The sequence below is a fragment of the Thalassotalea loyana genome (genome assembly GCF_030161435.1).
In the GTDB taxonomy this organism is placed as follows: domain Bacteria; phylum Pseudomonadota; class Gammaproteobacteria; order Enterobacterales; family Alteromonadaceae; genus Thalassotalea_G; species Thalassotalea_G loyana.
Map to the genome: position 1 here is coordinate 1 of NZ_BSSV01000007.1, position 57,671 is coordinate 57,671.

Annotated in this window: 51 protein-coding genes and 6 tRNA genes (1 of these 57 running past the window's edge); 45 read left to right on the forward strand and 12 right to left on the reverse strand. The window is 38.6% G+C overall.

Translation table 11 applies throughout. The features are described 5' to 3' along the window. Positions 1 to 45 precede the first annotated feature (45 nt). From QQK05_RS14360 to QQK05_RS14370, 3 genes are all read left to right on the forward strand, one after another. Positions 46 to 121: transfer RNA gene (locus tag QQK05_RS14360), tRNA-Lys, on the forward strand. A 139-nt stretch (positions 122 to 260) separates the two neighbouring features. Then, the gene (gene nadA / locus QQK05_RS14365; protein WP_284299810.1) at positions 261 to 1,301 is read left to right on the forward strand and encodes a quinolinate synthase NadA; all 1,041 of its coding nucleotides are present in this window, start codon (positions 261 to 263) and stop codon (positions 1,299 to 1,301) included. 100 nt (positions 1,302 to 1,401) lie between these two features. Next, positions 1,402 to 1,492: transfer RNA gene (locus QQK05_RS14370), tRNA-Ser, on the forward strand. A gap of 210 nt (positions 1,493 to 1,702) precedes the next feature. Here QQK05_RS14370 and QQK05_RS14375 read toward each other — a convergent pair. Next, on the reverse strand, positions 1,703 to 2,641 hold the full coding sequence (locus QQK05_RS14375) for a LysR family transcriptional regulator (RefSeq protein ID WP_284299812.1): 939 nt from the start codon (positions 2,639 to 2,641) through the stop codon (positions 1,703 to 1,705). A 139-nt stretch (positions 2,642 to 2,780) separates the two neighbouring features. Here QQK05_RS14375 and QQK05_RS14380 point away from each other — a divergent pair, with 139 nt between their 5' ends. Both QQK05_RS14380 and QQK05_RS14385 read left to right on the forward strand, forming a co-directional pair. Further along, a complete protein-coding gene (locus QQK05_RS14380; protein WP_284299814.1) occupies positions 2,781 to 4,349 on the forward strand; it encodes an arylsulfatase in 1,569 nt (522 codons plus the stop codon). Between the two features lie 123 nt (positions 4,350 to 4,472). Continuing rightward, positions 4,473 to 5,003 carry a hypothetical protein gene (locus tag QQK05_RS14385; protein ID WP_284299815.1) on the forward strand — a complete coding sequence of 177 codons (531 nt, stop codon included), beginning with the start codon at positions 4,473 to 4,475 and terminating at the stop codon, positions 5,001 to 5,003. A 33-nt stretch (positions 5,004 to 5,036) separates the two neighbouring features. Here the strand turns inward: QQK05_RS14385 and lpxH are convergent, their stop codons facing one another. Continuing rightward, positions 5,037 to 5,783, reverse strand: a complete 747-nt coding sequence (gene lpxH / locus QQK05_RS14390; RefSeq protein ID WP_284299817.1) for a UDP-2,3-diacylglucosamine diphosphatase — start codon at positions 5,781 to 5,783, stop codon at positions 5,037 to 5,039. A 14-nt stretch (positions 5,784 to 5,797) separates the two neighbouring features. Then, positions 5,798 to 6,289, reverse strand: a complete 492-nt coding sequence (locus QQK05_RS14395) for a peptidylprolyl isomerase (protein ID WP_284299819.1) — start codon at positions 6,287 to 6,289, stop codon at positions 5,798 to 5,800. Between the two features lie 184 nt (positions 6,290 to 6,473). Between QQK05_RS14395 and cysS the strand changes: the two genes are divergently transcribed. From cysS to QQK05_RS14435, 8 genes are all read left to right on the forward strand, one after another. Continuing rightward, on the forward strand, positions 6,474 to 7,859 hold the full coding sequence (cysS, locus tag QQK05_RS14400; RefSeq protein ID WP_284299822.1) for a cysteine--tRNA ligase: 1,386 nt from the start codon (positions 6,474 to 6,476) through the stop codon (positions 7,857 to 7,859). Between the two features lie 152 nt (positions 7,860 to 8,011). After that, the gene (locus QQK05_RS14405; protein ID WP_284299824.1) at positions 8,012 to 8,812 is read left to right on the forward strand and encodes a tetratricopeptide repeat protein; all 801 of its coding nucleotides are present in this window, start codon (positions 8,012 to 8,014) and stop codon (positions 8,810 to 8,812) included. A gap of 128 nt (positions 8,813 to 8,940) precedes the next feature. Continuing rightward, positions 8,941 to 9,900, forward strand: coding sequence for a S41 family peptidase (locus tag QQK05_RS14410; RefSeq protein WP_284299826.1), 960 nt, complete (start codon positions 8,941 to 8,943; stop codon positions 9,898 to 9,900). Positions 9,901 to 9,966: 66 nt separating this feature from the next. Beyond that, the gene (locus QQK05_RS14415) at positions 9,967 to 10,875 is read left to right on the forward strand and encodes a bile acid:sodium symporter family protein (RefSeq protein ID WP_284299828.1); all 909 of its coding nucleotides are present in this window, start codon (positions 9,967 to 9,969) and stop codon (positions 10,873 to 10,875) included. Positions 10,876 to 10,964: 89 nt separating this feature from the next. After that, complete coding sequence (locus tag QQK05_RS14420) at positions 10,965 to 12,254, forward strand: efflux RND transporter periplasmic adaptor subunit (RefSeq protein ID WP_284299830.1); 1,290 nt, start codon at positions 10,965 to 10,967, stop codon at positions 12,252 to 12,254. Between the two features lie 28 nt (positions 12,255 to 12,282). After that, the gene (locus QQK05_RS14425; RefSeq protein ID WP_284299833.1) at positions 12,283 to 12,981 is read left to right on the forward strand and encodes an ABC transporter ATP-binding protein; all 699 of its coding nucleotides are present in this window, start codon (positions 12,283 to 12,285) and stop codon (positions 12,979 to 12,981) included. A 9-nt stretch (positions 12,982 to 12,990) separates the two neighbouring features. After that, positions 12,991 to 14,307: an ABC transporter permease gene (locus QQK05_RS14430; RefSeq protein ID WP_284299835.1), complete on the forward strand. Its 1,317-nt coding sequence runs from the start codon at positions 12,991 to 12,993 to the stop codon at positions 14,305 to 14,307. Between the two features lie 10 nt (positions 14,308 to 14,317). Then, positions 14,318 to 15,532, forward strand: a complete 1,215-nt coding sequence (locus QQK05_RS14435; protein ID WP_284299837.1) for an ABC transporter permease — start codon at positions 14,318 to 14,320, stop codon at positions 15,530 to 15,532. A 53-nt stretch (positions 15,533 to 15,585) separates the two neighbouring features. On the opposite strand, the gene QQK05_RS14440 is transcribed toward QQK05_RS14435, so the two are convergent. Together QQK05_RS14440 and QQK05_RS14445 are read right to left on the reverse strand one after the other, a co-directional pair. Beyond that, complete coding sequence (locus QQK05_RS14440) at positions 15,586 to 16,500, reverse strand: DUF1295 domain-containing protein (protein ID WP_284299839.1); 915 nt, start codon at positions 16,498 to 16,500, stop codon at positions 15,586 to 15,588. A gap of 14 nt (positions 16,501 to 16,514) precedes the next feature. Beyond that, the gene (locus QQK05_RS14445) at positions 16,515 to 18,644 is read right to left on the reverse strand and encodes a molybdopterin-dependent oxidoreductase (protein WP_284299841.1); all 2,130 of its coding nucleotides are present in this window, start codon (positions 18,642 to 18,644) and stop codon (positions 16,515 to 16,517) included. A gap of 125 nt (positions 18,645 to 18,769) precedes the next feature. On the opposite strand from QQK05_RS14445, the gene QQK05_RS14450 reads away from it, so the two are divergent. Next, on the forward strand, positions 18,770 to 19,753 hold the full coding sequence (locus tag QQK05_RS14450; RefSeq protein ID WP_284299843.1) for a GlxA family transcriptional regulator: 984 nt from the start codon (positions 18,770 to 18,772) through the stop codon (positions 19,751 to 19,753). 73 nt (positions 19,754 to 19,826) lie between these two features. On the opposite strand, the gene folD is transcribed toward QQK05_RS14450, so the two are convergent. Then, a complete protein-coding gene (gene folD, locus QQK05_RS14455) occupies positions 19,827 to 20,684 on the reverse strand; it encodes a bifunctional methylenetetrahydrofolate dehydrogenase/methenyltetrahydrofolate cyclohydrolase FolD (protein WP_284299845.1) in 858 nt (285 codons plus the stop codon). Between the two features lie 327 nt (positions 20,685 to 21,011). On the opposite strand from folD, the gene QQK05_RS14460 reads away from it, so the two are divergent. The 10 genes from QQK05_RS14460 (at position 21,012) to QQK05_RS14505 (ending at position 30,799) form a co-directional block, all read left to right on the forward strand. Next, a tRNA-Pro gene (locus QQK05_RS14460) sits at positions 21,012 to 21,088 on the forward strand. Positions 21,089 to 21,121: 33 nt separating this feature from the next. Next, a tRNA-Arg gene (locus QQK05_RS14465) sits at positions 21,122 to 21,198 on the forward strand. Between the two features lie 25 nt (positions 21,199 to 21,223). Further along, positions 21,224 to 21,299 (forward strand) — tRNA-His (locus QQK05_RS14470). A 9-nt stretch (positions 21,300 to 21,308) separates the two neighbouring features. Then, positions 21,309 to 21,385: transfer RNA gene (locus QQK05_RS14475), tRNA-Pro, on the forward strand. Positions 21,386 to 22,106: 721 nt separating this feature from the next. Continuing rightward, positions 22,107 to 23,414, forward strand: a complete 1,308-nt coding sequence (gene tig, locus QQK05_RS14480) for a trigger factor (RefSeq protein WP_284299848.1) — start codon at positions 22,107 to 22,109, stop codon at positions 23,412 to 23,414. A 108-nt stretch (positions 23,415 to 23,522) separates the two neighbouring features. Then, a complete protein-coding gene (gene clpP, locus QQK05_RS14485) occupies positions 23,523 to 24,140 on the forward strand; it encodes an ATP-dependent Clp endopeptidase proteolytic subunit ClpP (RefSeq protein ID WP_284300316.1) in 618 nt (205 codons plus the stop codon). A gap of 107 nt (positions 24,141 to 24,247) precedes the next feature. Further along, positions 24,248 to 25,528 (forward strand): ATP-dependent protease ATP-binding subunit ClpX, encoded by a 1,281-nt coding sequence (gene clpX, locus QQK05_RS14490; RefSeq protein WP_284299850.1) that lies wholly within the window; start codon positions 24,248 to 24,250, stop codon positions 25,526 to 25,528. A 269-nt stretch (positions 25,529 to 25,797) separates the two neighbouring features. After that, positions 25,798 to 28,146 carry an endopeptidase La gene (gene lon / locus QQK05_RS14495; protein WP_284299851.1) on the forward strand — a complete coding sequence of 783 codons (2,349 nt, stop codon included), beginning with the start codon at positions 25,798 to 25,800 and terminating at the stop codon, positions 28,144 to 28,146. Positions 28,147 to 28,434: 288 nt separating this feature from the next. Further along, positions 28,435 to 28,707, forward strand: a complete 273-nt coding sequence (gene hupB, locus QQK05_RS14500; protein ID WP_193020563.1) for a nucleoid-associated protein HU-beta — start codon at positions 28,435 to 28,437, stop codon at positions 28,705 to 28,707. A 181-nt stretch (positions 28,708 to 28,888) separates the two neighbouring features. Further along, a complete protein-coding gene (locus QQK05_RS14505) occupies positions 28,889 to 30,799 on the forward strand; it encodes a SurA N-terminal domain-containing protein (RefSeq protein WP_284299855.1) in 1,911 nt (636 codons plus the stop codon). Between the two features lie 68 nt (positions 30,800 to 30,867). On the opposite strand, the gene QQK05_RS14510 is transcribed toward QQK05_RS14505, so the two are convergent. Beyond that, complete coding sequence (locus tag QQK05_RS14510) at positions 30,868 to 31,191, reverse strand: DUF6170 family protein (protein ID WP_284299856.1); 324 nt, start codon at positions 31,189 to 31,191, stop codon at positions 30,868 to 30,870. Between the two features lie 222 nt (positions 31,192 to 31,413). Between QQK05_RS14510 and ribH the strand changes: the two genes are divergently transcribed. Genes ribH through QQK05_RS14530 form a run of 4 tightly spaced genes read left to right on the forward strand, consistent with a single transcriptional unit; the run spans position 31,414 to position 33,766 of the window. Then, positions 31,414 to 31,878 (forward strand): 6,7-dimethyl-8-ribityllumazine synthase, encoded by a 465-nt coding sequence (gene ribH, locus QQK05_RS14515; RefSeq protein ID WP_284299857.1) that lies wholly within the window; start codon positions 31,414 to 31,416, stop codon positions 31,876 to 31,878. Between the two features lie 13 nt (positions 31,879 to 31,891). Beyond that, positions 31,892 to 32,308, forward strand: coding sequence for a transcription antitermination factor NusB (nusB, locus tag QQK05_RS14520; protein WP_284299858.1), 417 nt, complete (start codon positions 31,892 to 31,894; stop codon positions 32,306 to 32,308). A 9-nt stretch (positions 32,309 to 32,317) separates the two neighbouring features. After that, on the forward strand, positions 32,318 to 33,274 hold the full coding sequence (gene thiL, locus QQK05_RS14525; RefSeq protein ID WP_284299859.1) for a thiamine-phosphate kinase: 957 nt from the start codon (positions 32,318 to 32,320) through the stop codon (positions 33,272 to 33,274). A gap of 21 nt (positions 33,275 to 33,295) precedes the next feature. After that, positions 33,296 to 33,766 carry a phosphatidylglycerophosphatase A family protein gene (locus tag QQK05_RS14530; RefSeq protein WP_284299860.1) on the forward strand — a complete coding sequence of 157 codons (471 nt, stop codon included), beginning with the start codon at positions 33,296 to 33,298 and terminating at the stop codon, positions 33,764 to 33,766. A 60-nt stretch (positions 33,767 to 33,826) separates the two neighbouring features. On the opposite strand, the gene serA is transcribed toward QQK05_RS14530, so the two are convergent. Then, entirely contained in the window at positions 33,827 to 35,056 is a 1,230-nt protein-coding gene (gene serA, locus QQK05_RS14535; RefSeq protein WP_284299861.1) for a phosphoglycerate dehydrogenase, read from the reverse strand. 278 nt (positions 35,057 to 35,334) lie between these two features. Between serA and QQK05_RS14540 the strand changes: the two genes are divergently transcribed. Next, positions 35,335 to 35,802, forward strand: coding sequence for a YHS domain-containing (seleno)protein (locus QQK05_RS14540; RefSeq protein WP_284299862.1), 468 nt, complete (start codon positions 35,335 to 35,337; stop codon positions 35,800 to 35,802). Positions 35,803 to 35,819: 17 nt separating this feature from the next. On the opposite strand, the gene QQK05_RS14545 is transcribed toward QQK05_RS14540, so the two are convergent. Next, on the reverse strand, positions 35,820 to 36,740 hold the full coding sequence (locus QQK05_RS14545) for an AraC family transcriptional regulator (protein ID WP_284299863.1): 921 nt from the start codon (positions 36,738 to 36,740) through the stop codon (positions 35,820 to 35,822). An 83-nt stretch (positions 36,741 to 36,823) separates the two neighbouring features. Here QQK05_RS14545 and QQK05_RS14550 point away from each other — a divergent pair, with 83 nt between their 5' ends. Continuing rightward, the gene (locus QQK05_RS14550) at positions 36,824 to 37,072 is read left to right on the forward strand and encodes a glutaredoxin domain-containing protein (protein WP_284299865.1); all 249 of its coding nucleotides are present in this window, start codon (positions 36,824 to 36,826) and stop codon (positions 37,070 to 37,072) included. Between the two features lie 54 nt (positions 37,073 to 37,126). Here the strand turns inward: QQK05_RS14550 and rpiA are convergent, their stop codons facing one another. From rpiA to QQK05_RS14565, 3 genes are all read right to left on the reverse strand, one after another. Continuing rightward, positions 37,127 to 37,783, reverse strand: a complete 657-nt coding sequence (rpiA, locus tag QQK05_RS14555) for a ribose-5-phosphate isomerase RpiA (protein WP_284299866.1) — start codon at positions 37,781 to 37,783, stop codon at positions 37,127 to 37,129. A 77-nt stretch (positions 37,784 to 37,860) separates the two neighbouring features. Then, positions 37,861 to 38,460: a 5-formyltetrahydrofolate cyclo-ligase gene (locus QQK05_RS14560; protein ID WP_284299867.1), complete on the reverse strand. Its 600-nt coding sequence runs from the start codon at positions 38,458 to 38,460 to the stop codon at positions 37,861 to 37,863. Positions 38,461 to 38,527: 67 nt separating this feature from the next. Next, positions 38,528 to 40,015 (reverse strand): peptide MFS transporter, encoded by a 1,488-nt coding sequence (locus QQK05_RS14565; protein WP_284299868.1) that lies wholly within the window; start codon positions 40,013 to 40,015, stop codon positions 38,528 to 38,530. A gap of 257 nt (positions 40,016 to 40,272) precedes the next feature. Between QQK05_RS14565 and QQK05_RS14570 the strand changes: the two genes are divergently transcribed. The 15 genes from QQK05_RS14570 to QQK05_RS14640 form a co-directional block, all read left to right on the forward strand. After that, positions 40,273 to 42,990 (forward strand): polysaccharide biosynthesis/export family protein, encoded by a 2,718-nt coding sequence (locus tag QQK05_RS14570; RefSeq protein ID WP_284299869.1) that lies wholly within the window; start codon positions 40,273 to 40,275, stop codon positions 42,988 to 42,990. Between the two features lie 20 nt (positions 42,991 to 43,010). Next, complete coding sequence (tviB, locus tag QQK05_RS14575; protein WP_284299870.1) at positions 43,011 to 44,291, forward strand: Vi polysaccharide biosynthesis UDP-N-acetylglucosamine C-6 dehydrogenase TviB; 1,281 nt, start codon at positions 43,011 to 43,013, stop codon at positions 44,289 to 44,291. 67 nt (positions 44,292 to 44,358) lie between these two features. Beyond that, positions 44,359 to 45,387, forward strand: a complete 1,029-nt coding sequence (locus QQK05_RS14580; RefSeq protein WP_284299871.1) for an NAD-dependent epimerase/dehydratase family protein — start codon at positions 44,359 to 44,361, stop codon at positions 45,385 to 45,387. Positions 45,388 to 45,749: 362 nt separating this feature from the next. Continuing rightward, the gene (locus QQK05_RS14585) at positions 45,750 to 46,781 is read left to right on the forward strand and encodes a Wzz/FepE/Etk N-terminal domain-containing protein (protein WP_284299874.1); all 1,032 of its coding nucleotides are present in this window, start codon (positions 45,750 to 45,752) and stop codon (positions 46,779 to 46,781) included. Beyond that, positions 46,782 to 47,828, forward strand: coding sequence for a UDP-N-acetylglucosamine--undecaprenyl-phosphate N-acetylglucosaminephosphotransferase (wecA, locus tag QQK05_RS14590; RefSeq protein ID WP_284299876.1), 1,047 nt, complete (start codon positions 46,782 to 46,784; stop codon positions 47,826 to 47,828). It begins immediately after the preceding gene. A gap of 14 nt (positions 47,829 to 47,842) precedes the next feature. Beyond that, entirely contained in the window at positions 47,843 to 48,388 is a 546-nt protein-coding gene (locus QQK05_RS14595; RefSeq protein ID WP_284299878.1) for an acyltransferase, read from the forward strand. Further along, the gene (locus QQK05_RS14600; RefSeq protein ID WP_284299880.1) at positions 48,385 to 50,094 is read left to right on the forward strand and encodes an N-acetylneuraminate synthase family protein; all 1,710 of its coding nucleotides are present in this window, start codon (positions 48,385 to 48,387) and stop codon (positions 50,092 to 50,094) included. The genes QQK05_RS14595 and QQK05_RS14600 overlap by 4 nt, the downstream gene beginning before the upstream one ends. After that, positions 50,094 to 50,690 (forward strand): acyltransferase, encoded by a 597-nt coding sequence (locus QQK05_RS14605; RefSeq protein WP_284299882.1) that lies wholly within the window; start codon positions 50,094 to 50,096, stop codon positions 50,688 to 50,690. Before QQK05_RS14600 ends, QQK05_RS14605 begins: the two co-directional genes overlap by 1 nt. After that, positions 50,680 to 52,044 carry a glycosyltransferase gene (locus QQK05_RS14610; RefSeq protein WP_284299885.1) on the forward strand — a complete coding sequence of 455 codons (1,365 nt, stop codon included), beginning with the start codon at positions 50,680 to 50,682 and terminating at the stop codon, positions 52,042 to 52,044. Before QQK05_RS14605 ends, QQK05_RS14610 begins: the two co-directional genes overlap by 11 nt. An 8-nt stretch (positions 52,045 to 52,052) precedes the next feature. Continuing rightward, a complete protein-coding gene (locus QQK05_RS14615; RefSeq protein WP_284299886.1) occupies positions 52,053 to 53,273 on the forward strand; it encodes a hypothetical protein in 1,221 nt (406 codons plus the stop codon). Next, complete coding sequence (locus QQK05_RS14620; RefSeq protein ID WP_284299888.1) at positions 53,273 to 54,211, forward strand: polysialyltransferase family glycosyltransferase; 939 nt, start codon at positions 53,273 to 53,275, stop codon at positions 54,209 to 54,211. Before QQK05_RS14615 ends, QQK05_RS14620 begins: the two co-directional genes overlap by 1 nt. Further along, positions 54,202 to 55,689: an O-antigen ligase family protein gene (locus tag QQK05_RS14625; RefSeq protein WP_284299890.1), complete on the forward strand. Its 1,488-nt coding sequence runs from the start codon at positions 54,202 to 54,204 to the stop codon at positions 55,687 to 55,689. Before QQK05_RS14620 ends, QQK05_RS14625 begins: the two co-directional genes overlap by 10 nt. An 18-nt stretch (positions 55,690 to 55,707) precedes the next feature. Further along, positions 55,708 to 56,808 carry a DUF1972 domain-containing protein gene (locus QQK05_RS14630; RefSeq protein WP_284299892.1) on the forward strand — a complete coding sequence of 367 codons (1,101 nt, stop codon included), beginning with the start codon at positions 55,708 to 55,710 and terminating at the stop codon, positions 56,806 to 56,808. Further along, entirely contained in the window at positions 56,805 to 57,569 is a 765-nt protein-coding gene (locus QQK05_RS14635) for a formyltransferase family protein (protein ID WP_284299894.1), read from the forward strand. Before QQK05_RS14630 ends, QQK05_RS14635 begins: the two co-directional genes overlap by 4 nt. Continuing rightward, positions 57,569 to 57,671, forward strand: partial view of a polysaccharide deacetylase family protein gene (locus QQK05_RS14640; protein WP_284299896.1) — the 5' end (the start) only. It continues 749 nt past the right edge of the window; the window shows 103 of its 852 coding nt (coding positions 1-103); it begins with the start codon at positions 57,569 to 57,571; the stop codon falls past the right edge of the window. Before QQK05_RS14635 ends, QQK05_RS14640 begins: the two co-directional genes overlap by 1 nt.

Sequence of the window (57,671 nt, forward strand, 5' to 3'; positions counted from 1 at the left end):
TTCACGACCGACCACTCCTTTGACTAATTACGAGAAAACTTATATCGGTCGTTAGCTCAGTTGGTAGAGCAGTTGGCTTTTAACCAATTTGTCGAAGGTTCAAATCCTTCACGACCGACCACCTTTCTTCTATTAAATTCTCAATTTTTAAAACCTAATCGTTATGTAATATGACGGTAAAATTAATTTTCTGTTATACACTTTGTAGTTTCATTGACGTATAATTGCGCCGATTTATTTTCAAGAGTTAGTTAGTTTTTATGAGCCAAAGCAATTTAGCTGTAGATATCGATTTTCAATTTCCAGCAAAACCTGCAACCTTATCGAGTGAAGAAAAGGAAGCATATAAAGCACGTATTAAATCTTTGTTAAAAGAGAAGAACGCTGTTCTTATTGCTCATTACTATACTGATCCTGAAATACAGGCGCTCGCTGAAGAAACCGGTGGCTGTGTTGCTGATTCTTTGGAAATGGCCCGATTTGGTAATCAGCACGAAGCAGATATATTAATTATTGCTGGTGTTAAGTTTATGGGCGAGACAGCAAAAGTATTAACGCCTGAAAAAACAGTAGTAATGCCGACACTTGAGGCGACATGTTCATTGGACTTAGGTTGTCCAATCGAACAGTTTGATGCGTTTTGTAATGAACACCCTGACCGCACTGTCGTTGTTTATGCTAATACATCCCCAGCCGTTAAAGCTCGCGCAGATTGGATAGTTACTTCTTCTTGTGCTCTTGAAATCGTTGAACACCTTGATGATAACGGTGAGAAGATCCTTTGGGGACCTGACCGTCACTTAGGTAATTATATTCAAAAACAAACGGGTGCTGACATGCTGATGTGGCAAGGCGCTTGTATTGTTCATGATGAATTTAAGACTAAAGCGTTATTCGATATGAAGAAGCTACATCCTGACGCTGCCGTTTTAGTTCACCCTGAATCGCCTGCTGAGATTGTTGATTTAGCCGATGCGGTTGGCTCAACGTCGATGTTGATAAAAGCTGCTCAAGAATTACCTAATAAAAAGTTCATTGTGGCAACTGATCGCGGTATTTTTTATAAGATGCAGCAGTTATGTCCGGACAAGGAGTTTTTTGAAGCGCCAACGGCAGGTGAAGGTGCTACTTGTCGTAGTTGTGCTCACTGCCCATGGATGGCGATGAATGGCCTTAAGGCTATTGAAGAAGCATTAGTTGACCCTTCTGGCAAAGAAGTCTTTGTAAGTGATGAAGTACGCATAGGGGCGCTTAGATCGACAAATAGAATGTTAGATTTTACTGCATCGCTGAAAAAGTAACGTTTTTGGTGTTACAAGAAAAGATTCTTTGAAATCAGATAATAAAGCCTTGCTTAGACAAGGCTTTTTTTTTACCATAGCCGCCCTTAAAAAGTTATCTGGTGAGTTGGCTGAGTGGTTGAAGGCGCACGACTGGAACTCGTGTAAGGGTTTATAGCCCTTCGAGGATTCGAATTCCTCACTCACCGCCATATAATAAAAGCCTGCGTTGTTTGCGGGCTTTTTTGTAGGTGAAGGGAAGGAATGAGAATCTGATTCGACAAAAATGTCAGGAACATTTTTGAACGCGCTTGCGCGGCCCCGCAGGGTGAAGGGCAGGACGCCCGAAGTCATTCCTCACTCACCGCCATATAATGAAAGCCTGCGTTGTTCGCGGGCTTTTTTTGTGGGCATTTTGGTCGTTACTTCGTGATGTATAACGGGCTAAATTCACGACAAATATCAATTAATAATTCTCTTATCCAACGGTGTGACTTTGCGTGCTCCACACTCCAATGCCAATTCATATAGGCATTTGTTATGTCTAACTTAAAAGGTGGAGAGAACCAAATGTAGTCTTCCTTGTTTGCAAGCGTCTGAATTGTCACACCTGGGACAATACACAGGTGATCTGTCGCTTTGATAATATCAACGATGTTGTCGAAGTTAGCGCTTGTATATTTAATATCTCGATCTAACTGCATTTCCTTAATTGCGTACTGAATAGCATACGTATTGTTGGCTCTTGGTCGCAGCACCGCATGGGTTTCTTCAAGAAATTCTAAAAGTGTAATGTGTGATTTCGATTGCAGTCTTGGGTGGCCTTTTCTTGCCAATACATACATGTTGTCTGAAAACAGTATTTTGTTGTAGCAATCACCAGATTGAAGAGGCACATAGTCCAAATGTAAGTCGTACTCCTTGTCCCTCAATGACTTTTCTGGGTTTGATAATATATCGTGGCTAACAGTGAGTGCGGCATTGGGAGCAAGTTGAGCAACTTTTGAAGCTAATTGTGTTAACAAATATGAGTTTTCGATCCCTGTTATATTTATCCTGTAATTAAGTTTTGCTTTGTTTGGATCAAATGTGTACGTATCTGGTAACGTCATTTCCACGTTAGTTAACATATCTTCAATGATTGGCGCGATTGCTTCCGCTTTTAGTGTAGGCATCATTTGCCCAGATTTTCGCTCAAATAATGGGTCGTTATATACTGATCTTAGCCGTTTTAGCGCTTGCGAAACCGCTGGTTGTGACATACCTAAGTTTTCAGCTGCGTGACTAAGGTTTCTTTCGTGCATTAACGCGGTAAAAATCGAAAGAAGATTCAAATCAATATTTCTTAAATACTGCTTCATAATGTAACTCAAAATGCCGTACTATAAGTTTACCTTATAGTAACCCTCTAAATAATGATTTCAAACGCTTATTTTACGCGATTAATATTTGCTTCAGTTATTTAATTGATTGAAAATTCATTTTGTAGAGGGGCTTTATATGTCTATTTGTTCCGCAATATCTAAAGTTGCTTTGGCATTTGGCGTCGTGTCTATGTCGATGTCAGCTATGGCAACAACGAATCCTAATAAACCAAACGTTTTAGCTATCTGGGGCGATGATATTGGCATTTACAATATCAGCGCATACAACCATGGGATGATGGGATACCAAACACCTAATATTGACAGGCTAGCAAACGAAGGCGCGTTATTTACCGATCATTATGCGCAGCAAAGTTGTACCGCAGGCCGTGCTTCGTTTGCATTAGGCCAAGAGCCTTTTCGAACAGGCCTTATGACAATAGGTATGCCGGGTTCAAGTCATGGGATTCCTGATTGGGCGCCTACAGTCGGTGATGTGGCTAAAGATCACGGTTACATGACAGGGCAGTTTGGCAAGAACCACTTAGGTGATCAAGATAAACACTTACCGACAAAGCACGGCTTCGATGAGTTTTTCGGTAACTTATATCATTTGAATGCCGAAGAAGAACCAGAAACCTATTACTATCCAAAAGATCCAAAATTTGCACAAAAATATGGTCCGCGAGGTGTATTACATGCATATGCTGATGGCCGCATTGAAGATACTGGTCCACTGACACGTAAGCGTATGGAAACTGCCGACGAAGAATTTTTGAGTGCAACATTAAAGTTTATCGACAAAGCGCATGAAGCAGAGAAACCATTTTTTATCTGGTATAACAGCACCCGTATGCATGTACATACGCGTCTTCAAGAAAAGTGGCAAGGTAAGTCAGGTGTAAGCATATACGCAGATGGTATGCTTGAGCATGACGAGCACATTGGTATATTACTAGATAAGCTGGATGACCTTAAGATTGCCGATAATACTATCGTGATTTATACTACGGATAACGGTGCTGAAACGTTTACTTGGCCTGATGGCGGTAATACACCATTTCATGGTGAAAAAGGGACAACCTACGAGGGCGGTATGCGTGTTCCTCAGTTAGTTAGATGGCCAGGCACAATCAAACCAGGCACTAAGGTTAACGCCATGATGTCTCATCTTGACTGGATGCCAACATTAGCTGCGGCTATGGGCGATGATAGCTTAGTGGAAGATTTGCGCGAAGGTCGAGAACTGAACAACAAAAACTGGCGTGTTCATTTAGACGGCCACAATTTCAAACCATTCTTTGAAGGTAAAGAGGAACAAGCGCCACGCGATACACTAATGTATTTCAGTCAAACGGGGCAATTAAATGCGATTCGCTGGAACGATTGGAAAGCGAGCTTTGCATTAGTAAAAGGAGATATGGCTAGTGGTGTTCGTGAAATTCCAGCATGGCCTCAATTAGTTAATTTACGTGCAGACCCGTTTGAAAAAGCGCCAATAGAGTCTTCTATGTATGTTCGTTGGATGATTGATAATATGTGGGCGTTTGTACCCGTAAGTAACAAAGTTGAAGAGTTCTTGGGCTCATTAAAAGGTTACCCCATGCAAGCAGGTAAAAGCTTCGGCGCTGCAGACATTGATTACACACAATTGCAGATGCAAGCATTTGTAAACAAGGTTCAAACGGAACTTCAAAAGAAATAAACGCCGATGTAAATCATCAAGCTCATTAAATCAATTAAAGCCACATCTTATGATGTGGCTTTTTTTTACCGTGTGATTTGTTACTTTAATAAAAGAAGTGCTTACCCAAAGGAGTCATCATAAGTGTTTAAAAAAGTGTTTTATGTTGGAATGTTTCTTAGTTTATTAGTGAGCAATATCCTGTCATTAACAAGCTCTGTATTTCACAGCGCTTTATATAGCCTCATTGACCGATTACCTTATGCGGAGTTGAGACGAGATAGTCCAACTAATAAGAAAAAGGCGTTAAATACCAAGTTAGTAAAGCAACAAAAAGCGATGGCCAATGTAACAAAAGTTTCATCGAGAATTTCAAAACGGGTTGTTAGAAATGCGTCAATGAACCTTGCTTCTATACCGGCTGAAGCAGTACCCATGCTGGGTATTGCAACCATTGTTACGGTGACCTCTGTTGACTTATATGACGCATGCCAAACACTCAAAGATTTGGATAGTTTGTCTATCGATTTCAATGGTGCCTCGACCGAGACTGAGAAAGTCTGTGGATATGAAGTGCCGAGTAAAGAAGAAGTGCTAGAGTTGATTCGAGACGAGTACGAGAAGCTTATTGATAGTTCACTAACCAATATCTTCTCTGATGAAACAGGCCTTTAGTCCTTTTGTATATCATTTTTTCGACGCCTCTATTTATACAAACGGTGAGTTTGTCAGCGTCATTTCTTCTGGAGTCACTTTAAGCCAAGCGCCTTGTTCATACCAATCGCCAAGAACAATTCGCTTTGCGTCTTTATCATTAGCTTGGATATGATGAATATCTGGTCTATGCGTATGACCGTGGATCATTAATTGGCATTGATGTTCTTCTAGCTCTCTTATGACTTCACCCGGTGTTACGTCCATGATATCAAGGGACTTCATTTGTTGAGCATTTTTGCTTTTTTCTCGATACCCTTCGGCAAGTCGTTTTCGATACCAAAGAGGAAGATTCGTAACCAATCCCATCCACCACCATGTACGAGACTTTTTGCGAAACTTTTGATAATCAACATCGCGGGTACACAAGGTATCACCGTGCATAATAATGGCTTTTTGACCATACAAGTCTATGGTTGTTTTCTCAGGTAACAATTGCATCGATGCGCGTTTTGCGTAGTCCTTGCCCAATACAAAGTCGCGATTGCCGTGAATAAAGAAAACCTCTGTGCCCGTATTCGATAACTCAGTCAACGCGAGCGCTACATCGTCATTGAGTGGCGATTGAAAGTCGTCCCCAAACCATAGCTCGAACAAATCACCCAAGATATAAAGCTTTTCAGCATGTATTGCGTCATTTTTTAAAAATGATAAAAAACAGGCCGTAATATCCGGCCTGTTTTGTGCTAAATGCAAGTCAGCAATGAAATAAGTAACTTGCTGTTTAACTGTTTTTGTCATGGGTTCGGTGTAGCTTATTCAACAATGGTGTTGTTGATAATGATTTCGTCTTTTGGCACGTCATCATGGAAGCCAAAACGGCCTGTTTCTACTAACGTCATTTTGTCAACGATATCCATGCCTTCAACCACTTGACCAAATACACAGTAGCCCCAGCCATGCATATCTTCTGATTTAAAGTTTAAGAAGTCGTTATCAACTAAATTGATGAAAAATTGTGCTGACGCAGAATGAGGAGCTTGAGTACGTGCCATCGCTAATGTGCCGCGTTTGTTCTCCAAACCGTTGTTAGCTTCATTCTGAATAGAGTCACGAGTGTCTTTCTCTTCCATACCTGAAGCAAAACCACCACCTTGCGCCATGAAGCCTTTAATAACGCGGTGGAAAATTGTACCGTTGTAAAAGCCATCTTTGGCATATTGTGCGAAGTTTTCAGCAGTAATTGGTGCTTTGTCAAAGTCTAATTCGATTTTGATGTCACCTAAATTTGTTTGAAAAGTAATCATTTTTATTTCTCACTCTAATAGATTGAAATAATTGTACCTCAAAGCAAGATTTTGTAATACCGAATAAATAATTATTTCATCGCACGATGAGGTGGTGACCGAATTAATTTGTTCGGGTACAATGCCTCCCTTAATTTATCGATATATTCGAGTTTTTATTTAACCAGTCGACGGAAAACTACTGATGTTACAAATTTATAATACCCTGACACGTAAGAAAGAAGCATTTAAACCTCTTGTTGAAGGCAAGGTCGGTTTATACGTTTGTGGTGTGACGGTTTATGATTTGTGTCACATTGGCCATGCAAGAACGTATATTGGCTTTGATAATATTGTTCGTTACTTACGTTTCTCTGGTTATGACGTAACTTATGTCCGTAACATTACGGATGTGGAAGATAAGATCATTAACCGTGCTAATGAAAATGGTGAAGACCCAATGGCATTGGTAGAGCGCAACATCGCAGAAATGTACCAAGATTTTGACGCATTGAGTCTTTTGCACCCTGATATCGAGCCACGTGTAACTACGCATATGCAAGAAATCATCGACATGATTGTTACACTTGTGGAAAAAGAACACGCATATGTTGCTGCAAGTGGTGACGTATTGTTTGATGTGACAAGTTTCAAAGATTACGGTCAGTTAAGTGGTCAAAACCTTGAGCAATTGCAAGCTGGTTCTCGTGTTGAAGTAGATGATACTAAGCGCAATCCACTAGATTTTGTATTATGGAAAATGGCTAAGCCAGGTGAACCAAACTGGACTTCGCCGTGGGGTGAAGGCAGACCAGGTTGGCACATTGAGTGTTCTGCAATGAATGCTAAGGAGCTAGGTGCGCACTTTGACATCCATGGTGGTGGATCTGATTTGGCATTTCCACATCACGAAAATGAAGTAGCACAAAGTTGCTGTGCACTCGATACGCCATACGTGAACTACTGGATTCACACAGGGATGGTTCAAGTTGATCAAGAGAAAATGTCTAAATCATTGGGTAATTTCTTTACGATACGCGAGGTATTAGAAAAATATGATGCTGAAACGACGCGTTACTTTTTGACTTCGGGACAATACCGCAGCCAATTAAATTACTCTACGGATAATTTAGATCAAGCTAAAGCAGCATTAGAGCGAATTTACACGGCATTGCGCGATGTTGATGTTGCTCAATATTTTGCACTGGATACACAGAACCCATTTGTAGTTGAGTTCTGTAAAGCAATGGATGACGACTTTAATACACCACAAGCATTATCTGTATTGTTTGAGATAGCTAAACAGTTGAATGTAGCCAAGCAAGAACAAGCTGAAAATGTTAATGAACTCGCTGGTACATTAAAAGAACTAGGTAGCTTGCTTGGGCTTCTGCAGCAATCACCAGAAAGCTTTTTACAAGGCTCAGGTAACGATGATGAAGTAGCTGAAATTGAAGCACTAATTGCACAACGAAACCAAGCACGTGCAGATAAAAATTGGGCCTTAGCTGATGAAGCACGTGATAAACTAAACGCGATGAATATTGTGCTAGAAGATAGCGCAGGAAAAACGACATGGCGTAAAAAATAGCCATTTAAATCAATCGCATAATATTAAACCCAGATGAATTCATCTGGGTTTTTTTATGTTTTAACGACAAAGATTGATTAATTTGTAAACTGCGATAAGCTTAAAGAAGGTGAGCATTACGCTCATAAGGATAAAATGTTTATGGAGAGCTTATGAAATTCATTTCAACGTCATTCCTTCTTGGTTTCTTTTTTCTTTACACGCCACCTGCAAAAGCAGAACAAATAACCCAATGTCAGTCAGAGTTTTGCCAACACTATTTTAACGAGTTTAAAAAAGGTGCAAAAAGAGGGCATATACGAGCGTACTCTGCTCTCGGCCAGTTTTATTATGTTGGATATGGCACGGAAAAAAATGAAGCTGAAGGTGTTAAATACATGTACAAGGCTGCTCGACTAGGAGAAGTTTCCGCACAGTATTTAATAGGTGTTATTTCAATCTCAAATGAGGATTTTTTTGATGCGAAAAGAGCCGTAAAGTATTTAAAAAAAGCCGCTAAATTTGATTATAAAGATGCAAATTATATTCTAGGCACCTTATTCATTAATGATAAATTGGTCGCAAAAGATTACAAGGAGGCTGATTATTACCTCGCTCGCGCCTATGAGCAACGTGATTTGCGAGTACCTGAGTTGATCGCGTCCATTGCCGATGATTTAAAAAACCATGAAAAACACTTTCCTAAACTGACTACTGCAATGTTGGAGCAACCACTGATGACCAGTAATACTGGTGAGGTTAGTTGGCCAGCGGACGAGATGGAAGTTATTACAATTACCGCTCCGCCATTAGAAGAGCGATTCAAGCAAGAATTAGTAACCTTTAAGAAGCGTAAAAAAACAACTGGCTCTAAGTTCCTTGGTAAGTCCTGTAGTCAACAAGCAGGCTGTTATCAAGAAAGGTTAAACGGTACGAGTATTGATACATATTTTCGTGTGAGTTATCACGGATAATAGTCAAAAGCTATTGCATATCATAATAAGGGTTAAGCATTGCTTAACCCTTTTTCTTGAAAAAGACAAAAAATGACACAATCAATAAGCAATACCCATGAGTGATTCGTATCAAGGAAAGGCTTATTTTGAATCTTAAATATTTTGCTATTTTAATTGTTATCTTCATATCTTTCTTCTATACAGGGCGTGCTCTGACGAACGAGGTCTTGTTAACTAAGCAAGAGGTTAATACACTTGTCCAAGTGGTAAATAAACAACTTAAGTTGCACTATTACGATGAAAGAAAAGGAAAGGCGATCTCACAAAAATTAAATAGCCTTTTAGCAAACGACTATTTTTACTCGTCGTTGCGACTCGACGAGATAGTTACTCGAATTAATACCGTATTTTCATCAAGTCACGGTGATGGTTTTATTGATTTACAATTCAATACGAATAAAGCGCCAAACTTGGAATTATCGAAAAATAAAAACCTTTATTCAGATTATGCAATTACTTATCAAACAATAGAGCCTCAAATAGCTTACGTTCAACTTGAGGGAGTGTTTACGAATCAGGAAAGTATTAGTGATTTTAAGCGTGTAATCTATGATTTGCGTGATCATGAAAACATCATATTAGATATTTCTGAAGCTCAAGGGGCGAGTTTTAGCGTGATCCATCAATATTTGAGTCTATTGCTTGAGCCTAATCTTCATATTGCCAATATAAAACAAGTGGGCGACCAAGACGTTATTCCGATCGTTACTGATCGTGCTGATACTAAATCATCTTCGTTTGAGCCTAGACATATCGTGATACTCCAGTCCTCGTTTAATGAACAAACATGGGAGTTTTTTGCTGATACGTTGCAACAAAAGGGGAGTGTAATTATTGGTGAAGAGTCGATAGGAAATGCCAATATTAGTCAATTAATCTCTATTGGTAACCAACTGATACTGAATCTTCCTTATGCTGTTATTGAACGCCCTACTGATGGTTCGAATTGGACTGACGAAGGCGTGATACCCAATTATTTTTCTTCAAAAGCGCAGGCGCTATCAATTGCACTTGCGCATATAGAAGGAGAGTTAAAGAAACATTAACAAGACGGTTAATTTAATGTTTAATGGAGTTAAATCAGAATACAACAATAATAACTAGGTGATTTTGTGGGTGAATTATATATTCAGTACGAGTATTCAGTAGCAGCTTTTCAACTAATATGTGCAATGGTTGGAATGGGAGCAACGCTAACCGTTAATGACTTCAAGGATGTTTTACGGGAGCCAAAAGCTGTGTTTACAGGAACTTTACTCCAATTCCTTGTGCCGCCACTGCTCGCATACAGTTTTATCACTTTTCTTAATATGCATATTGGTGTAGCCATCGGTTTAGCATTAATTGCTGCGATCCCTGGTGGAACCACCTCAAATGTTTTTACACTTTTTGCTAAAGGGAATGTGCCGCTTTCAATTTCAATCACCGGTGTAACAACATTGTCTTGTTTGTTGTTTACGCCATTTGTGTTGGGGGTTTTAATCATTGATTATTTACCGGGTGATTTTGTCATGCCAACAGGGAAAATCATCAGCGACATAATACTTACTCTGTTATTGCCACTTTGCTTAGGTATGTTGATTCATCGATTTTTTCCATCAATTTCTGGCACGCTTTCCAAGTGGTTTATCCGAGCATCACTCATTGGTATTTTGCTAATCGTGGTTGGCAGCGCAAGCGCGGGACGTTTAGATCTAGCAACGTTTGGTCAAGAAAATCTAATTATTGTATTAGGTTTCATCATAGCGCTTTGGGTGGTTACATCGTTAGTCACACGCATTCTTGATTTTTCAAAAGCCGATAGTAGTGCGATTGAAATTGAAGTGGTTGTTAGAAATATTAATTTAGCCGTTTTGATTAAAGCGTCACTTTTCCCAGCGGCGCAAAGTGTTAATCAGTCTTTGGGAGACATGGTACTGTTTTCTGCACTATTATTCGGTGCGGTTCAAATGTTAATTGCGGCGATTATTATTGCTATGCGACGAAAAAACACCGCTTCGGCGACATTGGCAAAAAATTAAAATTAAAAAAACTGGCTAAAAATTAAACCTTTTTCTTATCACTAGCTACTTAACTGAAGATTGTTCAAAAAAATATTCGGGAAAGTATAGTGAAAATAGAAGATACCAGTGGTCAAGATGTTGTACTTGCCAAATCATCACCCAAAAAGCCATGGGTGATTGGCATTGTCATCGCATTGACAATAATTATTCTAATTGGCGTCGCCTCTCCTGCCTTATCTAGTTGGTCTTCAGGCGACGCGAGCATCTCTCGTGAACGTTTAAGACTTGCGACTGTTACACGCGGTGATTTGGTACGAGATTTATCAGTGCAAGGGCGAGTCGTAGCAGCAGTCAGCCCAAGACTGTATGCGACAGGGCAAGGAACCATAACCTTTATGGTTGATGCGGGTGACGAAGTTACTAAGCATCAAGAGCTTGCTGTTATTGAAAGCCCTGAGTTGACTAATCAACTTAAACAAGAGCAAGCCTCACTTCAGCGTCAAACACTAGAATTAGAGCGGCAAAAAATTCAAGCTCGAAAGCAGGCGCTAGCGAACCAAAAAGCAGTGGATTTAGCGAAAGTTGTGTTAGTTGCTGCTGAACGCGAAAAGCGCAGGGCAGACAAAGCCTATCAATTCCATTCTATCAGCCAAATCGACTTTGAAAAGGCACAGGATGACCTTCAAAATGCTGAACTTGTTTTTAAGCATGCAGAGCAAGATGCATCGTTAAATGCTGAAAGTTTAGCCTTTGATATTAAGACAGGACAACTACAAGTACAAAGGCAATCTCTGCTTGTAAAAGAGTTACAACGAAAGGTTGATGAACTCACCTTGCGCTCACCAGTTGACGGTATCGTTGGCAACCTTGCTGTAAAGCAAAAAAATCAAGTTAGTCGAAATCAACCTATCTTAAGTGTGGTTGATTTATCGGAGTTTGAACTTGAAGTCGATATTCCTGAAAGTTATGCCGACGATCTTGCTATTGGCATGCAGGCAGAAATCACAGTTAATGGCACAACGTACGCGGCTAACCTAGTGACTATCTCACCCGAAATTGAGAACAATCAAGTGACTGGGCGCGTGCGTTTTGCCGCCTCTGATTCAAGCAACCATCACCCCGAAGGCTTGAGACAAAATCAACGACTAACAACACGAATTCTGATGGAAAGCAAGAACGACGTATTGATGGTTCAAAGAGGCCAGTTTTTAGAGAGCTCAAGTGGCAGGTTTGCCTATAAAGTGATTGGCGACGTAGCTCAACGCGTTGCAATAAATACAGGGGTTAGAAGCTTATCAAATGTGGAGATTAGTGAAGGGTTGGTACAAGGCGACACCATCATTATTTCGAGCACTGATCAATTTAACGACGCTCAACGCGTGATTATTTCAAATTAAAACAATTTAACGGGAAGAGGGAAGCATTATGTTAACAATGACTAATGTTAAGAAGGTATTTCGCACGGATTTAGTTGAAACTCATGCGTTGCGTGACTTTAATTTACAGGTCAATGAAGGAGAGTTTGTCGCCGTTACTGGTCCGTCTGGCTCTGGCAAAACGACGTTCCTAAATATCGCGGGCATGCTAGAAACTTTCAATGGTGGGAGCTACGTACTCGATGGTCAAGATGTTAGTCATTTGAACGACAATCAAAGAAGCCGTCTGCGTAATGAAAAAATTGGTTTTATTTTTCAAAGCTACAATTTAATTCCAGATCTGAACTTGTTCGACAACGTAGATGTCCCATTGCGTTACCGAGGCTTTGACGCAAAAGAGCGAAAGCAACGTATCGAAGAAAGCCTAGAGACCGTTGGTTTAGCCAATCGCATGAAACACTTGCCTTCACAATTGTCTGGTGGACAACAACAACGGGTAGCGATAGCTAGAGCGTTAGCAGGAAAGCCTAGGTTTTTGCTCGCTGATGAACCAACAGGAAATCTAGATTCGTCGATGGCACAAAGTGTGATGGACCTATTGCAAAGTATCAACGAATCTGGAACAACCATCGTCATGGTGACGCATGACCCTCAATTAGCTCAGCAAGCAGCAAGAAATATTTATGTGAAAGATGGTCAAGTCAGCGAAGTAAATGACGTGGTTAAAATGCACGTTGCAAATGCTTAGGAGCTTACGATGTTTGGTTATTACATAAAGTTAGCGTTTAAAAGTATAAAGAAAAACCCTTTGTTAAGTAGCTTAATGGTATTTGCTATTGCGTTGGGTATTGGTGCTAGCATGACCACTATAACGGTAAATTACCTAATGTCAGCAAACCCAATTCCAGAAAAAAGCCATCAGCTCTTTTATGTTCAAGTTGATAGTTGGGATCCTCATAATGCCTTTAACGATGAGTCAGGGGCTCCGCCAAATCAGTTAACTTGGACGGATGCTAGTAATTTGTTTAATGCGCAAAAAGCATCGAAGCAAGTGGTTATGGCAAAGTCCGGTGGCATTGTGGTGCCAGACAACCAGGATGTTAATCCTTTTGAAGCGCAAATAAGATTAACAACAAGTGAGTTTTTTAACATGTTCAACACGCCATTTTTATATGGCGCAAGTTGGGATTTATCCGTTGACCAAGCCAATGAACAAGTTGTTGTGTTAACGAAAGATCTAAACGATAAAGTTTTCGGCGGAGACAACTCAGTTGGACGCAATATCGTTATTGCTGGTCAGCATTTTCAAGTTGTTGGCGTACTAGATTCTTGGCAGCCAGTACCCAAATTTTATGATGTGAATAATGGTGCATTTGATGAAGTTGAAGATGTCTTTATGCCATTTTTCTTAAAAGAGGCATTTGAACTACCTAGCTGGGGTAACACGAATTGCTGGAAGAGCCCTGAGGGAGAAGGGTTTAAAGCGTTTCTTCGTTCTGAATGTATAAATTACCAAATGTGGGTTCAATTAGATAATCCAATTGAAAAAGCAGATTATTTAACATTTTTGAATAACTACGTGACGGACCAAAAAGCATTAGGGCGTTTTCCTCGACCGATGAATAACCAGCTATCCGATGTCATGGAGTGGATGGAACGTGAGGAGGTCGTGCAGGACGATGCGAAAATGATGATGTGGATGTCCTTTATGTTTTTGATGGTTTGTTTGTTAAATACCGTGGGGTTATTGCTAGCAAAATTCATTGGAAAATCATCTGAGATTGGTTTGCGTCGCGCTATCGGTGCATCAAAAAGTGATGTATTCATCCAGCATATTATTGAGTCTGCTTGTATTGGCTTGCTTGGCGGGATTGTAGGCCTGTTGTTAGCTTTGGCAGGATTGCAGGGCATCAAGGGGCTTTATGGGGACTTCGTCAATAACTTAGTTGAGTTTGATTTACTCATGGCACTAGTCGGTATTTTAATCGCGTTAATCACGAGTGTTCTTGCAGGATTGTACCCAACATGGCGCGCTTGCAATATTTCACCCGCCAACCAGTTAAAGAGTCAATAGGGAGATTGTTATGTTAGAACTAGGACCTATCTTTAGAGCATTATTACGTAACAAGGTTGGTGCAGTGTTAATTGCTGTGCAAATCGCCTTTACGATGGCAATTATTGTTAACTCTGTGTTCATTATTTACGAGCGCAGTCAAGAAACGAAGCGGCCCAGTGGATTAGATGAGGCTAATTCATTTTTTATTAGTAGTAGTGGCTTTGGTACCAACTTCGGGGCTAGAGCGACGATTGAAAAGGATTTAGCTGATATTCGCGCGATTCCCGGCGTTGTCAGTGCGATTCAAATAAACGCTATCCCGATTAGCGGCGGTGGCTGGTCCATGGGCCTTCAAACAGAGCCTGGAGCAGAACACGATGGCGTGGGGACAGCGGTTTATATGGTCAATGAACAAGGAATTGAAGCCCTTGATGTAGCGTTATTAGCGGGTGAAAATTTTGCTCCAAGTGACATTCGTTGGCGACAAAACTCTGAAAGTACTTGGCCTGATAAGGTCATCGTCACGAAAGCGATGGCAGAGCGATTATTTCCTGATATCGATTATGGGCAAACTGTAGGTAAAACAGTATATATCAATGACAATGAGCCCATGATCATTGTGGGGATCATCGACAAACTGCAGGCGCCTTGGGTAGGGTGGAATAATGTTGAAAATTCAATCTTGTCGCCTGAGTACATTGAGACAAACTCGGTACGTTATTTCATTAAAACAGAGCCAGGCCAACGCGATAATCTAATGAAAAAAGTTGAAGAGTTATTGGCTCAAAACAAAGAAAGGGTCGTGGATAATATGCGCAGTATCGAGTACGTTCGTGAGCGAAGTTATCGTGGCCATACCGCGATGATCAAAATCCTTACCACTGTAATCATTACTTTAACGATAGTCACGAGCTTGGGTATTGTGGGTCTAGCAAGCTTTAGTGTTAACCGACGAAAAAAACAAATAGGTATCCGTAGGGCGCTTGGCGCAAGAAAAGTAGACGTGCTGAAGTACTTCATGGTGGAAAACTTTATTATCAGTGGTATTGGTGTTGTCGTAGGAGCAGGGTTAACGATAGCACTAAATATTTTGTTGGTTAAGGCGCTCTCAATTAACCCAATGGACTGGTTTTATATTCCTGTCGGGATGATTTTGCTGTGTTTGATAGGTCAGTTTGCTGTATATGGCCCAGCCAAAAGAGCAACCAATATTGCCCCCGCAACTGCAACTAGAACTGTTTGAATTGATTGGGTAATGAACTTAGTCCACAGACGAGCACATCTGTGGACTTTTTATTAACCCTTATAAGGGCCAGGGAAGAACATATTGGTCGTTTGTTGGTACGTCTTGTAGTCAGCACGCTTCTGAACTGAGTAATATTCAGCTGGAATAGCACCTGTATATGTGACTAGCGTTGTGTACATAATTCTCGACACGATCATAAGTCCAATGCCAAGTGCTGCAAAAATGATGATATTTTCTTGATCAAATAACCTCCACCATGACGGAATTGATGCGATAATTAAGCCGTTCCAAACCATCCATTCTGCAAAGTAGTTTGGGTGGCGGCTGTAACGCCACAGGCCAACATTACACACTTTATTTTTTTGACCTGTCTGTTTCATCTTTTTAAGAAATCGTATTTTTTGCATATCCGCCAACGACTCCATCACAAAGGCGGATAGCCAAATCACAATCCCCACTATTTCAAAGCTGGAGATTGTTGGCGATGTATTACTCGCAATAATAAACGCCGGAAAAGCCAAAAATGATGCATTGGCAACGCCTTGGACTATTGCTTCAATTTGCATTGCGAGGGCAGTGTTGGATTTCCCTGTTTTTTGCCATCGCTTTTTTTGAAATTCATATCTTGGAAGCTCAGTATTCAAATGCCCAAGTTGCAAGAGTTTTATTGCGCCCAATCCCATTCGACTGCCGGCAAAAATGTATGCGATAGAAACAATAGCTACTCGAGCAGGTTCTCCTTCACTGAATAACCAAGTGATAATACCGATGAGGGTTAATCCCCATGGCCAGCCAATATCAACATAAGACATTCTCCCTGTGCGCCAGGCAGGGATGCAAACAACCAAAGTAAATAATAGGGCTTGAAGGACCGCATTTAACAGACTCATATCGGAGAACTGTTGACTGATAGCTAATACAATAAAGCCACAAACAAAAGGGAGCAGAGGGGTAAAATACTTCATTTATGTGAATCCTTTTACATGCTACTTGCAAATTCAGACGATAAAACAGGTGTTATTGCGACCGGTGTTCCATTTAGAGCGGCATTGCCTGTTAAATTGTCAATTCGACTAGCATGGGTTAGGTCATTAATACTGACACCTGGTTGAGTGGCTGCGATTGACATATTAGTATCATCTTGATTGTGTCCCCACCCCTGAGGCATTGTCACCACTCCAGCTAAAACATCGTTAGTAATGTCAACAGGCAATTGCACTGAACCAACTGCTGAATTTACTTTTACCATCTGACCTTGCTCTAGTCCTAGAGCTGTCGCATCATTTGGATGTATTTCCAATGTCACAGGATTTCTTCCTTTGACTAATCTCGCTGAATTCTGTGTCCACGAATTGTGGCTTTTTACCAGGCGGCGACTAATGAGCTCAAAAGGATAGTCTTCGTCACGAGCAGGGCGTGTTAGAACAGACTGCAATCGTGGAAGATCCGTCAGGTAAAGATCTGGTGCTAAATTGATTTTTCCGTCTTGTGTTAAAATGCGTTGTTTAAGGCAAGGTTTCAAAGGCCCGATATCAATTCCGTGTGGATTGTCTATCAACTTTTCTAAACTCATTCCCGTTTCTCCGTACGGACCTTTTCTTAGCTCCATATCAAGAATCATTTCTGGTGTATAAATATCCTTCTCGCTACCGGTTAATGCATTAGCAAGCTCTTGCAAAATCTCCCAGTCTGCCTTTTGGTTTTCGTCTTTTTCAAATAAAGGTGCTGAATACTTAGCGGTATTGCGAACGGAAAAACTATTAAAGAAAATATCGTAATGAGAATTTTCAATCCCCGTTGTTGCTGGCAAGATGATATCTGCGTGTTTTGTGGTTTCATTGAGATAGATATCGATACAAACCATGTAATCAAGTTGTTCAAAAGCTTTTGCTAAATGCTGTCCACTAGGAGTTGAAAGTACAGGGTTACCGGCTATCGTAAATAAGGCTTTTATTTGACCATCTCCCGCAGTCGTGATTTCATCGGCAAGGGTAGCTACCGGAAACTCACCATTGAAAAAGGGAAGGTTATGAACGCGAGAATTGTATCGACCAAATGACGTTGGCTGACCGGGTTGATGCCCTCGCAGCAAGTCAAACGCTGGTTGTGGAAACATTGCTCCACCTTCGCGATCGAAATTTCCTGTGATAACGTTTAGTGCAATCGTTAACCATTGACAAATACCACCAAACGATTGTGTTGATGCACCCATTCGGCTGTAACATACTGCAGACTTAGCCTGAATCATCTCTCGAGCTAGTTGCTTTATCTCTTGAGCTGAAATACCGATATAATCTGCCACATTTTCCGGGCTGTAAAATTGGCTAAGCTCCCCAAGCTCGTCAAGGCCCTTTACATGCTCGGCTAAGTGTCTAAGGTTTACGTTATTTGTCGCATAGACTTGTTGAATCAGTGCCATTAACAAAAAAGCGTCTTTTTCAGGGCGAATGAATAAGTGTTGACTGGCTGCTTTTGCTGTTTTGGTGCGTTTTGGATCGATAACAACGACTTTACCACCACGTTTTTTAATTGACTGCAGTCTGTTTAACACGCCGGGAGCCGTCATCATAGAGCCATTCGATACAACAGGGTTACCACCAATAATTAACATAAAGTCGGTTCTGTCGATATCTGGTACGGGGATTAGCATTCCTGCACCTAGCATATAATTTGACGCTACATGATGTGGCATTTGATCGGTTGATGCGGAGCTAAATCGGTTAATGGTGCCAAGCTGTTTTAAGAAAGGTTTTAAAAAGATTGCGTTGCCTAAATTATGGGCATTGGGATTTCCTAAATAAACAGCGGTGGCGTTTTTTCCAAATTGACCTTGAATAGTGTTAATCTTATCGGCTATTTCTTTGTATGCTTGCTGCCAACTAATTTCTTGCCAACCATTTGCTGTTTTCTTTATTGGATATTTTAGCCTGTCTTTATCCTCATAAAAATCTTGTAATGCTTGTGCCTTGGGGCACATATGGCCATGGCTAAAAGGATCTTTTTTGTCACCTTTTATCGCGATAATTTGTTTGTCTTGATAGGTTATTTCTAAGCCACACATTGCTTCACAGATATTGCATGTGCGTAGGTGGGTTTTAACTTCGCTCATGGCGTTAACCTCTTTTTCATTATGTGAGAATCAGTGTGACAGCAATTTATCGAGAGACTAATTGTAATATTTGACATATATTGGGTGATATTTGACATCTTTTAGGTTTAATAAACACTGCTCTTATGATTACCGTGACGATTTTGGCTTATGACTTTGCATTTGCTAGCGCGATAACTGGGATAAATGATTTACTATATTTAGCGGGAAAATCGTGGAATAAAATTCATAACCAGCAGCAAACACCAAAGTTTAACGTGCAGATTGCGAGTTGGGATGGTAAGCCGGTTAAAACATTAAACAACTTGTTGATCTCGCCCCACTGTTCTATTCAGGAAGTTAAAAGCTCAGATGTTTATTTAGTTCCTGGTATTTCTGGAGATATAAAGAAAACCTTATCGCTAAACACTGGCCTAATTGAATATTTATCAAACTTAAAATCGACTAATAGTATTATTGGTAGTAATAGCACAGGAGCGTTTTTCTTAGCGGAAGCAGGGCTACTTGAACATAAAGTCGCGACCACACATTGGGGACTTGTTGAAGAGTTTAGATTGGCTTACCCAAATGTAAATTTAATGGCTGATAGTCTATTAACACAAGACGATAACATCTTATGTGATGGTGGCGGGCTTGCATGGTTCGACTTAGGTCTTCACTTAATCGAGTTTTTTTGTGACCACCAAACGGCCATGGGAAGTGCAAAAACGTTTGTTCTGGAAACCGGTCGTAGCACTCAATTAAGTTACTCTCCGCTTATTTCCAACAAGTACCATAAAGATGAAACCGTTCATCAAATTCAACAATATATTGATGGACATTTTACTGATAGCCTATCGATAGCGGACATTTGTGATAAATTTGGTGTAACTCACAGAACGTTAATTAGGCGATTTAAGTCGTCAACCGGTATGACGCCGCTCGACTATATTCAGAGAGTTCGGCTCAACGCAGCAAGTAAATATTTAGTTCAGACGAATAAAACGATCGACGAGATTACTCATGCTGTCGGTTACAGCGATATTAGTTCGTTTACCAGGTTGTTCAAAAAACATATGGGGTTATCGGCTAGCCACTATCGAGCTCGTTACCAGCCGTTGGGGCAGTGAGATAGGTAATCGATATGGGACATAGAAAATAAAAAAGCCCTCACATAGAGGGCTTTCTGTTTTTTTGGGGGAGTTATTTGTCGTTGAATTCTTCGCAAGCAATCAATGTGTTTTCAATTAAGCTTGCTACTGTCATCGGCCCCACGCCACCAGGCACTGGAGTTATGAAGCTCGCTTTGTTTTTTGCGACGTCAAATTCAACATCACCAACTAGCTTGCCAGAGTCTAATCGGTTGATTCCTACATCGATTACGATAGCGCCACCTTTGATCCAATCGCCAGGAATAAATTCAGGCTTACCTACGGCAACAACAACTAAGTCAGCTTGGCGAACTTTGGCTTCTAAATCTTTAGTAAAGCGATGAGTCGTTGTGGTAGTACAACCCGCCAATAAAAGCTCGAGCGTCATAGGTCGACCAACAATGTTTGAAGCGCCAACGACTAAAGCGTCTAAACCATGCGTTTTTACACCAGTTGACTCGATTAATGTGATAATGCCTTTGGGTGTACATGGGCGTAACCCAGGCTGACGAAGCGCCAACTTACCAACATTTGATGGGTGAAAACCATCTACATCTTTTTTCGGGTTGATGTGCTCAATCACAAGATTTGCATCTAAGCCTTCCGGTAAAGGCAGTTGAACTAAAATACCGTCCACGTCGCTATCGTTGTTGAGTTCGTCAATTAACGAAAGGAGTTGCTCTTCTGTTGTATCTGCTGGTAAATCATAGGATTTTGAAACGAAGCCTACTTCTTCACAGGCTCTACGTTTGCTGCCTACGTATACTTGTGACGCAGGATCACTACCTACTAGTACTACGGCTAAACCAGGAGCACGTTTACCTTCTTCAATACGTTGTGCAACGCGTTCTTTTACTGAGCTACGGATTTGCTGGGCGATAGCTTTACCATCAATAAGTTGTGCTGTCATAATCTCGTGAAATGTTGTGAATGAATCAATCGCATATATTTTCTCACAAATAATAAGCGGCTTGTAGCTTTAATGATTTAAACTTAATAAAAATATTTATAAAAGTAGTGATCGACATACAGGTTTTGTCACTATGTTATTGGCGAAGGTGATTGTATTGTTACCGTCGAGTTTATGTGCATTTTTTGCGCTAAATAGCTCTATTTTAATCAAGGTGGTTTAAAAGTGAGCGAACAAACATTTTTTTATAAAAAAGGTTTGACGAGTAGGATGCAACTCGGTAATATCCGCATCCGTTGAAACGACGCACTGTTTTAACAACTATGTCGGTGATTAGCGCAGCTTGGTAGCGCACTTGGTTTGGGTCCAAGGGGTCGCAAGTTCGAATCTTGCATCACCGACCACTTTTATTTTAAAGTGAGCCTTGTAGGTATAATGCGCCCTTAGCTCAGCTGGATAGAGCAACGCCCTTCTAAGGCGTGGGTCAAAGGTTCGAATCCTTTAGGGCGTGCCATATTCTACAGGCATGTTCATCTGTGGTGGCTATAGCTCAGTTGGTAGAGCCCCGGATTGTGATTCCGGTTGTCGTGGGTTCAAGTCCCATTAGCCACCCCACTTTATTGTCGGTGATTAGCGCAGCTTGGTAGCGCACTTGGTTTGGGTCCAAGGGGTCGCAAGTTCGAATCTTGCATCACCGACCACTTTCTCTTTTTCTCGAATTATATCTTTACAACAAACCAATTTGGTTTGGGTACATTTATTCGCTCACGCGGTCGCAAGTTCGAATCTTGCATCACCGACCACTTTCTCTTTTTCTCGAGTTATATCTTTACAACAAACCAATTTGGTTTGGGTACATTTATTCGCTCACGCGGTCGCAAGTTCGAATCTTGCATCACCGACCACTTTCTCTCTGTCTCGTATTGTATCTTTCCTACAAGCCAATTTGGTTTGGGTACATTTATTTGCTCACGCGGTCGCAAGTTTGAATCTTGCATCACCGACTACTTTCTCTCTCTGCTTATTTGTGTCTTTGTCGAGAGTGACATTCGTTATTAACCTTGTCTGTGCAACCCTTAAAATGTTCATAAGAATAATGTTTAAAACCGGAGTTCTGTAATTGACGTGTTAAAAGTGCTTTTTTTTCTTTAAATTTATGGAGTTGAATCCTTTAGTATTAATGCTTCCAAGCATTTTTTCTTTTATTCCATTTTTATACTCGACTCTTTTGTAAAGCATGGCTATAATTCGGCGTCATTATTTTAAACTAACCATCATTTTATGGTTTTTATATGTGCAAAAATAATGTGCTTTTACGGCTTGAAAGTTGATTTAAGCGCCCTTATGTAGGTTGTACATATAAAGCATAAGTATTAGATGCGTTAATAGACGCGTATAAACGCAAATTTTTGAGGTATATAAATGCAAGTTTCAGTTGAGACTACAGAAGGTTTGGAACGTCGCCTTACGATTACAGTTCCTGCCGAAACTGTTGACGTAGAAGTTAAAAACCGTTTACGCCAAATTGGTAAAACACAACGTATTAATGGTTTCCGCCCGGGCAAAGTTCCACCAACGGTTCTTCAAAAGCGTTATGGTAAGTCTGTACGTCAAGAAGTTGCTGGCGAGTTAATGCAGCGTAACTTCTTCGAAGCGATCATGGCTGAGAAATTAAACCCAGCGGGTCGCCCTGAGTTCATCGCTAAAAGCAATGAAGAAGGTAAAGAGTTAGAATTTGAAGCTGTTTTTGAAATCTACCCTGAAGTAGAAGTTAAAGACATCGAAAAAATCACTGTTGAAGCACCAAAAGCTGAAGTAACAGATGCTGACTTAGACGAGATGTTCGTTACTTTACAAAACCAACACAAAACGTGGAAAGAAAACAAGCGTAAAGCTAAGAAAGGCGATAAGTTAACTATCGACTTCTTAGGCCGTGTTGACGGTGAAGAGTTTGAAGGCGGTAAAGCTGAAGGTTTTGAATTAGAACTTGGTACTGGTCGTATGATTCCAGGTTTTGAAAAAGCATTAAATGGTATGAAAGTAGGTGAAGAGCACACGATCAACGTGACATTCCCTGAAGATTACCATGCAGAAAACTTAAAAGGTAAAGACGCTGAGTTTGATATCAAAGTGATCAAGACTGAAGGCCCTGTTTTACCAGAAGTTGATGAAGAGTTTGCTAAGTTATTTGGTATCGAAGAAGGCGGTATCGACGCTTTACGTGAAGAAGTTAGCAAAAACATGAGCCGTGAGTTAAACCAAGCGGTTAAAGCTAAAGTTAAAGATCAAGTTATCGAAGCTTTATTAGAAGCTAACGAAGTAGACATGCCAAAAGCATTAGTAAGCCAAGAAGTTGACGTATTACGCCAACAGGCTTTACAGCGTTTTGGTGGTCAAATCGATCCGAAAAACATGCCTAACCTTCCTGCAGAAATGTTCGAAGAGCAAGCTAAGCGTCGCGTAAAAGTTGGTTTATTACTTGGTGAAGTAATCAAAGTTAACGAAATCAAAGTTGATGATGCAAAAGTACAAGAGTTAATTGCAACGGCTGCTTCTGCTTACGAAGACCCACAAGAAGTTATTAACTACTACAACGGCAACCAAGAAATGCTTCAACAAATGCAAAACGTTGCATTAGAAGAGCAAGCTGTTGAGTTTGTTTTAGACAAAGCAAAAGTTACAGAAAAAGAAACTAGCTTCCAAGAAATCATGAATCCAGAAGCTAAGTAAGCTTTTTGATTGACAATAACTAGTTCAGTAGCTTAAATGGCTTATATGTTTTCATATAAGCCATTTTTATTTTAAAAGGAAACGCTGTTGTTTAATTCTCATCCAAAAATGTCAGATATTACTAGTATGACTGAAAATGCATTAGTACCTATGGTCGTTGAACAAACGGCAAAAGGGGAGCGTTCATACGATATTTATTCTCGTTTACTTAAAGAGCGTGTTATTTTCTTATGTGGTCAGGTTGAAGACCATATGGCTAACTTAATTGTTGCACAAATGCTTTTCTTAGAGTCTGAAAATCCAGAGAAAGATATTTATCTGTATATTAACTCTCCAGGTGGCTCTGTAACGGCTGGTATGGCAATTTACGATACAATGAAGTTTATTAAGCCTAATGTTAGTACAGTTTGTATCGGTCAAGCGGCCAGTATGGGGGCTTTTTTATTATCAGGTGGAGAAAAAGGTAAGCGTTACTGTTTGCCAAATGCGCGTGTCATGATTCACCAACCGCTTGGTGGCTTCCAAGGTCAGGCTTCAGATTTTGAAATCCACGCAAAAGAAATTTTACATATTAAAGAAAAATTAAACACGTTAATTGCTGAACATACTGGTCAGCCAATTGAAAAAGTAACAGAAGATACAGATCGAGATAACTTTTTGAGTGCAACTGATGCCGTAGAATATGGCCTAGTTGACTCAATTTTAGAGAAACGTGTTGATCAATAAGCTATAGTTACAATAGCTATGAAAAATAGAAGGTGACTGGTTTGCCTTCTTTTCCCGTATTGAGTTATGACAAATAACCTAGTTTAGAAGATAGTTAGAGGTACCCTATGACCGACATTACAAAGGGTGACGGCGATAACGGCAAGTTACTTTATTGTTCGTTTTGCGGTAAAAGCCAGCACGAAGTTCGTAAATTAATTGCTGGTCCTTCGGTTTATGTTTGTGACGAATGTGTTGAGTTATGCAACGACATCATTCGTGAAGAAATTAAAGAAATTTCGCCAAAAGAAGAGAAAGAATCATTACCTACACCTATCGAGATTCGTGAGAGTCTAGACGATTATGTAATTGGTCAAGACCATGCTAAGAAAGTCTTATCGGTAGCGGTGTACAACCATTACAAACGTTTACGTAATGGCGATGCACACAATGGCGTTGAGTTAAGTAAAAGTAATATTTTGCTCATCGGGCCGACAGGTAGTGGTAAAACGCTTTTAGCAGAGACCCTTGCACGTTTGCTAGATGTGCCATTTACTATGGCTGACGCAACTACGTTAACTGAAGCCGGTTACGTGGGCGAAGATGTCGAAAACATCATACAAAAGCTTCTACAAAAATGTGATTACGACGTTGAAAAAGCGCAACGTGGCATCGTGTATATTGATGAGATTGATAAGATTTCTCGTAAGTCTGACAACCCATCAATCACTCGTGATGTATCGGGTGAAGGTGTTCAACAAGCATTGTTGAAACTTATTGAAGGTACTGTTGCTTCAGTTCCGCCACAAGGTGGCAGGAAACATCCTCAGCAAGAATTCTTACAAGTAGACACGTCTAAGATTTTGTTTATCTGTGGTGGTGCATTTGCTGGGTTAGATAAAGTCATTGAACAACGTTGTGCGACAGGTACCGGTATTGGTTTTGGTGCTGAAGTGCGCTCAGATGATTCGAATAAGTCACTTACTGAACGATTCCAAGAGGTTGAGCCAGAGGACTTAGTTAAGTACGGTTTAATTCCTGAGTTCATTGGCCGTTTACCGGTTGTAGCGACGTTAAGTGAATTAGATGAGTCAGCATTAATTCAAATCCTACAACAACCTAAAAACGCGTTAACTAAACAGTTTTCTGCATTGTTTGATATGGAAGGCGTTGAACTAGAATTCAGAGAAGATGCATTAACAGCCATTGCACATAAAGCCATGGAACGTAAAACAGGTGCTCGTGGTCTTCGTTCAATCGTTGAAGCCGTTCTGCTAGATACCATGTATGAATTGCCTTCAATGGAAAATGTTGCAAAGGTTGTTATTGACGAGACTGTGATTAAAGGCGAGTCTAAGCCGATTGTTATCTATCAAGCTGCGAGCGACAAGGCTGCATCTGAAGGTTAGCTATTCGTATATGAGAACAGTCAAATAGCGCTTTTCTCATCGCCTTTGTTTAAAAAAGAGCCAATTAGGCTCTTTTTTTGATCCCTTTGTTGAATCCTAAACTATTATCCCCATATACTTTTTAAACGCATTAAGACAGCGAATGAATACTAAGTAAAAAATTATTAATGTTCTCGTCTCTAGCATAGCTATTGAATGGTGAAAAATAATTTGCTTGGTAAAGCGTTGTTAGCATGTCCCATTGATTCGAATTCATTAAGAGAGTACCTATGAGCAAAACGCTATCTGGTGTTGTTGAGATTCCGGTTCTTGCCCTAAGAGACGTTGTGGTATACCCACAAATGGTCATCCCGTTGTTTGTTGGCCGTGAAAAATCAATCCGTTGTTTAGATATTGCAATGGAGCAAGATAAGCAAATATTTTTGGTTGCACAAAAAGACGCAGCAGTTGATGACCCAACAGCTGAAGACGTGTATGAAACAGGTACAGTTGCCACAATTTTACAAATGTTAAAATTACCTGACGGTACAGTAAAAGTGTTGGTAGAAGGCGTACAACGAGCTACGTTAAAGGAGTTTGTTGAAACCGATCCTCAGTTTATCGCTAATATCGAGTATTTATCGTCATTGCCTGCTGATCAGGACAGTGAAGAGGTATTGGTACGCTCTGCAATTTCACAGTTTGAAGGTTATGTGAAACTTAATAAGAAGATTCCTCCTGAAGTGCTTACGTCGGTTTCTGGGATCGATGACGCAGAGCAATTGGCCGATACCATGGCTGCTCATATGCCGCTTAAACTAGTCGATAAGCAAAAAGTCCTTGAAATCAACGATATTACTGAACGCTTAGAGTTCTTAATGGCGCAAATGGAAGGCGAGATTGACTTATTACAAGTTGAGAAGAAGATTCGTGGCCGCGTTAAGAAACAAATGGAAAAAAGCCAGCGCGAATACTATTTGAATGAGCAAATGAAAGCGATTCAAAAAGAGCTTGGCGAAATGGATGATGTGCCTGATGAAGTAGAGCAGATCACCAAAAAGATTGAAGATGCAAAAATGCCAGCTGAAGCAAAAGAGAAGACTTTGGCTGAGTTGCAAAAATTAAAAATGATGTCGCCAATGTCTGCCGAGGCAACAGTTGTTCGTTCATACATTGATTGGATGACAAGTGTGCCTTGGAAGAAACGTAGCAAGTTGAAGAAAAACCTAAAACTCGCTGAGGAAGTGTTAAATAAAGATCACTATGGCCTAGATAAAGTAAAAGAACGCATTATCGAATATCTTGCCGTTCAACAGCGTGTTAGCCAATTAAAAGGGCCTATCCTTTGTTTGGTTGGGCCTCCTGGTGTTGGTAAAACATCTTTAGGCCAGTCAATTGCAAAATCTACCGGCCGTAAATATGTTCGTATGGCATTGGGTGGCGTGCGAGATGAAGCTGAAATCCGTGGTCATCGTCGTACTTACATCGGTTCATTGCCTGGTAAGTTAATACAGAAAATGGCAAAAGTTGGTGTTAAAAACCCATTATTCTTACTAGATGAAATTGACAAGATGTCATCTGATATGCGTGGTGACCCTTCTTCTGCGTTACTTGAGGTTCTTGATCCTGAGCAAAATACGAGTTTCAACGATCATTACCTAGAAGTTGATTATGATCTGTCTGATGTGATGTTCGTGGCAACATCTAACTCTATGGATATACCTGGTCCACTATTGGATCGTATGGAAGTCATCCGATTATCGGGTTACACAGAAGATGAAAAGCTAAATATTGCTAAACAACACTTAGTGACGAAGCAAATAGGTCGCAACGGTTTAAAAGAAAACGAAATTGAAATTGATGATAGTGCAATTATCGGCATTATCCGTTACTACACTCGTGAGGCAGGTGTTCGTGGCTTAGAGCGCGAAATATCAAAACTGTGTCGTAAAGCCGTTAAAGCAATTTTGTTGGATAAAGAGTTAAAGAAAGTTGTTATTAACCAAGAAAACCTATCCGAGTACTTGGGTGTGCAACGCCATGATTATGGAAAAGCTGACGATGAAAACCGAGTTGGTTTAGTAACGGGCTTAGCTTGGACACAAGTTGGCGGTGAATTGCTTACTATCGAAACAGCATCTGTACCGGGTAAGGGCAAGTTGACTTACACTGGTTCACTTGGTGATGTGATGCAAGAGTCAATTCAGGCAGCGATGACAGTGGTTCGTAGCAGAACAGAAAAATTACGCATTAATGATGATTTTCATGAGAAGCGTGATATTCATGTTCATGTACCTGAGGGGGCTACACCAAAAGACGGCCCAAGTGCAGGTATAGGAATGTGTACTGCGTTGGTATCAAGTTTAACTGGTAACCCGGTGAAAGCAGATGTCGCAATGACAGGTGAGATTACCCTACGTGGTGAAGTATTAGCTATTGGTGGTTTGAAAGAAAAACTCTTAGCGGCTCATCGTGGTGGTATCAAGACCGTGGTAATTCCTAAGGACAATGAACGCGATTTAGCTGAGATCCCAGATAACGTGAAGGCAGATTTGTCTATTCACCCGGTTAAATGGATTGATGAAGTACTACAAATTGCGCTCGAACACCCGTTTGAAAAATGGTCAATTGCTAAGTAAAACGTGGATTTAAGTCAAAAAAAGTGAAAAAAAAGCAAAAAATTCCAAAAAAAGTGCATTTTTTGCTTCTCAAACGCTGAAACTGTGGTAAGTTAGGTACGACTATATCGCTAGAGGTCAATATAAATAGGCGCTCTAGTAAAGATAAGAATAATTATCTTTAAATTTATTTTTCTTAACTACAGTGCTTGATGTTCTAAAAGAAGCTTGATATAAAAACGTTTCCAAGGAACGCTAACAAACAAATAATGATAGCGCTGAATAATAACAAATGAAGGGGAAGACACTGTGAATAAGTCTCAACTAATCGAGAAAATTGCTGCTGGTGCTGATATTTCTAAAGCTGCTGCTGGTCGCGCATTAGATTCATTCATCGAAGCTGTAACTGAAGAATTAAAAGCTGGTGAGCAAGTTGCGTTAGTTGGTTTTGGTACATTCTCTGTACGTGACCGTGCTGCACGCACTGGCCGTAACCCACAAACTGGTGCCACAATCGAAATCGCTGCTGCAAAGATCCCATCTTTCAAAGCAGGTAAAGCATTAAAAGACGCTTGTAACTAATCACAGTTTAAGTAGTTTTGTAAAAAACCACCTTAGGGTGGTTTTTTTGTTATCAAAATCGCATATTTTACGGTTTGATAGCTATCATCAACGAGTCTATTTCTGGTAGAATCGCGCGTAAGAAAAATCTATTAGTAGATTAATAGGTCCAAGAATACGCAATCGTGTTAAAGAGAATAAGATGTTAGAAAGAATAAGAGAAAACTCTCAAGGAATGACAGCTAAGATAATCCTTGGCTTCATTATCTTGACCTTTGCTATTGCAGGTATCGGCAGTTATACGAATAACGTTGATACTTCAGTTGCAGAAGTTAATGGTGAAAAGATTTCACAACAAGCGTTTGAGCAAGCGTACCAAGCGCAGCGTAACAGAATGGCTCAACAATTTGGCGATATGTTCGATACATTAGCGTCGAATCCTGCATATCTAGCAAATTTACGCAACGGTGTACTTGATAACCTTATTAATGAGAAGTTATTAGATCAGGCAGCACGTGATTTAGCTATCCGTATTTCGGACGAAGAAATCAAGAAGACAATCCGTAACATGGAAGAATTCCAAATAGACGGGCAGTTTGACAATAATCGCTATTTAGCTGTTATCAATCAAAGTGGTTTCTTCCAATCAAGCGATTTTCGTGATTATTTACGTGTAGAGATGGCTCGCCGCCAATTAGGTATGGCACTTGTTTCTGGAGAGTTTGGTCTACCATACCAAGCAGAGCAAGCAGAAAAGTTACGTAATCAGACGCGTGATATTAAATATGCTGTTGTTGATACTGAGCAATTTAAATCGCAAGTAGATGTTAGCGAAGAAGAAATTGCGACTTACTATCAAGACAATGAAGATCGTTTTCAAACACAAGAGAAAGTCAAAGTTGACTATGTAATGGTTGACGTTTTCGATATCGCTAAAGATATCGACGTGACTGAAGAAGACGCTAAAGCATATTACGAAGAAAACATTGCAAGTTTCACAAAAGAAGAGCAACGTCGTATTTCTCACATTTTAATTGAGTTTGGCGATGACAAAGGTGCAGCAGAACAAGAAATTCGCACACTTGCTAATCGTATTGCTGAAGGTGCTGACTTTGCAGAGCTAGCAAAAGAGTTCTCTGCGGATACATTTAGCGGTGAAAATGGCGGTGATCTTGAATACCTTGAGTTAGGTGTTATGGATGAAGCGTTTGAACAAGCTGCTTTAAATCTTGAAAAAGTTAATGATGTTTCTGACGTTGTAGAGTCAGAGTTTGGTTATCACTTGATAAAATTAACAGAACTGAAAGCTGCTGAAACACAAGCGTTTGAAGATGTTAAAGAAGAACTAATGGCTCAGGTAAGTGAGAGCGAAGCACAGAATAAGTTTTACGAACTTCAGCAAGAGCTAGCACGTTTAAGTTTTGAATTCCCGGACTCGCTAGAAGACGCTGCTGGTGCAGTTAATGCTGAAGTGAAAACGTCTGATTGGTTGGGCCGCACAAAGCAAGTTGCTCCGTTCAATAACCCTAAGGTTGTTGACGCTATGTTCTCAGACATTGTTCTAAGTGAGAACTTGAACTCAGATATTATTGAAGTTAGTGATAACTTAGCTATGGTTGTTCGTCTGAATGAATACCAAGAAGCGAAAACGCGCCCATTAGCAGAAGTGTCTGAAACGATTAAAACACAGTTAATCGCAGCAAAGGCGTCAGCTAAAGCTGAAGAAGCAGTTGATATGATTTTAGCTAGCTACAAAGCGGGTGAAGATGTATCAGCTCAAGCTGAGGCGTTGGGTACTTCATTTATTGAGAAGGCAGCAGCTACTCGATTCAGTGCTGATGTTGATAGTGCAATTTCACGTTTAGCATTTACATTACCACACCCTGTAGAAGGTAAAGTATCTGCAGATACGGTAAGCTTACGCAATGGTCAAGTTGCTGTTGTAGAAGTTACTGCAGTACAAGAAGGCACAGTTAGCCCAACGTTGGATAATGTTGTTGAGCAGCAAGGTGCTAGCTTATCTCAAGCGTCATATGTAGCATATGTAGAGTCGTTAAGAGCGAAAGCTAAAATTACGCGTAAAACATTAAGCGAACCAGCTAACGTATTTTAACGTTAATTGAATTTGATAATAAAAACGCCGCTATAAGCGGCGTTTTTTTTACGAAAAATATCGGGTTACTACGTTGATTCTTGCTGCATTTTTTGACGGTCGAATTGTTTTATCGCGCCATCTAGGTGTTTATTAATAAACCAGAATGAAATAGGGCGCATAATGAGAAAATAGCCAACCAACAAAGCAAAAACAGGTAACATCAAATACCAACTGTCAATGCGAGCAAGCACGATAAATGGTGGAATCAATACAAGTAACTTCAATATATTGATAATCAGTTTCTCTGGTGCTTGGAGTTTATTATTTGCCATTTCGATAATCATGCGTCGTTCTGCAATCGTATATGGCTGGAGTTTTTCAATTTGCGCTGTAGAAAAATAAATAGTCATAAAAGCAATAAATTCTAAATAAGTTAATTGTGCACACAATCATTGTGCATAATGATTTTACGATCATACCTAAAAAAACGACTAATATTAACTTTTAGACAAAGCTAATGAACTAAATGAATGATATTTAGGTATTACTAGTTTTTTATTTTGATAAACGTGTATCGAAAATCGCAACTCTTTGGTAGAATTGCGGCAATTTTTTTTATAGGTATTTTACACATGAAAGTCATTGAAGGTTCATTTGTTGCTTCAGGCAAAAAATTTGCAATCGTTGTTTCTCGTTTCAACAGTTTTATCGTTGAAAGCTTACTTGAAGGTGCTGTAGACGCATTAAAACGCCATGGTAATGTATCTGAAGATGACATTACTGTAATTCGTGTACCAGGTGCGTACGAGTTACCTGTGGCTGCAAAACGTATCGCTCAGAAAGGCGAATATGATGCAATTATTGCAATTGGTGCTGTAATTCGTGGCGGCACGCCTCATTTTGACTTTGTTGCAGGTGAATGTAACAAAGGTTTAGCTCAAGTAGCTATGGAATATACAACACCTGTTGCTTTTGGTGTTATTACTACTGACTCAATTGAACAAGCAATCGAGCGTGCTGGTACAAAAGCAGGCAACAAAGGTGGCGAAGCTGCACTAAGTGCATTAGAAATGGTTAATGTGTTAGACCAACTTTAATCGGGAAATTTTTGTGAAACCATCTGCAAGAAGAAAAGCACGCGAGTTTGCTACCCAAGCAATTTATTCGTGGCAAATTAGTGGCAACAATATCAACGATATTGAAGCACACTTTTTAACAGAAAATGCGAAACGTCGCTTCGACATTGAATATTTTCAAACATTATTCCGTGGCGTAACCGCCTCAGTTGCTGAATTGGATCTGGCAATTGAACCACATGTAGATCGTCCGCTTGATGAAATTGATCAAGTAGAAAAGGCGATTTTGCGCATGGCAATGTTTGAATTAAGCCACAACCAGGAAGTGCCTTACAAAGTCGTTATTAATGAAGCAATCGAACTTGGTAAAGCCTTTGGCGCAGATGATAGCCACAAATTTATCAATGGTGTACTTGATAAAGCGGTTAAATTAATTCGTCCTCAAGATTAAGCGACTCCTATGAAAGAGTTTGAATTAATCAAACGCTACTTCACTGAGCAAGTAGTAAAACGCAAAGAGGTGACGTTAGGGATAGGTGACGATTGCGCACTTATCTCTCCACCGCTCAATCAAGAGATTGCGATTACCACTGATACACTCGTATCTGGTGTTCATTTCCCGGAAAACACTTCCCCAAGAGCTATAGGTCATAAGGCTGTAGCAGTAAATTTGTCAGATCTTGCCGCTATGGGCGCAGAGCCAAGTTGGATTTCAATCGCAATTACCTTACCTGCAATTGACAAAGAGTGGATTGACGAGTTCTGCCAAGGTGTTTTTGAACTTTGTGAATATTTCAATGTACAACTTATCGGTGGTGATACTACTCAAGGTCCTTTGAGTATAACAATCACAGCGCAAGGGTTATGCCCTGAAGGCACCGCATTGAAGCGTAGCGGCGCAACACCAGGTGAGTGGATATATGTCACTGGTGAAATAGGTGATGCCGCGTTAGCACTTAAGCATATCCAGGGCGAATTGGAAATTGAACCAGCTTTTCGAGAAAGTGTATTAGAGCGTTTGGATTTCCCAAAACCGCGTGTTTTAGCTGGCCAGACAATCCGCTTATATGCATCGGCAGCTATCGACTTATCTGATGGATTAATTGCTGACTTAACGCATATATGCTCTCAATCTAATGTTGGCGCGAACATTGTCTTGGAAAATCTGCCTCTATCAAAAGGAATGACAGCAACTTTAGGTGATAAAGCGGCAAGCTTAGCTTTAAATGGTGGTGACGATTATGAATTATTATTTGTGGTTGCTGAAGCAAATAAAGTTGGGATGGAAACCGCATTAAGCCAACTGGGAATACAGTTTAGTTGTATTGGCCAAACGAACAACACAAATAAAATAACAACCACACTAAATGAAAAACCTGTAGATATTAAATCTAGTGGTTTTGAACACTTTAGTTAATCACTCATTATAAGGTCAGTCATGACGGAAAAATTTAGACTTAGCGATCCTGTGCAGTTTTTGGCGCTTGGTTTCGGAAGTGGGTTAGCACCTAAAGCACCCGGCACGTTTGGAACGTTAGCCGCTATCCCTGTCTTTCTTTTAATGGCTCAGTTACCTGTCTCTCAATATATGGCTGTGCTATCCGTAATGGCACTATTTGGTGTTCATATCTGTGGTTATACTGCGAAAGCAATAGGCGTAGATGACCACCCAGCAATTGTTTGGGATGAAATTGTTGGCTTTTTAATTACCATGATCTTGGTACCAGTGAGCGTTACGACAGTGGTTGTCGGTTTTTTACTGTTCAGGTTTTTTGATATTGTTAAGCCCTGGCCGATATCTGCTGTCGATAAAAAGCTTCATAGTGGCTTAGGTATTATGCTCGACGACATCATCGCAGGTGTCATGGCTTTTGGTGTTATGCAGCTAATCTTCGTGGTTAGTTGGTAATTTTCATATAGCACAAAAAAAGCCGTCAATAGACGGCTTTTTTTGTGCTTCTTTAACGCGTTAATGCAGAATACGTGCGCGAATAGTGCCATCAATTAATTTTAGTTTGGCTAGCGCTTTTTCACTATTTTCAGTTTCTACATCAATCACTACATAACCAATTTTATCGTCGGTTTGTAGGTATTGGGCCGCAATATTGACATCATTCTCTGCAAATATGGTGTTAATTTGAGTAATAATACCTGGGCGGTTCTCATGAATATGTAATAGTCTGCTTGTGCCTGCATGCTCTGGTAGCGAAACTTCTGGGAAGTTTACTGCAGAAAGTGTAGAACCGTTGTCCGAATATTTTGCCATTTTACTCGCAACTTCAAGACCAATATTTTGCTGTGCTTCTTTAGTTGAACCACCAATATGAGGTGTTAGGATAACATTATCGAAAGCACGTAATGGCGATACAAACTCCTCGTCATTACTTTTTGGTTCTACTGGAAACACATCGATAGCTGCGCCGCCAAGCTTTTTACTTTCTAACGCACCTGCAAGTGCATCAATATCAACGACTGTACCGCGAGAGGCATTGATAAAAATAGCACCATCTTTCATCGCATCGAATTCTGCGATACTGATCATGTTCTGTGTTTGAGCTGTTTCAGGCACGTGTAGGCTGATTACGTCTGCTTCTTTAAATAATTGAGTTAAGCTCTCTGCTTGGCTTGCGTTGCCCAGTGGTAACTTTGTCTCGATATCATAGAATCTAATTTTCATCCCGATGGTTTCAGCCAAAATTCCAAGCTGAGTACCAATATGACCATAACCGATAATGCCTAATGTTTTTCCTCGGGCTTCAACACTACCTGCGGCAGATTTATTCCAAACACCACGGTGCGCTTGAGCGTTCTTTTCAGGGATCCCACGCAGTAGTAATAATATTTCGCCGAGAACGAGCTCTGCTACTGAGCGCGTATTGGAAAATGGCGCATTAAACACAGGAATACCACGAATTTGTGCCGCTGGTAGCTCAACTTGGTTTGTACCAATACAAAAGCAGCCGATCGCAACTAGCTTAGTTGCGTGAGCAAGCACTGATTCTGTTAACTGGGTGCGGGAACGGATGCCAATAAAATGAACATCTTTGATTTTCGCTATTAAATCTTCTTCACTCAATGAGGTTTTGAGGTATTCGATATTTGTGTAGCCTTTAGACTTTAACTCTTCGACTGCACTTTGGTGTACGCCTTCAAGCAATAAGATTTTAATTTTTTCTTTTGCTAGTGATACTTTGCTCATGATTCGACTAACTTCTTGTATGGATGTCTAGAAAGCTAACTTAGCATATAGTGTTAAAACTCTAAAGTTGTTTTTTTACACGATTCTAAAAAATAAGAATATGTCAGTTAAATCAACCAAAGAATGTTAAACAGAGCAGGAAAAATAGTACTACTTTGAATAAAAATAGTATTTCTGGACTTTTAGACATATTTGCAGAGGTTTTGGATATATCGCTATTTTTGCAAGACTAATATTATGACCACACATTCACTGAACAATGCTTTGGAGCAAATGATATGAAATACATTACCTCGATTAAAACCTTATTCACAGTAGCTTTGCTAAGTTTGTCGTCATTAGTCTATGCAGGGCATGATACGGAAACTGACGAAAATGGCGTTATTTTAGCGGGTCACGATGTTATTGGTTATTTCACTGAAGGAAAACCAGTTCTTGGAAGTGCAGAATTTACGTCAATTCATAACGGTGCTATCTACCGTTTTAAGTCTGCAAAAAATAGAGACCAGTTTAACAGCAACCCTGATAAATATGCGCCTCAATACGGTGGTTTTTGTGCCTACGGTATGACATTTGGTAAAAAGTTTGAAATTGATGGTAAAGCGTTCAAAGTGGTTGATGGTAAGTTGTATGTAAACAAAAACCAAAGTGTATTTAACGCTTGGGCCAAAGACATCCCTCAATTTATCCAAGAAGCAAATGAACAATGGCCAAATGTTGAAACATTAAACCCAAGCGATTTGTAATTTAACGTCTTTATAGGTTAGCCAATAGCTAATGAAGCACCTCGCACTGCGCCGGGTGCTTCTCCTTGATTTTGTTTGAAGGCCTTTCTAAATGCGGCTTCTGACTCGTAACCGCTTAATTCACTAATCTCTGCGACACTTTTCTCCGTTTCAACCAAAAGCTTTCGAGCAATTATCATTCGCCATTGTGTAAGATATTTCATCGGGCTGAGGCCTATAAGTTTAGAAAACTTTTCGGCAAAATTTGACCGACTCATAGTAGCAACCTCTGCTAATGTTCCAAGACTCCAATCTTGCTCTGGAGATTGATGTATAGCATTAATTGCTTTTCCTATCCTGCTATCGAACAAAGCAGCCAATAATCCATCATTGATTGTCTTTTCAATGACCTGAGCTCTTAGTATCTCTATAAACAACAGGTATGCCAATTGATCAACAACGGTGTAACAACCAGGTAGTGACTTTTCTAATTCGGCAATAATCAACTCAACAAGCAATAACGCTTTGTTGTTACCAAGGTTAGCGTTCGATTTAACATGTATCACGTCTGGCATCATATTTAACAATGGGTTGATGAGTACGCTTTTGAATTCGAAAAAGCCACAAACCATATTGGTTGTGTTGCCGTCGTTACTCATTGGTGCATTGATTAAATGCTTATCAGGTTTTTGACTTGAGTTAGAAATAATATGATGGTGATCATTTGGAAAAATGACTAAATCTTTTTCTTCAAGCTTAATGGTTTGCTCGTTTATATGAAGCCACGCTTGTCCTTTACCAATTAAGTGAAAGGGCGTGCGACGGCTACCTGATGTATCTACTGCCCAGGTACCACAAAAATCGCCATTGACATAAACCTCCGCGCTCAACGATAACTTTTGGAGTAAAACACTGAGTGGGTCAGGGTCATTTAGATAGATATTCGGACTTTCGGACATAATTTTAGTGACACAGAGCATATTAGTTGAGCTTAGCTCTATTTAAACTTTGTTTTGAACTTTATTCAAACAGGAAAATTGAAATGCCTAAAATCAAAGTGTATAGCAAAGGTTACTGTCCTTATTGTTCTGCGACAAAACAGATCATGGATAAGTTAGGTTGGCAGTACCAAGAAATTGATGTTTCAACCAATAAAGCCGCACTAAAAGAAATGATCGTATTGAGCGCACGCCGGACTGTGCCGCAAATTTTTATCGATGACCAGCACATTGGCGGATATGATGACTTTAGAGCTTATTTGAAAAGTGTCAATAACGCGAGTGTCGCTTAATGAACTTCGGGATACAATGAGGCTACCTCGACCATATTGATCGAGGTAGTTATTTTAACCGATAACTTTAGCACCTTCAGGTGTACCTAGGATGAGCGTGTTAGCGCCACGACAGGCAAATAGGCCATTCGTCACAACACCGACAATCGCGTTGATATCAACTTCCAATTGCTTTGGGTCAATGATTTTTAAATTATGAACGTCGAGGATTACATTACCGTTATCTGTTACTACGCCTTCGCGGTAAACAGGGTCACCACCTAGCTTTACTAGCTCTCGTGCTACGTAACTTCTGGCCATAGGGATGACTTCAACAGGTAATGGGAAGTCGCCCAAGATATCTACTTGCTTTGAGCTATCAGCAATACAAATAAACTCTTTTGCAACAGCAGCAACGATTTTTTCACGTGTTAATGCTGCGCCACCACCTTTAATCATGGCAAAATGTTCGGTAATCTCATCGGCTCCATCAACATACACGTCTAAGGTATCAACGGAGTTTAAATCAAAAACTTCGATACCATGCTGTTCTAATAATTTCGTTGATGCGTCTGAGCTAGATACAGCGCCAACAATTTGATTTTTCATAGACGCTAATGCATCAATAAAGTGATTAACTGTTGAGCCTGTACCGACGCCAACAATGGTATCTGGCTTAATGAATTCCAATGCTTTTAGCGCTGCGGCTTTTTTCATTTCATCTTGAGTCATAATGATCCTAACGCGAATAGTGATTATAAGGTGTTGTAATTGGCGCTATTATAGCGATAGTTTAATAACTTCTCGACTCAAATTTCATGGCATTCAATCACCCTTGTAGGGGTAATAATCTTTGATAATGGCATGTCCCATGACTCAATGGGGACTTGCTCTACTTGTTGGCAATCATGTGCCAATCCAATTTTTTTAACTGGACTATGATTCAAGTGGGCTAGGGTTCTATCATAGAAACCACCCCCCATGCCTATCCTGTTTCCACAGATATCAAATGCCACAAGCGGTGTAAACAATGCATCTAGTTGCGAAGGAGCAATAACCGATTGAACATTAAGCCTAGGCTCAGAAATCGCAAATCGATTTTTTTTCATTGGCGTCGAACGGGTGTAGTTAAGAAATAGTAAATGATGTTTATTAAACGGGTGAATTACAGGTAAATACACAGCTATGCCGTTTGACCAGCACCATTCAATAAAATGATTCGTTTGCAATTCACCGTCGTTTGAAAGGTATATTGCAAGAGATTTAATCGAGTGCGTTAAGCAAAATGCAGATAATTGGTTTGCTAGTTGCTCTTCGGCTAAATTCTGTTGCTCTATGGTCAATGACTTGCGGCGTTGCCGAATGGTTTGACGCAGTTGATGGCGTGAACTACTGTTTTTGGAAGTCATAAGTGGCAATAAAAAAGGGGACAAAGTAAAAATTTACTCTGTCCCCTTTTATCAAATCAAGGATTATTTACTTAGTATGCTCTTCTTGCATACCTTCGTGCATTCCTGTAACTGCCATTTCTTCATCAATACGGCCATCAATATCTTGTGGGTGCGTATCTTCAGCACCGTGCATCCAATCTACAAGCTTGCCACTAATTAACCATAAAATGATACCAGCGACAAATGCCATAATTGCTACGCCCATGAATGCTTGGAAAGGTCCAACATCCCCCACCATTTGACCTACAGCTGCTGCAGCGTAGTTACCTACACCTGAGAAGAAGAACCACATACCCATTAGTAATGATGTATATTTAAGTGGTGCTAATTTACTCACTAGTGATAAGCCGATTGGTGATAAACAAAGCTCACCCATGGTGTGGAACATGTAAGCCAAGATTAACCATATAATGCTCGCTTTCGCTGTCGCACTATCACCAATCTCGATTGCTGCCATTACCATAGAGATAAAGCCTAGGCCTAAGAAGAACATACCTAAGGCGAATTTCTTCGGAGAATTTGGTTCTGCTTCACCCATCTTGAGCCACATTGCTGCAAACATTGGTGCAAACAAGATAACGAAAATCGGATTTACTGATTGTAACCATGAGGCTGGAATTTCAAAACCAAACATCACTAAGTCAGTTTTTTGTTTTGCAAAAAGGTTCATTGAACCAGCTGCTTGTTCGAAACCTAACCAGAAAACAATCGTGAAGAATGACATGATTAAGATAACTTTAACTCGGTCACGTTCTTCAGACGTTAAAGGTGCATTAGATGCTGCAGACGTGCCTTGCATCTTTTTAGCAGCAGGCTCAACACCGACGTTACCTAAGAATTTCTTAGACATGCTTAACTGAAGGATTACGCCTAATAGCATACCAACACCAGCAACTAAGAAACCGTATTGGTAGTTAACTTTTTCACCAATAGTACCAACGACGAAGTAACCTAAGATAGAACCTAAATTGATACCCATGTAGAAAATTGTAAATGCAGCGTCGCGACGCTTATCACCATCTTCATATAAGTCACCAACCATTGTTGAGATGTTTGGTTTGAAGAAACCATTACCCATGATTAATAGGAATAGACCTAAGTACAAAAATTCAACTTCTAAACCTGGGATTAGGTGGTGTGGAGTACCAAGTGAAAATTGACCTAAGGCCATTAATACACCACCAATAATGATGGCTTTACGTTGACCCCAGTGGTTATCAGCTACCCAACCACCAAGAACGGGTGTTACGTATACCCAAAACGCGTAAATACCTAAAATGCCTAGGGCATTTTTGTTTAATGCTTTTGTTAGTTGTTCTTGTGCGTCCGCTGCTGCTGGGTCGATGCCAAAGTAGGCCATATCCCAACCAAAGCTACTTGCAAATGCTACTAAGTAAAGAACGAAGATACCACGCATACCGTAGTAACTCATGCGTTCCCACATTTCAGTACCAAATAATAGGAAGAGTCCTTTCGGGTGACCAAGCATGGTTCCCGTCGCAGGTTTATTCATGTAATTATCCTTTCCAGTATTCTTGAAAATTGTCTTAAATTATTTTTACACCCCGTGTTATACCTGCGCCAATAGGGAAAGGCAAGCGAATTGCGGTCAGGATATGCAATTGCAAGACCGACTGCGTGTAAATTAATCAGTGCAATTTGTTACTAAACTTCTTTAATCTCTTTTGGGTTGTTGATAAACTCTCGCGGATTAGAATAAGTTTCAGCTGCATACTGACAGCACTTTAAGTATTTTCAAAGGGATTACAATTGCGAAAATTAATAATGAGAACTTTGGCGAAAAAAGCCATCGTAGTCACTCTCGCTCTTACTTCCATGGGTGGGTTCGCAGCGCAAATCAACCAAGCTCAAATTGAACAATTTAGAAAGCTACCCAAGGCACAGCAGGAGGCATTAGCCAAGCAATATGGTGTTGACCTTAGCAGTATCACTAGTGCCCAGAACTCAACTACAGAGGTCGTTGAAGATACTCCTGTTCAGCCTCGCCAAATTGAAAACCAGCAATCAAACTATGATGATGATGAATTAAAGTTATCAGAGGATGGCATTGAAGTTGAAGCTGCTCTAAAGCCATTTGGTTATGATGTTTTTGCAAATGAGCCAATGACGTTCGAGCCTAATATGGCGATTTCTGTTCCCGATAATTATATCATCGGCGTTGGTGATGAAATAAAAATTCAGACATTTGGTAAGGAAAGTAACAGTTACGACCTGGTTGTTAATAGAGAAGGGAAAATCATAATTCCTGAATTAGGTCCATATCAAGTTTCTGGATTATCGTATAGCGATTTAACTGCTTTTTTGAAAGCCAAAATAGCAGAGCGTGTTATAGGTGTTGAAGCGGTAGTAAGCTTGTCTAAACTTCGCTCAATCCGTGTATTTGTGGCTGGTGAAGCATACAAACCAGGCCCTTATACTTTGAATGCATTATCTTCTATGACGCACGCACTATTTGCGGCTGGTGGTATTAACACCACAGGCTCTCTTCGTAATATTCAACTAAAGAGAGCAGGGCAAATAGTGGGAGAGTTTGATATCTATGATTTATTGATTAATGGAGATTCTTCAAATGACCTTTTGCTTCGCTCTGGAGACGTATTATTTATCCCTGCAAAAGGTGCTGAAGTCGCAATTGAAGGAGCTGTAAGACGTCCTGCAATATATGAACTTAAGAATAACGAAAATTTCAACGATATTATTAAGATATCTGGTGGATTGTTAGCACAGGCATACAAAGATTCTGTGCCAGTTGAACGTTATCACAAAAGTTTGAAAACAATTATATCAATTGATTTAAATGATAATAATGACAGTCTGTTAAAAGTTAAAAACGGTGATCATATCCAAGTAATGAAAAACTCAGATATGTTTAGCCAATCTGTTATGTTAATTGGTGCTGTAGCGCGCCCAGGTAAATACCAGTGGAAGCCAGGGCACAAAATCACAGATTTAATCCAATCCGTTGAAATGAGCCTACTGCCCCATGCAGATCTGAACTATAGCTTAATTGTTCGAGAAGTTGACTTAGCAAAGCGAATTGAAGTGCTTCAGTTTTCTATCGCTGATGCGTTAACTAATACTGTAAGTGAGCAAAACCTAGAATTACATTCTCGTGATAAAGTTATTATATTTTCAAATGTAGATAAACTTGCTAGTGAAGTCCTGACTCTTGATAAGTTTGCGTTTAGTCAGGAATCTTTATTAGCAAAGGAAAAGCTTCTTGCTAAACATAAATATAATGACAAAAACTTTTGGGCTAAGTACGGTGATGGTGACTTCGTGGCGCCAGAAAATAGCGCTAATGCGGGCGTCACTGAAGTATTAAATAGTTCAATTAACGATATTGCTCAAATAAAAGACAAAAAAGAAATAGACGTACGAAAACTTGGCATGTTTTCGCGACAAAGATTACTCGTACCCATTATTAATCGCTTGAGAAGTCAAAGCTCGGGTGGTGAAGTATTGAAGTTAGTTGAAGTTGACGGACAAGTAAAGTTTCCTGGGATATACCCACTTCCAGTGAAAGGCAATGTTAAGTCTTTAATCGTTGCGGCCGGTGGTGTGACGGAATCAGCATACCTAGATAGAGCGGATATAACGCGAAGTATGTTAGACAATGCAAAGGCGACAAAACGATCGTTTTCTATTGATCTATCCAGCGCCTTTGACGATGCCGACAACTCCATGTATAAATTAAACTCCAAAGACCGAATTTATGTACATCAAATCCCTGAGTGGAGTGAAAATCATATTATTGAGTTGAAAGGAGAGTTCGTTTTTCCTGGTAAGTACACTATTGAACGAGGAGAAACGCTCTCTGATATTATTCAAAAAGCTGGTGGCTTGACTGAATATGCATTTGCTGAAGGATCTGTTTTTACTAGAAAGAAACTCAAAGAGCTTGAGCGTGAAAATGTGGAAAGGCTTGCTGATGATTTACGTGTTGAAATGGCGTCAAAATCATTAACTGAAGATGGCTTAGGAGTATCATATGCGGAAGCTCAGAGTCTGCTTGCTGATTTAACGAATTTAGATCCATTAGGCCGTCTAGTTATCGAGTTGCCACGTGTCCTAACAGAAGATAATTATGATGTCACTGTAGAAAATGGTGATGTTCTATATGTTCCTACCAAAAAAGATTCGATCAATGTTATAGGACAAGTGCAAGTTACAACATCTCATATGTATGACCCAAGCTTAGAAGCGGTAGAGTATATTGAACGCAGTGGCGGGATGAAAAAACGCGCTGATGAAGATCGAATATATATCGTTAAAGCGAACGGCACAGTTGAGTTGGTTGGTCAAGAATCATGGTTTTCAAATAGAGCGGAAGATCAAATGCAGCCAGGGGATACTATAGTTGTTCCATTAGATTCCGGCTATATGACGAATCTGACTTTATGGTCGACGGCAACTCAAATTATTTACAACACTGCGGTAGCAATAGCAGCTATCAGTGGCATTTAAACATATTTCAAGGAATTTTAATGTTATATACATTATCAGATTTAAAAATCGGTGTGATTGGTTTAGGTTATGTTGGCCTTCCACTAGCTGTTGAATTTGGCAAAAAAATTAAAACTGTAGGATTTGATATCAACCAACAACGTGTTGATGAATTAAAGGCAGGTAATGACTTTACGTTAGAAGTTTCTCAAGAAGAATTAGCGAGTTCGCCTCTCATTGAATACTCATGCGATGTTGAAGACCTAAAATCTTGTAACTTCTATATTGTTACCGTTCCTACACCAATTGATGAGCATAAACAGCCGGATTTAACGCCGCTTGTAAAAGCAAGCCAGATGTTAGGTAAAGTTGTATCAAAAGGCGACATTATTGTTTATGAGTCAACCGTTTACCCTGGCGCAACAGAAGAAGTATGTTTACCTGAAGTAGAAAAAGTGTCAGGTTTAACATTTAATCAAGACTTTTTTGCAGGTTATAGTCCAGAGCGCATTAACCCAGGTGATAAAGAGCATCGTGTAACAAATATCTTAAAAGTGACTTCAGGGTCTACGCCTGAAATTGCCGAGTTTATTGATAATGTATACGCTTCAATCATTACTGCTGGTACCTACAAAGCGTCTTCGATTAAAGTCGCAGAGGCTGCTAAAGTTATTGAAAACACGCAACGCGATCTGAATATTGCATTAGTTAACGAATTAGCTGTGATTTTCAATAAACTTAGTATTGATACTGAAGAAGTGCTTAAAGCTGCAGGAACAAAGTGGAACTTTTTACCATTCCGTCCCGGTTTGGTTGGTGGACACTGTATCGGTGTAGATCCGTATTATCTAACTCACAAAGCCCAAGCAATTGGTTATAACCCTGAGGTTATTTTAGCGGGTCGTCGAATCAATGATGGTATGGGTGAGTATGTTGTTTCACAGCTTACTAAAGAAATGATTAAGAAGAACATACAGATTAACGGTGCCAATGTACTTGTAATGGGCCTGACATTTAAAGAAAACTGCCCAGATGTTCGTAACACTAAAATCGTTGATATAATTACTGAATTAGCCGATTACGAAATGAATGCTCATGTATATGACCCATGGGTAAACCCTGAAGAAGCGATGCATGAATATGGGGTATCTTTGATCGATAAGCCGGAAATGGGTAAATATGATGCTGTGATCTTTGCCGTTGCGCATAACGAGTTCAAAGCCATGAGCATTGAGAACATCAAAGAAATGATGAAGTCAGACCATGTTATTTATGATCTGAAATATATGCTAGACCAGTCGGCATCTGATATTAGATTATAAGGCTTAACCGAATAACAATGGGTAAAGCATTAACTTAGGTTAATGCTTTATTTTTTAGGAAGATAAAATGACACGTTATCAAGAGATTAAATCTCAACTACTTGAGAACCAACACACGTGGTTAATTACAGGTTGTGCTGGTTTTATTGGTTCAAATTTACTTGAACATTTATTATTGCTTAATCAAAAAGTTATTGGTTTAGATAACTTTTCGACAGGTTATCAGAAGAACTTAGATGAAGTTCAAAGCCAAGTGAGTGATACGCAATGGAAAAACTTTAGCTTTATTGAAGGTGATATTCGCGATTTTGATACTTGTGTTAAAGCGGTGGCAGGTGTTGACTTTATTCTACACCAAGCTGCGCTCGGCAGTGTACCACGTTCAATCGCTGACCCTATTACCTCAAATAGTGCCAATGTGACTGGCTTTTTAAATATGCTAACAGCAGCGAAAGAAGAAAACGTTAAGACCTTTGTTTATGCTGCGTCTAGTTCAACTTATGGTGACCATCCTGCATTACCAAAAGTTGAAGAAAATATTGGTAAGCCGCTTTCTCCGTATGCTGTAACAAAATACGTTAATGAGCTTTACGCAGATGTTTTTGGCAAAACATACGGCCTTAGCTCTATCGGTTTACGTTATTTTAATGTCTTTGGTAAACGCCAAGACCCAGATGGTGCATACGCTGCTGTTATCCCAAAATGGACAGCAGCTATGATTAAAGATGAAGATCTTTTTATCAATGGTGACGGAGAAACCAGTCGTGATTTCTGTTTTATAGAAAATGCCGTACAAGCAAATATTCTAGCTGCAATGTCGAGTGACGAGGCGAAAAACAAGGTTTATAACGTTGCAGTAGGTGATCGCACGACGTTGAACACGTTATTTTCTTGTGTTCAGTCCGCGTTATCTGAAAACAATATAGCTTATCAAAAGGATGCCATTTACCGTGAATTTAGAGCCGGTGATGTTAGACACTCTCAAGCTGATATTTCAAAAGGCAGAAAGTTATTAGGCTATGAGCCGGAATACATAATCCTGGATGGTATTTCTAAGGCAATGCCTTGGTATGTTAGTTCGTTGAAAAACTCATAGTTAAAATTGCTGTATTATGTCGTTCCCGCATAAGCGGGAATCGGCTTACTTAGTTGGAAGCCCAAACGGAGAATTCGGTACTTCTTTTAGTCAGTAGTTTTAATTTGAGCACCTCTATTTTTTCCTAAAAGCCTTCAACTTTGCTAAGCCCTAGTTATCCCGAATTCGTAATATAACTTTGTAATTAGTGGAAAGCAGCCATACCGACGCTAGTATCTAATATCGTAAATTGCATGATAATTGTTCTAGGTTTGTATATCTAATGTAACTTTCATTCATTTAACATGGAAAAACGGTTCATTTAGTCAAATTTATCCGTATAATGTCCGCAGTAAATTTTTTCGTATTTTGTGGTAATTCCGATGGATAAAAAACAGGCTCAAATGGACTTTGAAATGAAAGCCTATCTTGCTACTCAAATGCAGAAGCAGTTATCTTTGCAAAATGATGATGAAATAGACCTAGCTGAATTATGGAAAGCTATCTGGTCGGGGAAGCTAATCATTATTTTTATCACACTTTGCTTTGCTATCGCTTCAATTGTATTTGCACTCTCACAGCCAAATATCTATAAGTCATCTGTACTTTTAGCTCCTGTTAGTTCAGAAGGTGGGGTAGGAGGTTTAGCTGGTTTAGCTGGTCAATTTGGTGGTTTAGCAAGTCTAGCAGGTATTAATCTAGGCAGTACAGGAACTGATAAAACAGCGTTAGCGCTTGAAGTCATTAAATCTCGTAAATTCATTCAATCATTTATCCAAAAATACAACTTACTTGTACCTTTGATGGCAACAAAAGGTTGGGAGATGTCATCAAATACAATAGTTTATGACGGAGAATTATATGACTTTGTCAGTAAGACTTGGGTTCGTAATGTAAAACCGCCTAAACAGCCTCAGCCCTCTTTATGGGAAGCGTACATGGAGTTCTCTGAAATCTTGTCTGTTTCCCAAGACAAAGCAACGTCTATGGTCACTATTGAACTAGAGCATTATTCACCCTATTTGGCAAAGCAATGGGTAGAATTATTAGTAAGAGAAATCAATAAAACGATAAAAGAACAAGATCAAGCAGAAGCGCAAGAATCAATCAACTACCTAAAAACACAGTTAGAAGAAACAAATGTTGCTAATATGCACTCAGTGTTTTATCAGTTAATTGAGGAGCAAAGTAAGAATATGATGTTAACGCAAGTCAAGGAAGAGTATGTGTTAAAGACTATTGATCCTGCGCAAGTTGCTGAAGAAAAAGCGAAACCAAAGCGAGCATTAATTGTAGTTTTAGGCACTTTGTTTGGGGGAATGTTAGCAGTTTTATTTGTTTTAGTGCGTTACTTTACTAAATCAAAGTCTAGTGCTAAACCTAAGCAAGAATTAACAACAAGTGAGAGTAAATAAATGGAGTTGTTATTTATCACCGCAGTCTCTGCGTTTTTATTTGCTTACCTTTCGATTAAAGTATTAAAACCTGTTGCAGTAGAATTTGGCTTAGTTGATAAACCTAATGCTAGAAAAACACACTCTGGTCATATTCCATTGATTGGTGGTATTTCAATATTTATTGCAGTTTTATTTGCAAGCCTTATTTGGCTGCCAAACACCCTTGAATTAAGAGTGTACTTAATTGCCTCTGCTATGATGGTTTTTATTGGTGCTCTCGACGATAAGTTCGATATTAGCGTTCGTATTCGTTTAGTAGGCCAAATCATTATAGCTAGTTTGATGATTTATGGTGTAGGCGGTTATATTTCTGAATTAGGAGACTTGTTTGGCTTAGGTAATATTAATTTAGGTCCTATCGGTATTTTCTTTACCTATTTTGCAATTGTTTCTGTCATTAATGCTTTTAACATGGTTGATGGTATCGACGGACTCGTTGGGAGCCTCAGTCTTAACACTTTTTCGTCGATAGCTGTGTTATTCTTGATTTCTGGCAATAATAGTTATGTTGCGTACCCATTAATGTTAGCAACTGCTACGTTGCCATATCTTATCTTTAACCTTTGCGTTTTTCCAAAGCAAGTGAAAAAAATCTTTATGGGTGATGCAGGAAGTATGTTTATTGGCTTATCTGTTGTCTGGTTACTGACAATGGCAACGCAAGGGGAGCAAGCATCATTTAGACCAGTAACAGCACTGTGGATTTGTGCTATCCCACTGGTGGACATGCTTGCAATTGTTATTCGTCGCGTGAAGAAGGGACAGAGTCCTTTCAAGCCTGATCGTGATCATTTACATCATATATTTATGAGAGTCGGTTTAAGTGATAGGCAAGCATTATTTGCAATAACCTGTGTCGCTATTGCTTTATCTTTGATTGGCATACTAGGTGAGTACTTTAATATTTCCGAACCAGTCATGTTTATTGGTTTTTTATTTTTATTCTTATGCTATTCATATACATTGCAACACATATGGAAAGTTGTGACCTTCTTTAGAAAGTAAAACAGGTAAGTAGTTTGGCTCAGTTTAAAAGAAATAACAAAAAATCCTTTTTATCCAAAATTACTAAATATTACTATCAAAGCAAAATTGGTGCATCAGGGCCTTCGACTGACTTTGATTCTTTTGTTTATTTGATGCGTTTTCCAAAAAATATTTTTCTTGGTGATGGGGCGTACATTAAAGGGAATGCTCGTATTTGTCCGTGTAACCCTGATGCAACTATTACAATTGGCGCCAATACTACTGTTGGATACAACACGATAATTTTTTCATCAAAAAAAATCACGATTGGCCATGATTGTATGATTGCTCCAAATGTTTACATTGTAGACAGTGATCATGGAATGGATAGAAGTATGTTAATGAATGCTCAAGAAAATGTAACAGACGAAGTTGTAATTGAAAACGATGTCTGGTTAGGTACAGGCGCGGTGATTTTAAAAGGAACGTATATTCCTGAAGGGTGTGTTATCGCTGCGAATTCAGTAGTTAAAGGAACGTTAGAACCCTATACCATTTATGGTGGTGTACCTGCTAGAAAAATAGGCGAACGAAAGTGAATATAGGTGTTGTAATATTGGCAAGGCTTACTTCTTCGAGGTTGCCTGGAAAAGGATTACGACTGATAAACGGTAAGCCTTTATTGTCCCATATAATAGAAGCTGTTAAATCGGTCAAAGAAATAAAGCATATTATTCTAGCAACTTCTCAACTCTCTAGCGATGATGAATTAGAAAGTTTTGCCGATGAAATTGGCGTTAAGGTTTATAGAGGTAGTTTAGATAACGTGTCAGAGCGGTTTTTAGACGCCTGCTTATCTAATGGCTTAGATTACGGCATAAGAATTAATGGTGACAATTTATTTGTTAATACACCATTATTAAGCCAAGCATGTAGTTTGGTTGATAACGAACGAGTGTTAATAACAAATGTACCAGATAGAACATTCCCTAAAGGTATGAGTGTTGAGATTTTAAAGGTACAGGAGTTTGAAAAGTTATATAGAAAGTTCAATACGCCAGGGCACTTCGAACATGTTACAAGTTACCTTTATGAAAACCTCCAAAACATAAATCATGAAGTTATTCGTAATGAAGAGTACCCTAAAGCGTCAGGCAAACAAATTGCGATTGATACACAATATGATTTTTATTTAGCACAATATGTCCTTTCTGAGCTAGATAAACAAGGTCTTGATGCTAAAAGTGTAAGTTTAGATAAGTTAATTGATGTTTTTAATAGATGTGAGAGTAAAATGAATTTTAAGGGAAAGCACGGACCGTTGTTGATCGCTGAGATCGGTGGTAATCATGAAGGCGATTTTGATTATGCAAAAAAGTTAACTCAATTAGCTATTGATAGTGATTCTGATTTCATTAAATTTCAAATATATTCTGGAAATACGTTAGTGAATCCTGTTGAGTCACCAGATAGGCATAAACATTTTAAAAAATTTGAGTTGAGTAAAGAACAGTATAGAGAATTAGCCCAAATAGTTACTGATGCAGGTAAGAAATTTATGGCGTCTATTTGGGACATCGACATGATTGATTGGGTAGATGACTATAATCCTGTGTATAAGATAGGCTCAGGTGACTTATTGGCATGGCCGTTATTGAAACATGTTGCCAATAGCGGAAAGCCTATTATTCTTTCTACTGGTTTAGCGACTGAAGAAGAAGTATTAGCTAGTGTTAAATATCTTCGAGATTGTAATGCACTTTATAATGACCCCAATTACCTTTCTGTTCTTCAATGTACGTCTATGTACCCTATCCCAAAAGCTTCAGCAAATTTAGGAGTAATGACTAGGCTACACGAACTTACAGAGACCACGATGGGGTATTCTGACCATACTGAAGGTTCTGACGCATTAAAAGTTGCAATTGCTATGGGAGCACAAGTACTTGAGTATCATTTTACGGATAGTAGAGACGGCAAAGTTTTCAGAGATCATAAAGTATCATTAACAAAAGATGAAGTTTTAGAACTCATTGAATATATTAAGATGGTTAGTGTTCTTAAGGGCAATAGTACTAAAAAACCTGTTCCAATCGAAATAGAAAATGGTCATGTTGAAAGTTTTAGAAGAGCTGTTTATCCAAGTAGAAATATCCAAAAAGGTGAAGTTATTAGAAACGAAGATTTAGTGATTTTGAGACCTTCTCATGGTATATCTTCTCGCTATTTTGATGAGTTATTAGGGAAAGTAGCTACAAAAGCATTAAAAAAACACCAAGTTTTATCAATGAGTGATTTTTCATAATGACTTCAATAGTCAATTTTTTGCGAGTACTTTACTATAAAATCAAATATCGAGGAAAGCTGAAAATAGGATCCTTTGTTACATTATCAAGGAATATTACCTTTATTATTGATGAGGGAAGTCAGATTGTAATTGGTGATAATTCAATAGTTCGTGATTTTGTTGAGTTAAGGGCAACAAAGAATACATGTTTGAATATTGGCTCTAATTGTAAGCTAGATAGGCTAGTAAGAATAATTGCGACAAATGGAAATGATATCAACATTGGACGCAACACTAGAATAGGAATAGGTAGCGTATTAAATGGTGGAGAAAAAATAGTAATAGGCGAAAATTGTTTGATATCTGGTTATGTATATTTACAAACGAGTATGCATAACCACAAATTAAATACAGAAATTATTAATAGTGGGTATACATATGGGCCAATAACTATTCATCAAGACTCATGGATAGGAGTACATGCGGTTATTTTTCCTTCTGTTACTCTAGGTCGTCGTACTGTTGTGGGGAGTAACTCTGTAGTTAACAAAAATTTCACTAAAAATTCTATTATTGGCGGTATTCCAGCAAAAGAGCTTAAACATGATGTATGACAATAACTTAGTAACAGTTTATATCACAAACTATAATTATGGTGCGTTTATTGAAGAAGCCATCGAAAGTGTGTTGGCGCAAAGCTATCCTGCTATAGAAGTACTTGTTATTGATGATGGCTCGACAGATCAATCACATGAAGTAATTAATCAGTATATTGATCATGAAAGAATTAACGTTATCTATCAAAAAAACCAAGGCTTAACAAAAACTAATAATGTAGCTTTACGATTAGCGAAAGGAAAATATATCGTAAGGCTAGATGCTGACGATGTCTTTAAGGCTGACGCAATTGAAAACCTAGTAAAGAGTTTTGTCGACGATAAGATAGCTATGGTTTTTGGTAATTGGGATGTTGTTGACGAACACAGAAATTTTATTCATTCCTATAAAAGGCATGATTTTGAAAATGATGTTACGTTAATGGATTGTCCTGCACATGGCGCATGTACAATGTTCCGCACTGATTATTTACGTTCAGTCGGTGGCTATGATGAAGACCTTCGTTGTCAAGATGGTTATGAACTTTGGTTTAGAATTGTTGAAAAATTTGAAATAAAAAGTTTGAGTGAAATTATATTTGAATATCGAAGACATGGCAGTAATTTAACAGGAAATGAAGAGAAAATTCTAACTACTCGATCTGGAATTTTGAAAAAAATTTCTGCGAATAAAGATGTTAATATTCGGCCATTTGCTTTTTTACCTATAAGAGGAAGTAAACTTGACTCTAGATCGATGCCATTTGAAACGTTGGGTGGAAAGTACATAATCGATATTGTTCTAGAAGAGGTTGTAAAAAGTCAGCTTTTTGAAAAAATTGTAGTTTCAACTCCTGATGAAAGAGTAATCACGCATATATTAGAGTTCTATAGTGAAGTGGTGGAAATTGATCGTCGCCATGCTTCTACTGCAATGATAAACACAGGACTTGATGATGTAGTTAAAGGCTTTATTACCAACAATGACTCTTTTAAGGAACTAACTCACGGTGTTTTGTTTGGAATTGAAAGGCCGTTCAACAAAAAGTATCTCATTGAGTCCGCCTTAGATATAGCTGCTATATTTGGTGTTGATAACGTTATTGGTGTGCGTGCAACTAATGATATTGTCTTTAAGCATAATGGTAAAACTTTGAAAGGTGTAAACTTTGAAAAAGATGGACTTAGACTTGAGAGAGACGAGTTATTCCAAATGGTTCAGGGCTTTAATGTATTTACTGTAAATAATTTATTTACATCTAACTCAATTTGGGGAAGTGTTATTGGTCATGTAGCTTTTGACCAAAAAGCAGCGTTTACACTTAATACTAATTTTGATTTTAAGATTGGTGAGCTGTTTTTTAATAGCTAAATAAACAATTGTTTACTTTTACTTTCTTTAGGTTGTTTAATGCAGCTTCGGTATTAGCCGCTACTTCTTTATGTGCACTCTTTGTCGGAGCATCTGATTGGGCTCCTGTGGCTTTAATGCACACTACTTTCAGCTACTTAATTCTATGTAATTTTGGGGTTAATGAGGGGCTCGGTCAAAAAGTCGTAAGATTTAATGCAAGGTATTTCGATGTCTATCAAGTTTTGCAAAATACTTTCATTGTTATATGTATTGTAAGCTTATTGTTCAGTGAAGCTTCGAGCACTCCAATTAGAGATATTTCATTCTATATTGGTGGAACAAGTGCTCTGTTGTTATTTAGTTTGAATCGGGTGTTTTTTCGAGGTGTGGGCTCATTCAAGTCCTTAGGGAATCTATATGTGGTAAATGGACTTATACTAGCATTTAGCCCAGTTCTCGTTATGCATTCAAAGGATCCATTTGATTTCTTAAGGCTTCTTATTTTTTCTTCTATTTGTGGCGCATTAATAAATATTTCATACAAAAAAGATGCGAAATTTTTGTTAAAAAAAACAAATCACTTAAAGGTAAAAAGGTATTGCCTAGTTTTTATAAATAAGACTAAAAAGCTTGCTATTGCTGGTTTTCCATTAATGCTCGCAGGTGTTACCTTTGAGGTTATAATTACAATCGATAGATTTTACATCAATAGTTTTTACGGGGAAATTTTAGCTGGTAATGTTGCTTTTTCTTTGATGCTTGTTAAAGGCGTTATTATGTTGCTTAGTATTCTTAATACCATTGGATTTAGAGCTTTATCAGTGAATACTTCTATGAAAAACTGGAATGCAAATATTTTAGTTATTAGAAAACAAGTAATTATAGGCATATCTGGGTGCTTCGTTTTGGTTTTTTTATTTTTTTCTGTTCTTTCTAGTAATTGGTTTATTAATAGCTTTCCTAGCTATGCCAACACGTCCGGTATCTTTTTGGCTCAATCCTTATTGCTGATTCCTCTCTCGTTTATGTTCCCTTTGAGTGTTGTGAGTAACTTTATGTTTGGTGGGAGAGTATATTTATTAATGTTAATGAGCATAATGCTTTTATATTTTTCAATAGTATTTATCGTTCATAATTTAACTGATACTCTAACTATATATGAACTGTCTTTCGTAGTTGTTAGCTGCTTTTCATGTGGTGTTTATTTATTTTCAAAATATATTTTTAAACAATTTGAGGCTCACTAGTGGTAACAAATGTTTTCATAGCTTTTACACAAGCTCAGGTTGTTCATGCAGTGAATGTTATTACTACTCAACGTTTACAAAATGTAGTTATCATTTCCAGATATCAATGTGATGAATACAATGAATTTTTCGAACATGTGTTTATTTTAGATGGCCCTATATATAGATTACTTTTTAAGTGGCTTAAAGTTAAAAATTATTTAAAGTCGATAGGTAAAGTTAATCTTTTCATTGCTCATAGTTTAAACGTATTTTCTCAAGGAGTCTTTCATGAACTCCTCGACAATAACTTCCTAAATACATTGAATGTCTTTCCAGACGGGAATTTATTGTTCAATGATTTCACAGTAAATAAGTATTGTAAGGATAATCTAGTTAAAAAGTTGGCTAGTTACGTTATTGGAGCCAAATATAGATTATTTAGCGGAAGTGTAATATCTCCATTCGTGGATATAGATACTGTGCATAGTTATATTGATGGTGTTACCTGTAAGTATAGAGCGTTGAAATATATAGATGTTACACCAGTTACAAAAAATATAGGAACAGGAGTATTGATTTTAGGGCATAGAAACCAACAAGTTATTTCAGCGGACAGTTTAATTGAAGTTGTCAAAAGAAATATTACAGAAGGCCCAATATACTATAAACCACACCCTAGATTAGCTATAGAAAATGATTTGTTTTATCAGATATTGAATGTTAGTTTTAAAGGCAAAGTTTCATTAATTGATAATAAGTCACCAATAGAAGTCATTATCCAAGATTTTCCAATCCAAAGTGTTTTCGCAGTAGCATCATCTTCTCTCGTAACCTTAAAAATCCTTATACCTGAAGTGAACGTTTGCTATTTTGGCCTGCAAAGGTATCTTGGTAAACATTATAACCCTCAAATGAAAATTCAATTCGATCGAATGGGCCTAATAGAGTGGAATTAAATTATAAAACAAGGATTGATATAGTTTGGTTAGTTTCTTGTGTGTCTTTTTATTTTGTATTGGTCGTTTTGTGTAGCGGTAGTTATTTAATAAACTCCTATGAATTTAATAGTTTAATAGAATTCAGATATCAACGATTAATAACAATAGCTTCTTTATCTTACTTTTTTTTATTGACGTTATTAAGTTTAAGGTCAATTAAGTGGTTTTGGTTGATTTTGCCATTTGTTATTTTAACCGTCCCAAATGCGATAAATTCTATTTTTCCTGGCTTCTACTTGACTCATGTGGGTGAAAGAGGTAACGCATCATTTGCATTTGTTTCGCATATAGATTTATATTTTTTGATTAATATATGTGCTCGATTTTTATTACCCTTTCAAAAAAAATTATATATAAGCTCACAATTTAAAGCCCTTAAATTAGCTTGTTTTTTATTGTTGGTTAGTCTGACAATTAATAGTGTATTGGCAATAATAAAGAATTCTGATTTCTTATATATATTAAATGGGGCATTTCATTTTCGATATTTGTTCTTTGCTCTATTGTTTGCAAATGAGTTATTTGATATTGAAAATGAAAAATCTTTTGTAAACGGAATAGCTTATTCAATACCATTATTGGCTGCTGAAGCATTTGCTTCCACATTTTTGGGTGGTGATTCAATTTTTGGAGAGTTGAAAAGTGGTAATTTTGCAAATAATGTTTTTGGTAATTTTTTAGCTGTATTATTTGTTTATTTTTTAAGTATTAGGAAAGTGAGAGAATATCAGAACCCTCTTTTTATATTTGTACTATTTTTACTTCTTTGTTTAATTTTCATGACAGGAGTTCGGGGAGCAATTCTTTCGTTGGGTCTAGGATTAACAGCATTATATTTTTTGATTCGAAAAAGCGCTCAAACAATCACAATGTACTTTCTTATATTACTCTTAATTTTAATCTCATTGCTTTACGTTTTTGATTTATTGTGGATATTTGACTATGTGGGGGAACTGTTTGAATCTTTTAGATTAGTTATTGAAAGCGGTTATGGGACAAAGGGAATTAAAATTGACGAAAGTAATAGCTCAATCATTACAAGAATAGCGATTTGGAAAAGCACCATATATATGGCTCTTGATAATTGGGTCTTTGGAATAGGTTCTTCCAATTGGAACTACCTTAAAGCTGAATATGGTGTGCCATTCAAGGTTTTATTAGACCCTCACAATGATTACTTGAATTTCATTTGCTTGTATGGAGTAACAGGCTTTTTAATTATTTATCTGTTGTATATAAAGCAGGTCATTTATGTGATTTTTAGTCGTATTAAAGGAGCCATTAACCCTTACAGGATAGCTTTATTTACAATGTCGGTATCAAGCATTACTAATGCGAATAATAGTAAACATCAAGTTTTCGCTATGGTTTCTGTATTTTTGATACTTGCTTATGTGGTTACTATACGGAACCACTTCCAGTTTTTAAAAGAATAGTACTGAGTAGGAGGTTGCTTGAAAATTGCAATAATAGGTACCCGTGGCATTCCAAATAGGTATGGAGGCTTTGAACAATTTGCGGAAATCGTAAGTCAACAATGGGTAGAAAAAGGACATGAAGTAATTTGCTATAATCCACATGATCACTTTTATAACGACTCAGAGTTTAATGGTGTAAAGATTATTAAAAAGTATAATCCTGAGTCCAAAATTGGTGCCGCTGCCAATTTTTTATATGACTATCTGTGTTTGAAAGATGCATACAAACAGGAGTGCGATATATATTTAGAACTTGGATATCAAAGCGCATCTATTTCTTTTCTTACTATCCCAAAAGAAGAGCGAAAGAAGATTGTTACGAATATGGATGGACTTGAATGGAAAAGAGATAAGTGGTCACCAACGGTAAAAAGGCTAACAAAGGTTGCAGAAAAGCTTGCCGTTAAGCATAGTGGGACGATGATAAGCGATAATGAAGGTATTGCTGATTATTATCTGGAAGAATTTAATGTTGAAACTGAACTTATTGCTTATGGTTGTGAGCCAGTCGGAGCGCTCTCTAAAGATCTTTATGTAGGCTATGTGGATTCATCGACTGAGTTCGATTTGGTAATTGCCAGATTAGAGCCTGAAAATAGTATTGAGGTTATTTTAGAAGGGGTAATCCAGTCCGATTGCGAAACTGTATTACTTGTAGTTGGTAATTACCAAACTACCTACGGCAAGTATCTGATGGAGAAATATAATGATAAACGAATTTATTTCGTTGGTGGTATTTTCGATAAACAAATCTTAGATTCCATGAGACAATATTGTCGTTTATATTTTCACGGGCACACTGTCGGAGGTACTAACCCATCTCTACTAGAGGCTATGGCTGCAAGTGCTAATATTGTCGCAAACGATAACAAATTTAATCGAGCCGTTTTAAATAATGAATCTTTCTTTTTTGTTACCCATGAAGATATAAAAAGAATTAGAGAAAGCTTTCTAAAAGTAAAAAACGAATTTGATTTGTTCAATATCAAAAACAAACAAAAAATTGAAGAAATTTATACTTGGGAGACGATAGGTGAGGCTTATCTTGAAGTCTTTGAAAGGATTGTAAATAAATGAAGATAGTTATTATTACTCAAGATGACCCTTTTTACTTGGCAGAAAACTTAGATTATTTGTTTAGTTTAATTGACGGGCAGCATGAAGTAGTTGGATGTGTAGTGTCTAAAGTTTCCCCATTTGGCAAAAAAGAAAGTTTTATTCAAAAGGCATCAAAGACGGCTAGAATTTTTGGTTTACGGTTTTTCATTCGTTATGCTCTTAAATTTGTCCTTTCAAAGATAAATCCTAATAAGAAAGTTAAAAGAGTGTTAAAAAAATATGATATCCCTGAGGTGGAGTTGTTAAAGTCAATAAATTCAAAAGAATCGCTAGAGCGTATTAATTCGCTTAAACCTGATCTACTGATTTCTATTGCTGGAAATGAGATATTTAAACTTCCTCTTATTAATTTGGCTCCGAAAGGGTGCTTAAATTTACACACTGCACTTCTACCTAAATATAGAGGGTTAATGCCTAGTTTTTGGGTACTTAAAAACAAAGAGGAGTTTTCTGGGGTTTCTGTTTTTTATGTTGATGAAGGGATAGACAGTGGGCCGATTCTAGTTCAGAAAAAGTTTTCGTTAAAAGGCCTAACTCAAGAGCAGCTTATCAAGGATAGTAAAAAATTAGGAATGGAAGCTATCTACGAATCTGTATGCGCAATCGAAAATGGGACTGTTGAATTAAAGTCTAACGATGACGAATATAAATCTTACTACGGGTTTCCAACTTCAGAAGATGTAAAAGAGTTTAATAAAGTTGGAGCAAAGTTTTATTAATGAAAATATTAACGTTCGACATTGAAGACTGGTTTCACCTTTTAGATAACCCTTCAACTGAGTCTATTAATGATTGGGTTAAATTTGAATCTAGAATTCATA

Coding starts and splice junctions, on each gene's coding strand:
- nadA (WP_284299810.1), top strand. CDS start 261: ATGAGCCAAAGCAATTTAGCTGTAGATATCGATTTTCAATTTCCAGCA.
- QQK05_RS14375 (WP_284299812.1), bottom strand. CDS start 2,641: ATGAAGCAGTATTTAAGAAATATTGATTTGAATCTTCTTTCGATTTTT.
- QQK05_RS14380 (WP_284299814.1), top strand. CDS start 2,781: ATGTCTATTTGTTCCGCAATATCTAAAGTTGCTTTGGCATTTGGCGTC.
- lpxH (WP_284299817.1), bottom strand. CDS start 5,783: ATGACAAAAACAGTTAAACAGCAAGTTACTTATTTCATTGCTGACTTG.
- QQK05_RS14395 (WP_284299819.1), bottom strand. CDS start 6,289: ATGATTACTTTTCAAACAAATTTAGGTGACATCAAAATCGAATTAGAC.
- cysS (WP_284299822.1), top strand. CDS start 6,474: ATGTTACAAATTTATAATACCCTGACACGTAAGAAAGAAGCATTTAAA.
- QQK05_RS14405 (WP_284299824.1), top strand. CDS start 8,012: ATGAAATTCATTTCAACGTCATTCCTTCTTGGTTTCTTTTTTCTTTAC.
- QQK05_RS14425 (WP_284299833.1), top strand. CDS start 12,283: ATGTTAACAATGACTAATGTTAAGAAGGTATTTCGCACGGATTTAGTT.
- QQK05_RS14430 (WP_284299835.1), top strand. CDS start 12,991: ATGTTTGGTTATTACATAAAGTTAGCGTTTAAAAGTATAAAGAAAAAC.
- QQK05_RS14435 (WP_284299837.1), top strand. CDS start 14,318: ATGTTAGAACTAGGACCTATCTTTAGAGCATTATTACGTAACAAGGTT.
- QQK05_RS14440 (WP_284299839.1), bottom strand. CDS start 16,500: ATGAAGTATTTTACCCCTCTGCTCCCTTTTGTTTGTGGCTTTATTGTA.
- QQK05_RS14445 (WP_284299841.1), bottom strand. CDS start 18,644: ATGAGCGAAGTTAAAACCCACCTACGCACATGCAATATCTGTGAAGCA.
- QQK05_RS14450 (WP_284299843.1), top strand. CDS start 18,770: ATGATTACCGTGACGATTTTGGCTTATGACTTTGCATTTGCTAGCGCG.
- folD (WP_284299845.1), bottom strand. CDS start 20,684: ATGACAGCACAACTTATTGATGGTAAAGCTATCGCCCAGCAAATCCGT.
- tig (WP_284299848.1), top strand. CDS start 22,107: ATGCAAGTTTCAGTTGAGACTACAGAAGGTTTGGAACGTCGCCTTACG.
- clpP (WP_284300316.1), top strand. CDS start 23,523: ATGTCAGATATTACTAGTATGACTGAAAATGCATTAGTACCTATGGTC.
- clpX (WP_284299850.1), top strand. CDS start 24,248: ATGACCGACATTACAAAGGGTGACGGCGATAACGGCAAGTTACTTTAT.
- lon (WP_284299851.1), top strand. CDS start 25,798: ATGAGCAAAACGCTATCTGGTGTTGTTGAGATTCCGGTTCTTGCCCTA.
- QQK05_RS14505 (WP_284299855.1), top strand. CDS start 28,889: ATGTTAGAAAGAATAAGAGAAAACTCTCAAGGAATGACAGCTAAGATA.
- QQK05_RS14510 (WP_284299856.1), bottom strand. CDS start 31,191: ATGACTATTTATTTTTCTACAGCGCAAATTGAAAAACTCCAGCCATAT.
- ribH (WP_284299857.1), top strand. CDS start 31,414: ATGAAAGTCATTGAAGGTTCATTTGTTGCTTCAGGCAAAAAATTTGCA.
- thiL (WP_284299859.1), top strand. CDS start 32,318: ATGAAAGAGTTTGAATTAATCAAACGCTACTTCACTGAGCAAGTAGTA.
- QQK05_RS14530 (WP_284299860.1), top strand. CDS start 33,296: ATGACGGAAAAATTTAGACTTAGCGATCCTGTGCAGTTTTTGGCGCTT.
- serA (WP_284299861.1), bottom strand. CDS start 35,056: ATGAGCAAAGTATCACTAGCAAAAGAAAAAATTAAAATCTTATTGCTT.
- QQK05_RS14540 (WP_284299862.1), top strand. CDS start 35,335: ATGAAATACATTACCTCGATTAAAACCTTATTCACAGTAGCTTTGCTA.
- QQK05_RS14545 (WP_284299863.1), bottom strand. CDS start 36,740: ATGTCCGAAAGTCCGAATATCTATCTAAATGACCCTGACCCACTCAGT.
- QQK05_RS14550 (WP_284299865.1), top strand. CDS start 36,824: ATGCCTAAAATCAAAGTGTATAGCAAAGGTTACTGTCCTTATTGTTCT.
- rpiA (WP_284299866.1), bottom strand. CDS start 37,783: ATGACTCAAGATGAAATGAAAAAAGCCGCAGCGCTAAAAGCATTGGAA.
- QQK05_RS14560 (WP_284299867.1), bottom strand. CDS start 38,460: ATGACTTCCAAAAACAGTAGTTCACGCCATCAACTGCGTCAAACCATT.
- QQK05_RS14565 (WP_284299868.1), bottom strand. CDS start 40,015: ATGAATAAACCTGCGACGGGAACCATGCTTGGTCACCCGAAAGGACTC.
- tviB (WP_284299870.1), top strand. CDS start 43,011: ATGTTATATACATTATCAGATTTAAAAATCGGTGTGATTGGTTTAGGT.
- QQK05_RS14580 (WP_284299871.1), top strand. CDS start 44,359: ATGACACGTTATCAAGAGATTAAATCTCAACTACTTGAGAACCAACAC.
- QQK05_RS14585 (WP_284299874.1), top strand. CDS start 45,750: ATGGATAAAAAACAGGCTCAAATGGACTTTGAAATGAAAGCCTATCTT.
- wecA (WP_284299876.1), top strand. CDS start 46,782: ATGGAGTTGTTATTTATCACCGCAGTCTCTGCGTTTTTATTTGCTTAC.
- QQK05_RS14605 (WP_284299882.1), top strand. CDS start 50,094: ATGACTTCAATAGTCAATTTTTTGCGAGTACTTTACTATAAAATCAAA.
- QQK05_RS14610 (WP_284299885.1), top strand. CDS start 50,680: ATGATGTATGACAATAACTTAGTAACAGTTTATATCACAAACTATAAT.
- QQK05_RS14635 (WP_284299894.1), top strand. CDS start 56,805: ATGAAGATAGTTATTATTACTCAAGATGACCCTTTTTACTTGGCAGAA.